Source organism: Flavobacterium sp. (assembly GCF_040402835.1).
Taxonomy (GTDB): Bacteria; Bacteroidota; Bacteroidia; order Flavobacteriales; family Flavobacteriaceae; genus Flavobacterium.
Genome location: NZ_JBBALW010000020.1, coordinates 1 through 55,928, shown reverse-complemented (window position 1 = coordinate 55,928; position 55,928 = coordinate 1). Strand labels below are relative to the sequence as shown.

The 55,928-nt window shown below is 33.3% G+C and carries 48 protein-coding genes and 4 tRNA genes; 17 read left to right on the top strand and 35 right to left on the bottom strand.

Features of this window, described 5'->3' with window-relative positions; all coding sequences use genetic code 11:
• Positions 1-114: 114 nt before the first annotated feature.
• The 4 genes from AC9UEH_RS08435 to abc-f all read right to left on the bottom strand — a co-directional run bounded on the left by AC9UEH_RS08435 (position 115) and on the right by abc-f (position 4,462).
• On the bottom strand, positions 115-345 hold the full coding sequence (locus AC9UEH_RS08435; protein WP_509530726.1) for a DUF8828 family protein: 231 nt from the start codon (positions 343-345) through the stop codon (positions 115-117).
• Between the two features lie 79 nt (positions 346-424).
• On the bottom strand, positions 425-1,333 hold the full coding sequence (locus tag AC9UEH_RS08430) for a prohibitin family protein (RefSeq protein ID WP_509530724.1): 909 nt from the start codon (positions 1,331-1,333) through the stop codon (positions 425-427).
• Positions 1,334-1,337: 4 nt separating this feature from the next.
• Entirely contained in the window at positions 1,338-2,726 is a 1,389-nt protein-coding gene (locus AC9UEH_RS08425; RefSeq protein ID WP_509530722.1) for an MATE family efflux transporter, read from the bottom strand.
• Positions 2,727-2,827: 101 nt separating this feature from the next.
• Positions 2,828-4,462, bottom strand: coding sequence for a ribosomal protection-like ABC-F family protein (abc-f, locus tag AC9UEH_RS08420; protein ID WP_509530720.1), 1,635 nt, complete (start codon positions 4,460-4,462; stop codon positions 2,828-2,830).
• Between the two features lie 371 nt (positions 4,463-4,833).
• Here abc-f and AC9UEH_RS08415 point away from each other — a divergent pair, with 371 nt between their 5' ends.
• The gene (locus tag AC9UEH_RS08415; protein WP_509530718.1) at positions 4,834-5,037 is read left to right on the top strand and encodes a hypothetical protein; all 204 of its coding nucleotides are present in this window, start codon (positions 4,834-4,836) and stop codon (positions 5,035-5,037) included.
• A gap of 135 nt (positions 5,038-5,172) precedes the next feature.
• Here the strand turns inward: AC9UEH_RS08415 and AC9UEH_RS08410 are convergent, their stop codons facing one another.
• Both AC9UEH_RS08410 and AC9UEH_RS08405 read right to left on the bottom strand, forming a co-directional pair.
• Positions 5,173-6,012, bottom strand: coding sequence for an aminotransferase class IV (locus tag AC9UEH_RS08410; RefSeq protein WP_509530716.1), 840 nt, complete (start codon positions 6,010-6,012; stop codon positions 5,173-5,175).
• 53 nt (positions 6,013-6,065) lie between these two features.
• On the bottom strand, positions 6,066-6,458 hold the full coding sequence (locus AC9UEH_RS08405) for an START-like domain-containing protein (protein WP_509530714.1): 393 nt from the start codon (positions 6,456-6,458) through the stop codon (positions 6,066-6,068).
• A 153-nt stretch (positions 6,459-6,611) separates the two neighbouring features.
• Here AC9UEH_RS08405 and AC9UEH_RS08400 point away from each other — a divergent pair.
• From AC9UEH_RS08400 to AC9UEH_RS08385, 4 genes are all read left to right on the top strand, one after another.
• Positions 6,612-6,685, top strand: a tRNA-Met gene (locus AC9UEH_RS08400).
• A gap of 305 nt (positions 6,686-6,990) precedes the next feature.
• A complete protein-coding gene (locus AC9UEH_RS08395) occupies positions 6,991-7,383 on the top strand; it encodes a hypothetical protein (protein WP_509530712.1) in 393 nt (130 codons plus the stop codon).
• A gap of 122 nt (positions 7,384-7,505) precedes the next feature.
• Entirely contained in the window at positions 7,506-11,837 is a 4,332-nt protein-coding gene (locus tag AC9UEH_RS08390) for a CusA/CzcA family heavy metal efflux RND transporter (protein WP_509530710.1), read from the top strand.
• A gap of 1 nt (position 11,838) precedes the next feature.
• Positions 11,839-12,963 (top strand): efflux RND transporter periplasmic adaptor subunit, encoded by a 1,125-nt coding sequence (locus AC9UEH_RS08385; RefSeq protein WP_509530708.1) that lies wholly within the window; start codon positions 11,839-11,841, stop codon positions 12,961-12,963.
• Between the two features lie 594 nt (positions 12,964-13,557).
• On the opposite strand, the gene AC9UEH_RS08380 is transcribed toward AC9UEH_RS08385, so the two are convergent.
• The 5 genes from AC9UEH_RS08380 to AC9UEH_RS08360 form a co-directional block, all read right to left on the bottom strand.
• The gene (locus AC9UEH_RS08380) at positions 13,558-14,601 is read right to left on the bottom strand and encodes a nucleotidyl transferase AbiEii/AbiGii toxin family protein (RefSeq protein ID WP_509530706.1); all 1,044 of its coding nucleotides are present in this window, start codon (positions 14,599-14,601) and stop codon (positions 13,558-13,560) included.
• Positions 14,602-15,195 (bottom strand): DUF6088 family protein, encoded by a 594-nt coding sequence (locus AC9UEH_RS08375; RefSeq protein ID WP_509530704.1) that lies wholly within the window; start codon positions 15,193-15,195, stop codon positions 14,602-14,604.
• A gap of 558 nt (positions 15,196-15,753) precedes the next feature.
• Positions 15,754-17,235, bottom strand: a complete 1,482-nt coding sequence (locus tag AC9UEH_RS08370) for a Fic family protein (protein WP_509530702.1) — start codon at positions 17,233-17,235, stop codon at positions 15,754-15,756.
• Positions 17,236-17,697: 462 nt separating this feature from the next.
• A complete protein-coding gene (locus AC9UEH_RS08365; protein ID WP_509530700.1) occupies positions 17,698-18,327 on the bottom strand; it encodes a hypothetical protein in 630 nt (209 codons plus the stop codon).
• Between the two features lie 153 nt (positions 18,328-18,480).
• Positions 18,481-19,158, bottom strand: coding sequence for a DUF4294 domain-containing protein (locus tag AC9UEH_RS08360; protein ID WP_509530698.1), 678 nt, complete (start codon positions 19,156-19,158; stop codon positions 18,481-18,483).
• An 85-nt stretch (positions 19,159-19,243) separates the two neighbouring features.
• Between AC9UEH_RS08360 and AC9UEH_RS08355 the strand changes: the two genes are divergently transcribed.
• Positions 19,244-20,332 (top strand): M42 family metallopeptidase, encoded by a 1,089-nt coding sequence (locus AC9UEH_RS08355; RefSeq protein ID WP_509530696.1) that lies wholly within the window; start codon positions 19,244-19,246, stop codon positions 20,330-20,332.
• Positions 20,333-20,453: 121 nt separating this feature from the next.
• Here the strand turns inward: AC9UEH_RS08355 and typA are convergent, their stop codons facing one another.
• The 5 genes from typA to proS all read right to left on the bottom strand — a co-directional run bounded on the left by typA (position 20,454) and on the right by proS (position 24,598).
• A complete protein-coding gene (typA, locus tag AC9UEH_RS08350; protein WP_509530694.1) occupies positions 20,454-22,250 on the bottom strand; it encodes a translational GTPase TypA in 1,797 nt (598 codons plus the stop codon).
• 217 nt (positions 22,251-22,467) lie between these two features.
• A complete protein-coding gene (rpsT, locus tag AC9UEH_RS08345; protein WP_035673520.1) occupies positions 22,468-22,719 on the bottom strand; it encodes a 30S ribosomal protein S20 in 252 nt (83 codons plus the stop codon).
• A gap of 151 nt (positions 22,720-22,870) precedes the next feature.
• Positions 22,871-22,942: transfer RNA gene (locus AC9UEH_RS08340), tRNA-Glu, on the bottom strand.
• A gap of 27 nt (positions 22,943-22,969) precedes the next feature.
• Positions 22,970-23,041 (bottom strand) — tRNA-Glu (locus AC9UEH_RS08335).
• 78 nt (positions 23,042-23,119) lie between these two features.
• Positions 23,120-24,598: a proline--tRNA ligase gene (proS, locus tag AC9UEH_RS08330; protein WP_509530691.1), complete on the bottom strand. Its 1,479-nt coding sequence runs from the start codon at positions 24,596-24,598 to the stop codon at positions 23,120-23,122.
• Between the two features lie 100 nt (positions 24,599-24,698).
• Between proS and AC9UEH_RS08325 the strand changes: the two genes are divergently transcribed.
• Together AC9UEH_RS08325 and AC9UEH_RS08320 are read left to right on the top strand one after the other, a co-directional pair.
• The gene (locus AC9UEH_RS08325) at positions 24,699-25,724 is read left to right on the top strand and encodes a hypothetical protein (RefSeq protein WP_509530689.1); all 1,026 of its coding nucleotides are present in this window, start codon (positions 24,699-24,701) and stop codon (positions 25,722-25,724) included.
• A 47-nt stretch (positions 25,725-25,771) separates the two neighbouring features.
• Positions 25,772-27,310 carry an OmpP1/FadL family transporter gene (locus tag AC9UEH_RS08320; RefSeq protein WP_509530687.1) on the top strand — a complete coding sequence of 513 codons (1,539 nt, stop codon included), beginning with the start codon at positions 25,772-25,774 and terminating at the stop codon, positions 27,308-27,310.
• 50 nt (positions 27,311-27,360) lie between these two features.
• Here AC9UEH_RS08320 and AC9UEH_RS08315 read toward each other — a convergent pair whose 3' ends face one another.
• The 3 genes from AC9UEH_RS08315 to AC9UEH_RS08305 all read right to left on the bottom strand — a co-directional run bounded on the left by AC9UEH_RS08315 (position 27,361) and on the right by AC9UEH_RS08305 (position 29,064).
• Positions 27,361-27,990 (bottom strand): LytR/AlgR family response regulator transcription factor, encoded by a 630-nt coding sequence (locus AC9UEH_RS08315; protein ID WP_509530685.1) that lies wholly within the window; start codon positions 27,988-27,990, stop codon positions 27,361-27,363.
• Positions 27,991-28,175: 185 nt separating this feature from the next.
• Complete coding sequence (locus AC9UEH_RS08310) at positions 28,176-28,352, bottom strand: hypothetical protein (protein ID WP_509530683.1); 177 nt, start codon at positions 28,350-28,352, stop codon at positions 28,176-28,178.
• 256 nt (positions 28,353-28,608) lie between these two features.
• Positions 28,609-29,064 carry a DUF1801 domain-containing protein gene (locus AC9UEH_RS08305; RefSeq protein ID WP_509530681.1) on the bottom strand — a complete coding sequence of 152 codons (456 nt, stop codon included), beginning with the start codon at positions 29,062-29,064 and terminating at the stop codon, positions 28,609-28,611.
• Positions 29,065-29,166: 102 nt separating this feature from the next.
• Between AC9UEH_RS08305 and AC9UEH_RS08300 the strand changes: the two genes are divergently transcribed.
• Complete coding sequence (locus AC9UEH_RS08300; protein WP_509530679.1) at positions 29,167-30,168, top strand: M28 family metallopeptidase; 1,002 nt, start codon at positions 29,167-29,169, stop codon at positions 30,166-30,168.
• 116 nt (positions 30,169-30,284) lie between these two features.
• Here AC9UEH_RS08300 and AC9UEH_RS08295 read toward each other — a convergent pair.
• From AC9UEH_RS08295 to AC9UEH_RS08260, 8 genes are all read right to left on the bottom strand, one after another.
• Positions 30,285-30,358 (bottom strand) — tRNA-Thr (locus AC9UEH_RS08295).
• A 75-nt stretch (positions 30,359-30,433) separates the two neighbouring features.
• On the bottom strand, positions 30,434-30,703 hold the full coding sequence (locus AC9UEH_RS08290) for a hypothetical protein (protein ID WP_509530677.1): 270 nt from the start codon (positions 30,701-30,703) through the stop codon (positions 30,434-30,436).
• Positions 30,704-30,770: 67 nt separating this feature from the next.
• Positions 30,771-31,739, bottom strand: a complete 969-nt coding sequence (locus AC9UEH_RS08285) for a type I phosphomannose isomerase catalytic subunit (protein WP_509530675.1) — start codon at positions 31,737-31,739, stop codon at positions 30,771-30,773.
• A complete protein-coding gene (locus tag AC9UEH_RS08280; RefSeq protein ID WP_509530673.1) occupies positions 31,736-32,197 on the bottom strand; it encodes a peroxiredoxin in 462 nt (153 codons plus the stop codon). Before AC9UEH_RS08280 ends, AC9UEH_RS08285 begins: the two co-directional genes overlap by 4 nt.
• On the bottom strand, positions 32,197-32,607 hold the full coding sequence (locus AC9UEH_RS08275; protein ID WP_509530671.1) for a 6-pyruvoyl trahydropterin synthase family protein: 411 nt from the start codon (positions 32,605-32,607) through the stop codon (positions 32,197-32,199). Before AC9UEH_RS08275 ends, AC9UEH_RS08280 begins: the two co-directional genes overlap by 1 nt.
• Before the next feature lie 49 nt (positions 32,608-32,656).
• The gene (idi, locus tag AC9UEH_RS08270) at positions 32,657-33,184 is read right to left on the bottom strand and encodes an isopentenyl-diphosphate Delta-isomerase (protein ID WP_509530669.1); all 528 of its coding nucleotides are present in this window, start codon (positions 33,182-33,184) and stop codon (positions 32,657-32,659) included.
• A 174-nt stretch (positions 33,185-33,358) separates the two neighbouring features.
• A complete protein-coding gene (locus AC9UEH_RS08265; protein ID WP_509530667.1) occupies positions 33,359-34,942 on the bottom strand; it encodes an NADP-dependent glyceraldehyde-3-phosphate dehydrogenase in 1,584 nt (527 codons plus the stop codon).
• A 424-nt stretch (positions 34,943-35,366) separates the two neighbouring features.
• Positions 35,367-36,929, bottom strand: a complete 1,563-nt coding sequence (locus AC9UEH_RS08260; RefSeq protein ID WP_509530665.1) for an NAD(P)/FAD-dependent oxidoreductase — start codon at positions 36,927-36,929, stop codon at positions 35,367-35,369.
• A 334-nt stretch (positions 36,930-37,263) separates the two neighbouring features.
• Between AC9UEH_RS08260 and AC9UEH_RS08255 the strand changes: the two genes are divergently transcribed.
• Positions 37,264-37,497: a hypothetical protein gene (locus AC9UEH_RS08255; protein ID WP_509530663.1), complete on the top strand. Its 234-nt coding sequence runs from the start codon at positions 37,264-37,266 to the stop codon at positions 37,495-37,497.
• Positions 37,498-37,590: 93 nt separating this feature from the next.
• On the opposite strand, the gene recQ is transcribed toward AC9UEH_RS08255, so the two are convergent.
• Positions 37,591-39,786, bottom strand: coding sequence for a DNA helicase RecQ (gene recQ / locus AC9UEH_RS08250; protein WP_509530661.1), 2,196 nt, complete (start codon positions 39,784-39,786; stop codon positions 37,591-37,593).
• 85 nt (positions 39,787-39,871) lie between these two features.
• Between recQ and AC9UEH_RS08245 the strand changes: the two genes are divergently transcribed.
• From AC9UEH_RS08245 to lptB, 4 genes are all read left to right on the top strand, one after another.
• Complete coding sequence (locus tag AC9UEH_RS08245; RefSeq protein ID WP_509530659.1) at positions 39,872-40,837, top strand: KpsF/GutQ family sugar-phosphate isomerase; 966 nt, start codon at positions 39,872-39,874, stop codon at positions 40,835-40,837.
• Positions 40,837-41,652: a twin-arginine translocase subunit TatC gene (gene tatC / locus AC9UEH_RS08240; protein ID WP_509530657.1), complete on the top strand. Its 816-nt coding sequence runs from the start codon at positions 40,837-40,839 to the stop codon at positions 41,650-41,652. Before AC9UEH_RS08245 ends, tatC begins: the two co-directional genes overlap by 1 nt.
• Positions 41,645-41,992 carry a carboxymuconolactone decarboxylase family protein gene (locus tag AC9UEH_RS08235; protein WP_509530656.1) on the top strand — a complete coding sequence of 116 codons (348 nt, stop codon included), beginning with the start codon at positions 41,645-41,647 and terminating at the stop codon, positions 41,990-41,992. Before tatC ends, AC9UEH_RS08235 begins: the two co-directional genes overlap by 8 nt.
• Before the next feature lie 83 nt (positions 41,993-42,075).
• A complete protein-coding gene (lptB, locus tag AC9UEH_RS08230) occupies positions 42,076-42,816 on the top strand; it encodes an LPS export ABC transporter ATP-binding protein (RefSeq protein WP_509530655.1) in 741 nt (246 codons plus the stop codon).
• A gap of 84 nt (positions 42,817-42,900) precedes the next feature.
• Here the strand turns inward: lptB and AC9UEH_RS08225 are convergent, their stop codons facing one another.
• Positions 42,901-43,617 (bottom strand): CDP-alcohol phosphatidyltransferase family protein, encoded by a 717-nt coding sequence (locus AC9UEH_RS08225; protein ID WP_509530653.1) that lies wholly within the window; start codon positions 43,615-43,617, stop codon positions 42,901-42,903.
• A gap of 194 nt (positions 43,618-43,811) precedes the next feature.
• On the opposite strand from AC9UEH_RS08225, the gene AC9UEH_RS08220 reads away from it, so the two are divergent.
• Positions 43,812-44,882, top strand: a complete 1,071-nt coding sequence (locus tag AC9UEH_RS08220) for a putative type IX sorting system protein PorV2 (protein WP_509530651.1) — start codon at positions 43,812-43,814, stop codon at positions 44,880-44,882.
• 12 nt (positions 44,883-44,894) lie between these two features.
• Positions 44,895-46,016: a lipoprotein N-acyltransferase Lnb domain-containing protein gene (locus AC9UEH_RS08215; RefSeq protein WP_509530649.1), complete on the top strand. Its 1,122-nt coding sequence runs from the start codon at positions 44,895-44,897 to the stop codon at positions 46,014-46,016.
• Between the two features lie 232 nt (positions 46,017-46,248).
• Here the strand turns inward: AC9UEH_RS08215 and rfbB are convergent, their stop codons facing one another.
• The 3 genes from rfbB to recR all read right to left on the bottom strand — a co-directional run bounded on the left by rfbB (position 46,249) and on the right by recR (position 49,518).
• Positions 46,249-47,295, bottom strand: coding sequence for a dTDP-glucose 4,6-dehydratase (gene rfbB / locus AC9UEH_RS08210; protein WP_509530647.1), 1,047 nt, complete (start codon positions 47,293-47,295; stop codon positions 46,249-46,251).
• Positions 47,296-47,446: 151 nt separating this feature from the next.
• A complete protein-coding gene (locus AC9UEH_RS08205) occupies positions 47,447-48,838 on the bottom strand; it encodes a UDP-glucose 6-dehydrogenase (RefSeq protein ID WP_509530645.1) in 1,392 nt (463 codons plus the stop codon).
• Positions 48,839-48,897: 59 nt separating this feature from the next.
• A complete protein-coding gene (recR, locus tag AC9UEH_RS08200) occupies positions 48,898-49,518 on the bottom strand; it encodes a recombination mediator RecR (RefSeq protein WP_509530643.1) in 621 nt (206 codons plus the stop codon).
• 122 nt (positions 49,519-49,640) lie between these two features.
• Between recR and AC9UEH_RS08195 the strand changes: the two genes are divergently transcribed.
• Entirely contained in the window at positions 49,641-50,375 is a 735-nt protein-coding gene (locus tag AC9UEH_RS08195; RefSeq protein WP_509530641.1) for a tyrosine-protein phosphatase, read from the top strand.
• Between the two features lie 292 nt (positions 50,376-50,667).
• Here AC9UEH_RS08195 and AC9UEH_RS08190 read toward each other — a convergent pair whose 3' ends face one another.
• From AC9UEH_RS08190 to AC9UEH_RS08180, 3 genes are read right to left on the bottom strand one after another with little or no spacing between them, the layout of a single operon-like run.
• A complete protein-coding gene (locus AC9UEH_RS08190; RefSeq protein ID WP_509530639.1) occupies positions 50,668-53,070 on the bottom strand; it encodes a GumC family protein in 2,403 nt (800 codons plus the stop codon).
• Between the two features lie 5 nt (positions 53,071-53,075).
• The gene (locus AC9UEH_RS08185; RefSeq protein WP_509530637.1) at positions 53,076-53,849 is read right to left on the bottom strand and encodes a polysaccharide biosynthesis/export family protein; all 774 of its coding nucleotides are present in this window, start codon (positions 53,847-53,849) and stop codon (positions 53,076-53,078) included.
• 55 nt (positions 53,850-53,904) lie between these two features.
• Positions 53,905-55,839, bottom strand: coding sequence for a polysaccharide biosynthesis protein (locus tag AC9UEH_RS08180; RefSeq protein ID WP_509530635.1), 1,935 nt, complete (start codon positions 55,837-55,839; stop codon positions 53,905-53,907).
• Positions 55,840-55,928: the final 89 nt, after the last annotated feature.

Below are 55,928 nucleotides of genomic sequence, written 5' to 3'. Positions count from 1 at the left end.
AAACAACTTTTTGAACGAGGACTTGGAACGGAAAGCTGGAAAGAGCTGCTGAAAATAAAAAAAGTTGCAACAAAAAAAATTTCTATTGCAACTTTTGTGTTGATAAAAAAGGTGTTATTCCTTTTCGTACCGTTCCATTTCACGATCATAAAACGCATTGGCGAGTTCAATTAAACCCTCCATTTCAGCATTAAGTTCAGCTTCATCAAGGTCTTCTGCTTCTTCAATAAACTCTACTTCATCATCTTTTAGATTGATAATAAATCTTGGATAATCGAGGTGTATGATGAAAATATCTTCTGGAAAATCGGTATTGTCGCCGAGTAAAAATTTAGGTAATTCCATATTTGTTGTTAATTTGGTTATTCGATAATTTGGTTATTTGAAAATCGGAGGTGCGAATAACCAAATTAGCTTTTAAAAACTATTTATCTGATAAAATCACTGGCGTATTTTTTCCATTCATAAAAATGATTTTTGTGTTTGGAGAGGCAGCCAATTCTTTTTGTGCTTTTATTTGTTCGTATTGCAATTGTTTGTCTGTTAATCCCATAGATATAATACGTTGATAATCAGCGATTCCTTGCGCTTCTACACGTTTACGTTCTGCTTCTTGTTTTTCTTTCTGAAGTACGAAAGTCATTTTTTGAGCATCTTGTTCGGCATTAATTTTACTTTCAATTGATAGTTTAACAGAGGCTGGAAGATTAATATTTCGGATTAACAATTGTTCTAAAACAAGACCTCTTTTTTTGAAATCATCTTCAATACTTTTAAAAATTCGTTGTTGGAATTCATTTCTCTTCGTTGAATACAAAGCAACCGCGTCATAATAAACAGCGTTATCACGAATTCGAGTTCTTGTTACCGGGCGAACGATTTTATCTGAAAAATTCACCCCAATTTGCTTGAAAATTTTAGGAGCATCTGATGGAGAAATACGGTACAAAACCGTTAAATCAATAACCACTTCTAATCCATCGTTAGATAAAACTCGAATGGCATCATCGCCTTCTTGAGCCCCTTCAGAATGAATTGCCGACATGGTATAATTTTGGGTTTGGATATCAAAATCGGTTACGTCTAATAATGGATTTATTAAGTGCAATCCACTTTCTAGAATATCGGGTTGCACATTTCCGTAAAGCGATTGTACTCCAACTTTTCCTGCATCAATTTGCTTGAACATAGAAGAAAATAATCCAATTGCGATTACAAAAACGGCTCCAATTTTAAATAAACCTGCGAATTTTGTTAAAGGCGAGGCGTTGTTTTTCAGGGTTGACCCTATTAAAAACAAAATAATTCCAATAATTACTGAGAATATTACCATTTTTTTACAATTTTAATGACAAGTTTTTAAGCACTTGTTTGTTTGTTAGTATGTGAAAGCGAATATACAAAAATAATGCTGCGGTTGTTAGCCCTGCTAAAAGTCCTATCCAAATTCCAACAGCTCCTAATTCAGTGTATTTTCCGAGGTAATATGAGATAGGGAAGCCTACAACCCAATAGGCTACAAAGGTAATGTACATTGGTACTTTTACGTCTTGCAAACCCCGTAAAGCTCCTAAAACAACTACTTGAACTCCATCGGAAATTTGAAAAATAGCAGCTACCAAAAGTAGTTTAGAAGCGATAAAAATAACTTCTTTATTCTCAACTACTTGAGAAACATTGTTCATGTTTAGAAATAAATGAGGCAAGAAATTATGAAAAACCACGAATAATATCCCAAAAATAGTTTCTACAATAATTGCTAATAAAAATACTGATCTTGCTACTATGATTAATTTTTTATAATCCATTAAGCCTTTTTGATTTCCCACACGAATAGTGGCAGCAACGCTAAGACCCATTGCAAACATAAAAGTTGTAGTAGCTAATGTAAGTGCAATTTGATTTGCGGCTTGACTGGTTTTACCAATTGATCCTGAAAGCCAAATTGCTGCTGTAAATAGAGCGACTTCAAAAAGCATTTGCATGGCAGAAGGAATTCCTAGATTAGCAATTTTTCTAAGCATTGATTTTTTAATTTCTTTAAAACTAAAATTTTTGAAATAGGGTTTTAATTGGTTATTGTTTCGCATGATGAAATGCATGAAAACAACCATCATTATTCTGGAAATTACGGTTCCTAAAGCCGCACCTAAAATTCCTAATTTCGGGAAAATCCAAATGCCATAAATCAACATGTAATTAAAGAAAATGTGAACGACATTAGCCAATAAAATAGCGTACATAGAATATTTAGTTCTTGACAAACCGTCGGCAAATTGCTTGTATCCTTGAAAAATGATTACTGGAATTAATGAAAATGCAACCCAATCAATATAAGGAGCTGCTAAATCGACCACTTCTTTTGGTTGGTGCATTAAGAGCATTATTGGCTTAGCCAAAACTATTAGACTAAACAAAACTACTCCTAAAACCGTACAGGATAATAATCCGTGATGAAAAACAGAACGGATTTTCTTATCATTTTTTTCGGCATCCGCTTCAGAAACAAGTGGCGTAATTGCTGTTGAAAATCCAATTCCTATTGACATCCCAATAAAAACGAAACTGCTTCCCAATGAAACGGCTGCCAACTCAGTAGAACCGAGGTTTCCAACCATAATATTGTCAACAATTGCGATTAATGTATGCCCTAACATCCCAAGAATTACGGGGTATGCTAATTTGAGATTATAAGAAAACTCTTTCGTGTATTGTGTTAAGTTCAATGTTACGTTTTATTAAGTGTGCAAAGATAGCTGATTTTAAATGCGAAAATTATAAAATTATAAACAGAATTTCTTACTAAAATTCGCAAAAATGAATATGATTATTTCTCGATTTCTCTCAAATGCTCTATTTTTTTGTGCGCAAGGAAACCTGCAATATCTTCAAAATGTTCTTTCACACGTTTGTTTCCAAATTCAAAAACCTTTGTAACTAGTCCGTCAAGGAAATCTCTGTCATGAGAAACAAGAATTAAAGTCCCGTCAAAATCACGTAAGGCATCTTTAATGATGTCTTTAGTTTTCATGTCTAAATGATTAGAAGGCTCATCAAGAATTAATAAATTTACTGGTTCTAACAATAATTTTATCATCGCCAAACGGGTTTTCTCTCCGCCAGAAAGCACTTTTACTTTCTTGGTAACATCATCACCATGAAACATAAAAGCTCCGAGTATGTCTTTGATTTTTGTTCGTACATCACCAACAGCAATATTGTCAATAGTTTCAAAAATAGTAGCGGTTTCATCTAATAAAGCAGCTTGATTTTGAGCAAAATAGCCGATTTGGGAATTATGACCAATTTCTAAACTACCGCTATTGATTTCGATTTGCTTCATAATGGCTTTGATCATTGTCGATTTTCCCTCACCATTTTTTCCAACGAAAGCTACTTTTTGTCCTCGTTCAATAACCAAATTTGCATTTTCAAATACAACATGATTACCATAGGATTTTGATAAATCTTTAACTATTACTGGATATTGTCCCGAACGAGCTGCTGGAGGAAATTTTAATTTTAATGCCGAAGTATCTACTTCATCAACCTGAACAATTACTAGTTTTTCTAACATCTTAACACGAGACTGAACTGCATCGGTTTTAGAAAAAGTGCCTTTAAATCGGTCAATAAAAGTTCTGTTGTCAGCAATCATGCGCTGTTGCTCATCATATGCTTTTTGTTGGTGCACTCTTCTATCTTTTCTGAGCTCTAAATAATGAGAATATTTGGCTTTATAATCATAAATTCTTCCCATCGTAACTTCTATGGTACGATTGGTAATGTTGTCAACAAAAGCCTTATCATGAGAAATCACAACAACAGCTTTCGCAGCATTTATCAAGAAATCCTCTAGCCATTGAATACTCTCGATATCCATGTGATTTGTAGGTTCGTCTAATAAGATCAAGTCTGGTTTTTGCAAAAGGATTTTAGCCAATTCGATTCTCATTCTCCATCCACCAGAAAATTCCGATGTTTGACGTGTAAAATCTTCACGAACAAAACCTAATCCAATAAGAATTTTCTCGACTTCGGCCTCATAATTAACCTCTTCTATTGCATAAAATTTCTCGCTTAAATCAGAAACTCTTTCAATCAACTTCATATAGGCATCACTCTCATAATCGGTACGAATCGTTAATTGCTCATTGATTTCGTCTATTTCGGCTTTCATAGAAAAAATTTCGCCAAAAGCTTTGGAAGTTTCTTCCAAAACGGTTGCGCCATCTGTGGTCAATAAATGTTGCGGCAAATAGGCAATAATAGCTTCTTTTGGAGCAGAAATAGTACCCGTTGAAGGCTTACTTTGACCCGCAATTATTTTTAATAATGTGGATTTTCCAGCTCCGTTTTTACCCATTAAGGCAATTTTATCATTTTCATTTATAGCGAAAGAAACATCACTAAAAAGGGTACTTCCTCCAAATTGAACGGAGATATCGTTAACTGTAATCATATTTGACGAGTGAAATTTAAAAGCCGCAAAGATAGATTAAAAAGAGAAATAGACTGTTGTAAATTAAAGGTGAAAGTAAAAATTTTCGAAATATTATTTACAATTACATATAGAATCCAAATGAATTATTATTTCTCTAAATAAAGAGAGGTTGTTTGACACTTTTGGATTTTTCGTGAATGTGCTTTATAAAAATAAAAAATTAACTTTATTTTATAGATTACTATTTTTTGGCATAGTAATTGTTAAATATTTTAACAGTTGCAAAAGAATGCTTTTTTTTTGAAAAAAAATTAAAAAATAATTTTTACATATTAAAAAAATTATATCTTTGCATCGAATTAATAATTAACCTTTTATAATTAAGTAAGATGAAAAAAGTACTTTTAAGTTTAGCATTTGTTGCTGTTTTAGCAACTGTTTCTTGTAAAAAAGCTGAAGAAGCTCCAGTAGAAGCTCCTGCTGTTGAAGCTCCTGCTGTTGACACTACTGCTGTAGTTGCTGACACTACTGCTGCTGCTCCAGTTGAAGCTGCTCCAGTTGCTCCAGCTGCTGCTCCAGCTGCAAAAAAATAATTAGAAATTAGTTTCTAAGGATTTTAAAAAGCCACGCAATGCGTGGCTTTTTTTATTGCTTTTATTTTAATCCAATAAAATATTTTCAAAGATCATAATTATTTATTATTCAATATTTAGAAATAAAGTATAGGATTATGCAAACCCAATTTGCGCATTCAATCGCTTTACTAATTCATTGGCAACGGCAATTCTAAATTCCTTTTTACGGTATTTAGTTATCGATTGAACTCCAAAAATAACATTGGTAATAAATAATTCGTCTGCTTTTTGAAGGTCAAAAGGAGAAATAGGTTCCTCAACTACTTTCAAACCTTCAATTTTTGAAGCCAAACCTAAAATTTGCTTTCGCATTACTCCGTTCAAACAACCTTCTGAAATCGGCGGCGTAATCAATTTACTTTCAAAAACCATAAATAAATTGCCGTTCAATGCTTCAATTACGTTTTTGTCATTATTTAGTATCAGGCAATTATCCAATCCGTTTTCGTTCGCAAAAATACTTCCAGTGATATTGATGATTTTATTGGTCGTTTTAATGGAGGAAAGCAATTGCTTGGCAACATAAAAATCCTTATATAAATCTACTTCATATATCCTTGTCACGTTGGAATAGATTGTGTTTTCAATAGCGACGCAATTTATCAAAAAAGAAACCGACTGCTGCTTTGGCAAATAATAACCACCTTCATTTCTATAAAAAGTAATTCTAGCCCTTGCGGAAGCTTGTAAACCATTGGCAGTAGCTAAATTTATTACTTGCTCTTCAAAATATTCCATAGTAAAATTCATTGGAATCTCCATCCTTACAATGCGCATTGAAGCCATTAATCTAAAATAATGATCTTCGAGAAAAAGAATCTTATTGTCAATTATTTTTAGGGTTTCAAAAACACCATCGCCATATAGAAAGGCACGATTATTAACCAATAAATTAGTTTCTGATGAAGTAATAATTCCGTTGAAGTTTATCATATAAAAAAAGTCACGCTTAATGCGTGACAAATATAAGACTAAATTACGAACATCTAAACAGAGCCAATCACGTGTTTTAGGTCAGAAATTTGACTTTCCCAAAGCAACCTTACCTCGCTTAAATCTTCTTCCAAAGCATAATCTGTAACCATCAAAGAAACATCTTTTGTGATTTCATCTTCAAGAATACGAAGTTCAAAATAAAAATCAGTATCTTTATTGTCATCGTCAATCCATCTAAATTTTACTTTTTCATCTGTTTTTTTTGAATAAAGACGTGCCTTTTCTTCCGAGCCATCCCAAATGAATGTGAAAAATTCACCTCTAGAATTTACATTATCGGCAAACCATTCAGAAAGTCCGGAAGGTGTAGAAATATATTGATATAATAATTGAGGAGATGCGTTTAAAGGGAATTCAAATTCGTATTTTACTTTAGTATCCATGTTATCTTGTAATATTTTTTGGAAATATATAGATTAAATTACGAATAAAAAAGCATTTTAAAATATATTTTTTTTTCTTCGATATATATTTGCAACATCTGATTTATGTTTTATATTTGCACCCGCATTCAAAATGCAAATAACCGCAAAAATGGCGAGGTAGCTCAGTCGGTTAGAGCGCAGGATTCATAACCCTGAGGTCACGGGTTCAACTCCCGTCCTCGCTACTCTACAACCCCCTTAATATTTAGGTATTAAGGGGGTTTTTACGGGTTTTAATGAAAAAATAAAAAAATTCTTCAGTGAGGAAGTTGAAGTATCTAAAGACTTTAATCCTTACTATCACTACAAAAAATGAGATTTTTTCAAGTGAGGAAGTATTATGACAAAAACAGAAGAAAATTAATAATTCAGCAATTAAATCGGGGTGGAAATATGGATTTAATCTGTTAAAATATTTAAATCTATTTCATAATTTGTAATCCTATTTTATTTTTACTACGAAGTAATAAAAAAATCCTATTTTTACACCGTGAGAAAAACAATCGCAATATCGTTCCTATTTATGTTCCTTTGTGCCAACACAGAAATTGGACAATTATTGAAATTACCAAACTTAATAGCACATTTTACAGAACATCACGACCACGAAGATGAACACAATATTTCATTTCTTGATTTTGTAAAAAGTCATTACAATAACAATCCCAAACATTCTGATACCGACAAACACGACGAGCATCAAAACTTACCTTTCAAAACAATCAATACACCCGTAAATACGGTTATTGCTTTTGAAAACCAGTCTACTATTTTATTCAAAAAACCAATAAGTATTGCACTAAACAATACTGTGCCTTATCACAGAGAATTTTACACTTCTAATGTTTTTGCCTGCATTTGGCTTCCACCCAAATTGATTTAATGATTTTTTTTATAATAATTAATTAGTAATAGTCAAACTATTTCTGATTAGGTATTGAAATGCTATTTGCTATTTATTTTTAGCGAACGGTACTTTTATCAATTTTCATTAAAATCAAAGTTATGCTGAATAAAATCATAGAATTTTCAATAAAAAACAAACTCATTGTTGGGCTATTTATTGTTGCGCTTATCGGTTATGGAAGCTATCAATTTACCAAATTACCCATCGATGCCGTTCCCGATATTACCAATAATCAAGTTCAAGTAATCACTTCCGCACCATCATTGGGCGCAACCGATATTGAACGCTTAATTACCTTTCCAATCGAACTAGCCAATAGTAACATTCCCGGACTAAAAGAAATTCGTAGTTTTTCTCGTTTCGGATTGTCGGTGGTAACTATTGTTTTTGATGATGCAACCGACGTCTATTGGGCGAGGCAACAAGTAACCGAAAGGCTAAGTGCGGTCAAAGACCAAATTCCAAAAGGTATTGGTTTGCCTACATTGGGACCTGTAACTACGGGTTTGGGCGAAATCTATCAATATGTAGTTAGGGCAAAAACAGGATACGAAAAAAAATATGATGCTGTCGAACTACGAACCATACAGGATTGGATTGTACGCCGTCAATTATTAAGCGTTGAAGGTGTTGCTGAAGTGAGTAGTTTTGGCGGTAAACTAAAACAATTTGAAATTGCTATCGACCCAAATAAATTGCAATCCTATAACATTACCGTTGCAGATGTTTTCACAGCTTTAGAAAAAAACAATCAAAATACAGGTGGTGCATATATTGAAAAAGGTCCAACAGTTTTATATATCAGAAGTGAAGGATTAATCAACACAATCGAAAACATAAAAGACATTTCTATTAAAAACACCAATAGCGGAAGTCCATTATTTATTCGTGATGTTGCCGATGTTCGCATCGGAAGTGCTATTCGTTATGGAGCAATGACTTACAACGGAAAAGGCGAAGTTTCGGGTGCAGTGGTAATGATGCTAAAAGGCGCAAACAGTAATATTGTTATCAAAAACATTAAAGAAAGAATTGCACAAATCCAAAAAACATTGCCCGAAGGAGTGGTTGTAGAACCATTTTTAGACCGTACCAAAATGGTAAACAATTCTATTTCTACCGTTGGTAAAAACCTTTTGGAAGGCGCAATTATTGTGCTTTTAGTATTAATCTTCTTTTTAGGAAATGTACGAGCAGGTTTAATTGTGGCTTCGGTTATTCCGTTGGCTATGATGTTTGCAGTAATTTTAATGAATTTGTTTGGCGTAAGCGGAAATTTAATGAGTTTAGGCGCATTAGATTTTGGATTGATTGTAGATGGTGCAGTGATTATTGTTGAAGCCTGTTTATTCAGTTTACACAGTCGAAAGCAAGGAGAAATTTCGCAAAACGAAATGGACAAAACTGTTTTAGAAACTTCGGTAAGAATGCGAAATGTTGCCGTTTTTGGGGAATTAATTATCCTGATTGTTTACATTCCAATTTTCACTCTGCGAGGTATTGAAGGTAAAATGTTTTTGCCAATGGCACAAACCATCGCCTTTGCTTTGTTTGGTGCTTTTGTTTTGTCATTGACTTATGTTCCAATGATGACCTCTTTATTTTTGAATAAAAAAGCATCTCACAAACAAACATTTTCGGATAGAATGATGGCTAGATTAGAAAATTTCTACCAGCCACTTTTAGAAAAAGCATTAGCAATTCCTAGAATAATTATCGGAACTACATTAACATTATTTGTTTTGGCAATCATTACACTTTCATTTATGGGTGGCGAATTTATGCCATCGTTAGAAGAAGGCGATTTTGCAGTAGAAACGCGAGTTTTACCGGGAAGTAATCTACAAACTTCAATGACTGCAATTTCTCAAGGTGCAAAAATATTGTTAGCCAAATTTCCAGAAGTTGAAAAAGTAGTCGGTAAAACAGGAAGTTCCGAAGTGCCAACCGACCCAATGCCCATCGATGCAAGTGATATGATGGTTATTCTAAAAGATAAATCTGAATGGACATCAGCATCAACTTTCGATGAATTATCAGAGAAAATGGCAAAAGAACTCGAAGCCGTTCCGGGCGTTTCTTATGGTTTTCAATACCCAGTTCAAATGCGTTTCAACGAATTAATGACAGGTGCAAGACAAGACGTTGTTTGCAAAATATTTGGAGAAAATTTAGATACTTTAGCTTTATATGCCAACAAATTAGGAAAAATTGTAAGCACTGTAAAAGGCACATCTGACCTTTATGTAGAATCTGTTACAGGAATGCCACAAATTGTAATTGACTATAATCGACCCGCAATTGCGCAATACGATTTGAATATTGAAGACATCAATCGAATTGTTAACACCGCTTTTGCAGGACAAAGCACAGGATTGATTTATGAAGACGAAAAACGATTTGATTTAGTCGTTCGTTTGGCTGTAGAAAAAAGAAAAGATTTGGCAGATGTTCAAAATCTATTAATTCCAACACCGAGCGGTTCACAAATTCCACTATCGCAATTAGCAAAAGTTGAAATTACCGAAGGTCCAAATCAAATTCAACGTGAAGATGCCAAACGCAGAATTGTAGTTGGGTTTAATGTTCGTGGTCGTGATGTTCAAAGCATTGTAAAAGAGTTGCAAGATAAAGTCGGTACACAATTAAAGCTTCCTGCGGGTTATTATGGTACTTATGGAGGCGCGTTTGAAAATTTAGAACAAGCAAAAAATAGGTTGCTAATTGCTGTTCCTATTTCGTTATTATTAATTTTGGTTTTATTGTATTTTGCTTTCAAATCTATAAAGCAAGGATTATTGATTTATTCGGCTATTCCATTGTCTATGATTGGTGGTATTTTCTTTTTGGCAATGCGAGGTATGCCTTTTAGTATCAGCGCAGGAGTTGGATTTATTGCTTTATTTGGTGTGGCGGTTTTAAATGGTTTGGTATTAATAGCCGAGTTCAACCGCATAAAAAAATCAGGCGAAACCGATTTAAAAGCAATTGTACTACAAGGAACAAGAATACGTTTACGTCCTGTTTTAATGACAGCACTTGTAGCATCATTAGGATTTTTACCAATGGCATTAAGTAATGGTTCGGGTGCAGAAGTACAAAAACCGTTGGCAACCGTTGTTATTGGCGGATTAATTGTTGCCACATTCTTAACTTTATTTGTTTTACCAATTTTATATATAATGTTCGAAAAAGGAATTAAATTGAAATCAAGAAAGAAAAACTCAATAGTAACAATCATTTTATTAGGACTGTTTTTTTCTTTTCAAAGTGTTAATGCACAGGAAAAAATCTCTTTAGATAAAGCAATTGAAACTGCTTTACAAAAAAATCTAAAGGTTAAAAACCAAAAACTCAATTCAGAATATTTACAAAAAATGACTAAAATAGCTTATGATATTCCGAACACAGGAATTATTAGCGAATACGGTCAATTCAATAGTAATGTGAATGATCTAAAACTTGGTGTTTCGCAAAGTATCAAATTCCCAACGGTTTACAAAAGACAAAAACAACTTTTAGTAGCACAAGCAAAAACAGGCGAATGGAACGAAGCTTTGCAAAAAAAGGAACTAACCAAGCAGGTAACACGTGTATTTTATGAACTTGTTTATCTAAAAGAAAAAGAAAAATTGTTGCTAAAAAGCGATAGCATCTATTCTGAATTTTTACGAAAATCAACACTTCGTTTTGATAAAGGTGAAAGCAATATTTTAGAAAAAGCAACTGCCGAAAACCAATCGGGGCAAATAAAAATTCAATTGCAGGAAGTCCAAAGCGATTATAAAATTGTGTTATCTCAATTCAAAATGTTACTAAATGCAGATAAAGATTTTGTTCCTTTTTCAGCTAAAATCAAAATGGATTTTGATGAAAAAGTTACCGATAATGAAACGACAAATTACCCAAGTATTAAATTATTTGAGCAAGAAGTGACCATAAATAAAGCGGAAATAGCACTTGAAAAATCTAAAAAATTACCCGAATTAATTGGTGGTGTCTATTGGCAAACGTTCAAAACCGATATAGCTAATCAAAACGGCTATAATGGCGTTTACGGACAGTTTGGAGTTGCATTACCGTTATTCAATTCCTCATTCAGTAACAGAAAAAAAACATTGGAAACCAAAACCCAAATTGCTGAAAACAGTTTGAATTTTGAAAAACTGAAACTGCAAAACCAGTATCAAAATTTGTTGCAAGAATATCAAAAGAACAAAACAACCATCGAATACTACGAAACCAAAGCTTTGAAAAATGTAGATTTAGTAACCAATACCGCTAATAAAAAATTCATTGGTGGAGACATCAATTATTTAGAATGGGTAATGCTAATTAATCAAAATACCGAAATTCAAAGTAATTATATTGAAGCAGTTAAAAAAGGAAATGAAACCATAATTAATTTAATTAACTTAACATCAAAATAATATGAAAAATATATTCATTACAATCACAGCCGTTCTTTTCCTTACTTCTTGCGGAAACAAAAAATCTCAAGAAGAAACTAGCGAAACACCAACAATAGAAAACGTTACAACACTTACCGATGCACAAATAAAAAATGCAGGTATTCAAACAGGAAAAATAGAGCAAAAAGAAATTTCTGCCACATTAAAACTGAATGGAAAAATTGATGTGCCTCCACAAAATTTAGTGTCTATAAGTGTACCAATGGGCGGCTATTTAAAAAGCACTAAATTGTTAGAAGGAATGTTTGTAACCAAAGGGCAAGTTTTGTGCGTTGTCGAAGACCAACAATACATTCAATTGCAAGAAGATTACTTATTAGCAAAAGCAAAAATAGGTTATGCCAAAGCCGAATTTGAACGCCAAAAAGAATTGAACCAAAGCAAAGCTAGTAGCGACAAAGTATATCAACAAGCACAAGCAGAATACAATTTGCTTTCGGTAATGGTGCAATCATATAGCGAAAAACTAAAATTCGCAGGGATAAATCCAAATAATGTGTCAGCAAAAAGCATTTCAAAAAGTATCAATGTCTATTCGCCAATAAGCGGTTATATTTCTAAAGTCAATGTAAATACAGGTAAATATGTAAACCCAAGCGACATTTTATTTGAAATTGTAAATCCTTCCGACATTCATTTGGCATTAACTGTTTTTGAGAAAGACATTAATAAATTAGCAATTGGTCAATCATTAATAGCTTACACCAATACTAATCCAGAGAAAAAATATTCCTGTAAAATCATATTAATTGGCAAAGATTTTTCAGAAAATAGAAGCACCGAAATGCAGTGTCATTTTTCCAATTATGACAAAGCTTTATTACCGGGAATGTATATGAATGCAGAAATTGAAATAAAAAGCCAACAATCAAACGTTTTACCATCTGATGCTATCGTAAGTTATGAAAACAAAAATTATGTTTTTGTAGCCAAACAAAACAAGCGATTTGAGATGAAAGAAGTTATCGTTGGAAACTCTGAAAATAACTTTACAGAAATTCTTTCAGACTATTTTAATAAAGAAAGTATTGTAATAAAAGGAGCTTATTCACTTTTGATGAAAATAAAGAATGTGGAAGATTAAAAAAGATATCTTTAACAATAAATATAATGAAATTTGAATTCTAATCAATTAGATTAAAATCAATTGATAAACTCAATCAAATCAACAGATGCTCCAAGTGAGGAAACAGAGTGAGGAAATGATTGATTTTTCAATATTGATTATTTAAAAACCTATATTTTAAAGGGGGTTTCGCATCTTGAAAATATTCAAGGTATTTTCATAACCCTGAGGTCACGGGTTCAACTCCCGTCCTCGCTACTCTACAACCCCTTAATATTTATATGTTAAGGGGTTTTTTATTGGCAGTTAATCTTATTAGTGTTTTATGGAGTAAGGAATTAGAGTAAGGAATTTTTAAATATAACATCTATTTTTACCGCAAAACGAGAACATATAAATTCTGAGAACAGGAAAATAATTTTAAAATGTCGCTTAACTAAAATTACGGATTTATTTTACATATCCAGAGTCCGTGTCTTATTGTACCATTATTTTTAATTTAGCTTCATCGTGTTCTTTGAAAGCATTAGATGATTCTAATAATAGTTTTAATTCTTCCAAAATACCAGCAAATGCCTTTTGATGAACAATTATGTTAATTATTTCTACAGATTACTGATTGTTTTTTGGTGCAGGAAATTGACTTTCCATTTTCCATTTGAAAGTATTGATTCTATTTTTTAATTTTGTTAGCTCATCGATTATTTCTTCAAAAGATGGTGAATCAATGTAAATCATTTGTTCTTGCAATGTTTTATAATCGGATTTCCAGTCTTCCATAATTTCTGGAATAGGTAATGGATTTATAGTTTGTGGCTGATGTAAATTATAGTTTACGCCTCCAACTCGAGTAAATCGATACCTGTGTTTTACAATGGTTTCGTAAAGTTCGTTGTCATTCAAAGCAATTTCTCCAAATTTTGTTTTAGATAATTGGTAAATGTCATATAAATGCCTGCTTAATCTATCTACCCTTATTTTAGTTTTTGGTTTCTGAAATTCTTCTTGTAGCAGGAATATCTTTTCTAAAAAAGTACGTTCTGGATTTACCGAAGGAACGTTTAAAGGTAGTTGCGAAAAATCTGATTCAGGATATTCTGTATCTATTAATGATGTGAAGAACTTTACAGTGTAGGGTTCCCGTAAGGAACGACAACCAATTTCGATTTGTATTCTCGGTTGAATGTATCCTGGAACTTCTACTTCATTATTGTAATTTAAAATAATAATTACAGGGTCTTGATCACTGTTTACTGTAGCAACAATTTCCCACCTTATATCGTTAAATCCTTTTTCTCTAAATTTATTTATCAATTGAGGATAGAAAATTTCAGTCAGGTATTTATTCGCTTTTTTGCGGAGTGAACTAATTTCTTGTTTTGATACTTCTCCTTCGAAACCAAAAAACTCTCTGTCGATAGCCAAATCAATGTCTTCAGAGAATCTGTCAATTAAATTCCAAGCTTTGCTTAATGATGTTCCCCCTTTGAAAACTAGATATTTTCCAATTTCCATTTCAAATATGATGCTTAATGTTTGCATTACCCACCAATCTTTTTCAACTGCGAAAGCTAACAATCCAATTGTATCTCCTGTTTTTTGTAGGATGTTAATTTTTTCGTTTTTTGGTAACGTATAAAAATTTATTTTTTCCATTTATAGTGCTTTTTGCATTATTTTTTTTATCCAAACTGGAGCCAATTGAATGTCGTGTTCTAAATTAATTGGATTTTCTTTTTTAAGGAGTTCGATTATTATTTTTTCTTCGGCTTCGGTTGTTTTGTCTATCCCTATTTCTCTTAATGCTTGTAATACCAAACTACTGATTTCTCCTTTTGCTAACAAATTTTTAGGGGTTGTTTTTTTGAATTTTATAGACCGTTTTCCTATTTTTATTTCTCGAGGTGCCCCATCCGTTAGAAATACTAATTTCATTGGTATTTGCGTACTTAATCCTAAAGCGTTTAAGGCATAGACTCCTGTTGGAACTATTCTAATTCTATCTCTTTTGGCAATTCCTTTTGCTACTACTTCTGCTGAAGGCAACACTTCTCCCACGTATTTACTGATTATTGGTCTTGCATAAATACCTTGTGCCACTCTTTTTACAACCTCTTGTTTTTCTAACCGATGCAACGCCAAACGTACGGCTTCCGAAGAACCATATTTATTGAAGTCTTCAGGAAACAATAATGTCCCTCGCTTTGTTTTTAAAATAATGTCTTTTATTTGTTTTTCGGTGCTTTGCATCTTTATTGGATTGCTTAATTTGTAACAAAAATAGTAAAAATTTGTTACAAAATAAGTTGAGTAAGATTATTTTTAGTTACAGCATTTATTCTTAACTTCATTTTTTTACCTCAATTTCTTGTCTTTGTGGGTAAGTATTGCAAATCCATAATTGAACGAAGTTGGTTTTCGTAATAGTTTTCTATTTCAAAAGCTAACAGATTTAGATGACGTTAGTAATTGAATTAATCGTATACATTTTAACCAATAACAAAATAGGCAAACTTAATAGTAAAAAAAAATATTAGAAATACTTGAAAAAGTTACGTTTAAATCATTCCAAATTTTATTAGCAAGTAACGTTTAATACATATGAACATAATTTAAAATCCCAATCGATATTTTATAAAAAAAAAGTATTTGAAATAAAAAAATAAGTATATTGAACTCGAAATTTAATTCAAAAACAGTACTCCTGTTAGCCTACGCTTGAGCATTTTAAAATTACCCAATTATTTATATGGGTTTGCTGCAGTAGTTTTTTGTCTTGTAGTGGTAAGACTAGTTATTATCACATTCTTATTGTACCATTATTTTTAATTTAGCTTCATCGTGTTCTTTGAAAGCATTAGATGATTCCAATAGTAGTTCTAATTCTTCCAAAGTACCAGCATTTAAGGTTGCACTAAATTCTTGTGCACGTTGTAGCATTTTTATATAAGCCAAGGGGTCTTGTTGCCTTGTTAATCTTCTTAATGCACCTAAATAATCGTCTCGATAGACTGTAGGAATTATGATTCTAGTTTGTTCTGCTTTGACTAATTCAGCGTTCATCATTACTCTCGCGATTCTTCCATTACCATCTAAAAATGGGTGAATTTCACTAACCATAAACATAACATAAGCCGCTTTTGCAAATGGGTCTGTAAGTGCTTTGTAATAATCAAAACCTTTTATTAAAGTCCCTTTTACTAATTCAAAATCTACAAAAAACGTTTCACCCGCACGGTTGTTTTTATCTTTAAATACACCCGGCATTTTTGATGTTCTAGCCTCCAATAGCAATCGGTGTCTGTATTGAAGAATATCGACGAACTCCTCAGGTTTAGATGGAGTAATATTCATTTCAACTTTACTACTGACCAATTTATACGTTCCCAATATGTCGTGAGAATCTTCATCGCGATTGAACATTGGTGTATCGGTTTCGATGATGTTTTTGGCCTCTATTACTTCAAATCGAGTTCCCTCAATATAATTTGAAAAATAGGATTCAAAAAAAGCAAAGTTTTTAAAAGCAGTGTTGGAAGTGTTTTTATCGATTACGTTTTTAAATTCTCTCTGTTTTAATTCTATAAATAGTATTTCAAACAAATCGATTCTGGATTGGTCATACGGATTTCCAAATGCTCGAGCGATTGCCCTTGGCGATGATAATATCTTGGAAGGCTGAGTGGATAACAAGGCACTGATAAGCTTGTTTAATTTTTCAAACTCTTTTTGCATACCTAATTTCTCGGCGATTACTTTTGCATTATCTCTAATCTGATTCAGTCCCTCTTCCCCTTTTACTTGTGCGATTTTTTCTAGTTTATTTTCTAATTCAGAAATTGATATCGTTTTAGATTCTGGACCTGTTTTTCTTGATGATTGAAGATTTTCTAAAAAAGCTCTTTCTTGCTGCGAAACAAATAGTTCTCCTGAGAATGAATTGTCGCCTTCAATTGCTCCAATACCTTCCATAAAACGAATTATTATTCCAGGTAATTCAATTTTTTTGGTATAGGTATAGGTAACAAATATTTGACCTGTGGTGGTTGGTTTAAATTCAATTGCAGAACGATGGCTTAATAGTGAGCCAGGATATAAATTTCCTAGTATAGAAAAAATATTCCTTTTGATAATAACCTCATCGCTATCGACAAAGTTAGAGGTGAAAATACGAGGAGCAATTTTTTTAATTTTACCGGTGTTTTCAAGCAAAGCAATTTGCTTTCTTACTTTTTTATCACTCGAAGAATAAATAATTTCTTGTAGGTGCGTTGGGATATAATTTTCCATTAGTTCTACTTTATGTAAGCAAAACTATGCTTTATTTTCCACTAAAATGTTATTTTTGGGCTTTTTTTTCCATTATAAACGAAATAAGTTTTAAAAAGTAGGGTGTAATGTACATAAACACATCAATATAATCAAAATTGATTTTTTAAGAAAAAACAATAATTTAAATAAAAAAAAGTATAAATTGCACTCGAAATTTAATTCAAAAACAGTACACAAAAACAGTACACCAAACCGTACACCATTTTTAAAGAAATCATCTTTTTTGGCATATAAAAGGGGGCAAAAATCGAGTAAAAACTCAATTCATAACCCTGAGGTCACGGGTTCAACTCCCGTCCTCGCTACTAAATGTAATAATTTTAAATCTACGGATTAGTTTTCTCTAATCCGTTTTTTTATGTATAAAATATTTTAGCTTTTGCAGTATAGTTAAGTGTATAAATAAAACCAGAAAACTAACTAATACCAATCATTATGCAAATTTTTCTCTCCAATATATAGCATAACACCAAAAGAAACATTATAATGAAAACCAACAGTTGGCACGTAATCTGGCGAAATTAAAGAACCGTCAAATCTATAATGTTGTTTGAAGTTTAACACAGAAGAAAAATCAGTAAATAAAGCGATTTTATTATTCAATTTAAATTGAGGCGTAACACCCATAACTAAAGACCCTATTTGCTCCGTAAAATTATTACCCACAGGTCTTGATAAAGTATAACCTACTCCAGCATGGGTAAGCAATCCCAGCTTTTCATGAGATATATATAACAAATCCAAATCTTTTCCAATATTATACACCAATTGAGCCCCAAATCTATTAAAATAGGTTCCAATGTTACTGTTGCTATCCGAAATAAACCGATCGTTAACATATTCTAATCGAACACCAAACTTTTCAGAAAACATATATCGGCCTGCAATATTAATATTATTAAATCCCGAAAAACTCGTGTTATACTTTGTTAAATAGGGCTGTACTGTACCCGTATAACCATAAGAAAGTTCAATAGATAGACTATTGTAATTGGATTGTGAATACCCCAAAAAACTAAACATTAATATAGTTACAAAGTATTTAATCATTTTTCAAATATTTAATTAATATTGTAAAAATAAATAAATAAAAAGATTTTTTGGTGTCTTTTTATTTATTTAAAATTAAAGATTTTATTTTTACTTTTTTATGAGGGTGAAATTAGTATATCCAGAAGGGAATAAAAGAAATGGAACCATAAATTATTTATTACTATCACTTGCTTTTGCAAACCAATAATCGGATAATTTATCATAATCTATTGGTGTTGCGGGAGCTTGTTTTACCAATCTTCCGCTGTTAAAAGCGCGTTCTAAAATGGTTTCTATGAGGTAATCTTCGTTGACTTCATAAGGCGCATAACCCGTTTTTAGGCTAATGTCAAATAATCGGGCGGTAGTGTTTGACCAAAATGCTTTCCAGCCACTTTTGTGTTCTTTTATTAAATCGTAGGTGGTTTGACCAGTTTGACGGTAAATTAATTTCACGAGAATTTGCCCTTGTTTACGGGACAATTTTTTGAGTTTATCGGTAAATTCATTCTCGACATAGTCCTCTACGATTTTGAAATATTTTCGTTTGTCTCTATTTGTTTTTAGGATTGCCATATTTTTATTCAAGCCCGTCAATCTTTCGGAAGCGATTTTTGCAAATGGATATACTTTGTAAACTCGGTTTTGAAGAATCAAAAATTGCTTTTTACTTTCGGGATCAAGTTTGTATTTGTGAATGATAACTTCTTCCAAAAGGATTGGAGCTTTCAGAATAGTGTCGTTTTCTTCGTTAAATTCTTGAACTTTCAGCGTATCTGATTTTACTACTTGAGCAAAAGAACTTAAAGAAAGTAGGAGGCAAAAAAGGATATAGCGGACTATTTTCATTTGAAACGTTATTTATTTGTCAAAAATATACTTTTTATATATCAAGTGTGATGCCAAATTTATAAATTAGCGAAAAAAATATTTTATGAGTACAAAATCGATATTAAAAGACACCTCACTTGCTTTTTTAGAGCAGTATTTGAATAATGCTTCGCCAACTGGTTTTGAAGCAGAAGGACAGAAAATTTGGATGGATTATTTGAAACCCTATGTGGATACTTTTATAACGGATACTTATGGGACGGCTGTGGGAGTTATCAATCCTGACGCGTCTTACAAGGTGGTTATTGAAGGGCATTCGGATGAAATTTCTTGGTATGTGAATTATATTACGGAGGACGGATTGATATATGTTATCAGAAATGGTGGTTCAGACCATCAAATTGCACCTTCAAAAATTGTTAATATTCACACTAAAAACGGAATTGTGAAAGGCGTTTTTGGCTGGCCTGCCATTCACACTCGAAATCGAGATAAAGAGGAAAATCCAAAAATTAGCAACCTTTTTATTGATACGGGTTGCGACAATAAAGCGGCTGTTGAAAAAATGGGAGTTCACGTGGGTTGCGTAATTACGTATCCTGATGAGTTTATGATTATGAACGAAAACAAATTTGTTTGCCGTGCAATTGACAATAGAATGGGCGGTTTTATGATTGCCGAAGTGGCTCGTTTGCTTCACGAAAACAAAGTAAAATTGCCTTTTGGATTGTACATAACCAATTCTGTTCAAGAGGAAGTTGGTTTGCGAGGTGCCGAAATGATTACGAAAACTATAAAACCAAACGTTGCAATTGTAACGGATGTTTGCCACGATACTTCAACTCCTATGATTGATATGAAAATTGAAGGCGAGATAAAAATTGGTAAAGGTCCGGTAATTACCTACGCGCCGGCAGTTCAAAATAATTTAAGAGAATTGATTTTAGATGCTGCTTTGGCAAATGAAATTCCGTTTCAAAGATTGGCATCGTCACGAGTTACAGGAACGGACACCGATGCTTTTGCCTATAGTAATGGCGGTGTGGCGTCGGCATTAATTTCACTTCCTTTGCGATACATGCACACTACTGTGGAAATGGTGCATCGTGAAGATGTTGAAAATGTGATAAAATTGATATACGAGAGTTTATTGAAAATAGAAAATAACGAAACATTTTCTTATTTTAAATAGAAATTAAATCGCATTTAAAGTATATAAAGGGCAAACTGAATCGGTTTGCCCTTCATATTTTGTGAATAATGCATAAAAAAAGCCATTCGAAAGAATGGCTTTTTTTATAAAATAAATAAAATTAGATTTTGAATCTTTTTCTATCCGTTTCTGTCAAATATATTTTTCTCAAACGAATAGATTTTGGTGTAACCTCAACATATTCATCTTTTTGAATGTATTCTAATGCTTCTTCAAGTGAGAAAATAATCGGTGGAATAATTCTTGCTTTTTCATCATTTCCGGAAGAACGAACATTCGATTGTTTTTTCTCTTTGGTCACGTTTACACACATATCATCACCACGAGAATTTTCTCCAATTACTTGACCTTCGTAAATTTCAGCATTTGGTTCAACAAAAAACTTACCACGATCTTGCAATTTATCGATCGAATAAGGAATGGCTTTTCCTTTTTCCATAGAAATCAATGACCCTTTGTTACGTCCAGAAATTTCTCCTTTGTAAGGCTCATATCCTATAAAACGGTGTGCCATAATTGCTTCACCAGCAGTAGCAGTAAGCAATTGGTTACGCAATCCAATAATTCCACGAGATGGGATATTGAATTTTATAATCATACGTTCCCCTTTCGTTTCCATACTCAACATTTCTCCTTTACGTAAAGTTACAAACTCTACCGCTCTTCCTGAAAGTGATTCTGGTAAATCGATGGTTAACTCCTCAATTGGCTCACATTTTTTACCATCAATTTCTTTGATAATAACTTGTGGTTGACCAATTTGCATTTCATATCCTTCTCTTCTCATGGTTTCAATAAGAACAGACAAGTGCAATACGCCACGACCAAAAACCATGAATTTATCAGCAGAATCAGTTTCACCTAACTTCATCGCTAAGTTTTTCTCTAATTCTTTTGTCAAACGATCTCTAATGTGACGAGAAGTTACAAATTTACCTTCTTTACCAAAGAAAGGAGAGTCATTAATTGTAAACAACATACTCATAGTTGGCTCATCAATAGCAATAGTTTGTAACGCTTCTGGATTTTCAAAATCAGCGATTGTATCTCCAATTTCAAATCCTTCAACTCCTACAATTGCACATATATCTCCAGCAACTACTTCTTGAACTTTTTTACGACCTAAACCTTCAAAAGTGTGTAATTCTTTAATCCGGGATTTCATTATTACACCGTCTCTTTTACACAATGAGATTGGCATTCCTTCTCTCAAAACACCTCTTTCCAAACGACCAATAGCGATACGGCCTGTAAATGCTGAGAAATCTAATGAAGTGATTAACATTTGTGGTGTTCCTTCAGAAACTTTTGGGGCAGGTACATTTTCAATAACCATATCCAATAATGCTTCCACATTGTCAGTTATGTTGTCCCAATGATCCGACATCCAGTTATTTTTAGCAGACCCGTAAACAGTTGGAAAATCTAACTGCCACTCTTCTGCGCCTAATTCATACATTAAGTCGAAAACTTTTTCGTGAACTTCTTCAGGAGTACAGTTTTCTTTATCTACTTTATTGATTACAACGCAAGGTTTCAAACCTAAATCAAGTGCTTTTTGTAATACAAAACGGGTTTGTGGCATTGGCCCTTCAAAAGCATCAACTAGCAAACAAACGCCATCAGCCATATTCAATACACGCTCTACTTCACCACCAAAATCGGCGTGACCAGGAGTATCGATAATGTTGATTTTTGTTCCTTTGTAAACTACAGAAACATTTTTTGAAGTAATTGTGATCCCTCTTTCACGCTCTAAGTCGTTGTTATCAAGGATTAAGTCACCTGTGTTTTCGTTGTCACGAAATAACTGACAGTGATACATAATTTTATCAACCAAAGTTGTTTTACCGTGATCGACGTGGGCAATAATTGCAATGTTTCTAATAGATTCCATCTGTGATTTTTAATGGGTGCAAAGGTACACTTTATTTTCACATAATCCTCATTAATTATTGAGTACCGCCTTCTTTCCTTATGGATAGTGACTTTATAGCTATATTCTTAACGTTAAATTAATGGGTAAAATTCTTTTTTAGGTATTTAAAAAGTGCTATGAACGACAAAAGCTCCCGAATAGTCGGAAGCTTTTGTGTATAAAAGTGATTTACTAATTACAGTTTTGCAACGTGTTTAGTTAATTTAGATTTCAAATTTGAAGCTTTGTTATCATGAATGATATTTTTCTTAGCTAATTTATCGATCATAGAAATAACACTTGATAATTTAGATGTTGCATCTGTTTTATCAGTAGCAATTCTTAATGCTTTGATAGCATTACGAGTTGTTTTGTGTTGGTATCTGTTTAATACTCTTCTCTTTTCGTTACTTCTAATTCTCTTTAAAGCTGACTTATGATTTGCCATTTTACTTGTGTTTTTTAAATTATTTATAAAATATCAGTTAAAAAAGAAAAACCTCCCACAATTATTGACACAATCACTTTGGTTTTAACTAATAAAACAAAAACTCGAGACACAAGTTTGAATTTTACAAAACTTATTTACAACTAATTTGTAGTCCGTGGGAGAATCGAACTCCCATTTCTTGGATGAAAACCAAGTGTCCTAACCGGTAGACGAACGGACCATTATAGCACATTAATTTTAAAACTTGTAGTCCGTGGGGGAATCGAACCCCCCTTTCCTGGATGAAAACCAGAGATCCTAACCGATAGATGAACGGACCGAGCTTTTGTAATGCGGATGCAAAAATACAACTATTTTTTATTCGAGCAATAGCTGATGTATATTTTTTTCGCTTTTTTTAATACGCCTTAGCAAACAATACCCTTCCAACTGATGGACTGCTAGTAAAAACACAGCTTCCCGCCTCTTCTATTCTGTCCAAAGGGATACATCTTATGGTAGCTTTGGTTAAATCCTTAATTTTTTCTTCTGTCTCAGGTGTTCCATCCCAATGTGCTGATACAAAGCCACCTTTGTTGTCTAAAATCGATTTAAACTCTTCAAAACTATTGACTTCTGTAACGTGGGTATCCCGATAATTTAATGCTTTATCAAATAAATCTTTCTGAATTTGCGCTAATAAATCGCTGATATAGATTTCAATTCCTTCATTAGAAACAACTTCTTTATACAAAGTATCTCTTCGAGCCACCTCAAAAGTTCCGTTTTCTAAATCTTTTGGACCAACAGCAATTCGAATCGGAACGCCTTTCAATTCCCACTCGGCAAATTTAAAACCTGGCTTTTGAGTAGTTCTATTGTCATATTTTACAGAAACATTCAATTTTTTTAAAGCCAACATTACGATATTTACGGCAGTAGAAATTTCCTCTAATTGCTCGTCCGATTTATAAATTGGAACAATAACCACTTGAATCGGAGCTAAATTTGGTGGCAAAACCAATCCTTGATCATCGGAATGCGTCATTACAAGCGCACCCATCAATCGGGTTGAAACTCCCCATGAAGTTCCCCAAACATATTCTTGCTTTCCTTCGGCAGTTGCAAATTTAACATCAAATGCTTTAGCAAAATTCTGCCCTAAAAAGTGAGAAGTTCCCGCTTGCAAGGCTTTTCCGTCTTGCATCAACGCTTCAATACAATAGGTTTCGTCGGCACCTGCAAAACGTTCTGTTTCGGTTTTTAGCCCTTTTATAACTGGCATCGCCATAAAATTTTCAGCAAATTCAGCATATACGTGCATCATTTTTTCTGATTCTTCAACTGCCTCGTCTTTTGTTGCGTGAGCAGTATGTCCTTCTTGCCATAAAAATTCGGCAGTTCGTAAAAATAAACGGGTACGCATTTCCCACCGAACTACATTTGCCCATTGGTTAATTAACAATGGTAAATCTCTATACGATTGTACCCATCCTTTATAGGTTGACCAAATAATTGCTTCACTTGTAGGCCGAACAATCAGTTCTTCTTCCAATTTTGCATTGGGATCAACCATTAGTTTCCCTGGTTTGTCAGGGTCATTTTTTAATCGGTAATGGGTAACAATAGCGCATTCTTTTGCGAAACCTTCTGCATTTTTTTCTTCGGCTTCAAACATACTTTTGGGAACAAATAAAGGAAAATAAGCATTTTCATGTCCTGTTTCCTTGAACATTCTATCTAACTCTGCTTGCATTTTTTCCCAAATTGCATATCCGTAGGGTTTTATTACCATACAGCCTCTAACGCCTGAGTTTTCGGCAAGATCAGCTTTGACAACTAACTCATTATACCATTTTGAATAATCTTCAGATCGTGTTGTTAAGTTCTTGCTCATGATAAAATAATTTGGCACTAAAATTGTTTAACTAAATTTAACTAAATAGTTCGGCAAAACTAACTAATTTTGTAATGAACAACAATTAAAATGTATAGATATGAAAACTAATTATTTTTTTTCGGCAAAATCAATCTCAATTTATTTAATAATTGGATTAATTAGTAGTGTAATTACATCTTGTACCTCCTTCAAGAATAGCTCTTACACTGATCGTGACGGTATTTACGGTTCAGATGATAATGGGACTGAGAATAGAGCAGCAAATAATAGTTATAAATACAAAGAGTATTTCAGTTCTTTAAGGGATAATAATACGCAAGAGGAAATTTTCACTAACATAGATAATTACGCTACTACTACAGATACCTTAATTAATAAAAACAACAATACCGAAAGCTATTCTTCTGGATATGCTGGTTGGGGAAATAACTCACAACCAACAAATGTTACCATATATAATAACAATTGGGGCTGGAACAATTACGGCTATGGAACGCATTGGAATTATGGATGGAATTGGAATTTAGGTTGGAATTCTTGGTACGGACCAAGTATTGGTTATGGTTGGGGTTGGAACAATTGGTATGGAGCCAATTATGGCTATTACGGCTGGGGATATAATAGTAATTATTACTACGATAACTATTATCCTTATTACGGTGGCTATAACAACCATAACTCTTATAGTATTGGAATTAGAGGACGTTCTTCTGGAAGATACTATAATGGTAGAGTATCTGAAAATTATGTTTCTAATAATTTTTCTGTAGGCCGAAGAAATTCAATATCAAACACAGAAGTTATTCCTAGAAGGGTAAACACTAATCCTAGAAATTATGTTCCAATAAGAGAAGAAGTCTCTTCACCACGAAATACTAATGTTGCCCCTAGAAATTATAATCCTATAAGAGAAGATACTCCGTCTCCGAGAGGTGAGAATTACACCCCGAGAAGTTATACCCCAACACGAAGTGATTCTTCACCTAGAAGCGAAAGCTACTCTCCCCCAAGAAGTTACATTCCAAGCTCAAATTCTGGCGGTGGTTTTGGTGGTGGATCTGGCGGTGGGAGTTATGGCGGCGGAAGATCTGGCGGTTCTGGCGGTTCTGGCGGCAGAAGATAAAATAATTTAAAAAATCAAATTGATAGAATCTTAATTATTAAAAAACAATGAAAAAATATTTATTAATAATTCTTTTAGGATTTACAACTTCAGGAGTACTTTCTCAAGATATTACTGATGCGCTCCGTTTTGCCCAAGTCAATCTAAACGGAACCGCTCGCTTTAACGCAATGGGTGGAGCATTTGGGGCTTTAGGAGGTGATTTTTCAGCATTAAACGTAAATCCAGCTGGTTCGGCAATATTTAAAAATAACCAAATCGCTTTAACATATACTACTTTTGGGATTAAAAATAATTCCAGTTATTTTGGAACAAAAACTAATGAAAAAAATACTTCATCAGATTTGAATGAGTTTGGAGCAGTTTATGTTGTCAAGAATGAAGACCGAAAAAGCTATTGGAGAAAATTTAGTTTTGCTTTGAACTATGAAAACGCCAATAATTTTGACAATGCCATTTTTTCAGCAGGAACAAATACGTCTCATTCTGTTGGTGACTATTTTAAATATTATGCTAATCAAAATGGAGGACAATTATTATCCAATTTACAATTGCAACCAGGAGAAACAATAACTAGTTTATACGATTACTTGGGGACTAATTATGGATATGGTGCCCAACAAGCATTTCTAGGTTACCAAGGTTTTATTATTGATCCCGCTAATAATTATAATGACGTTTCAAATAGAAATTATGTTTCTTTAGTGCCAACAGGAGGAAATTATTATCAAGAAAACTATTCTAGATCCAACGGTTACAATGGAAAACTTTCCTTTAATACATCCGCTCAATATAAAGATAAATTATATTTCGGTGCAAATATAAACTCTCATTTTGTAGATTTTTTACAAAACGACAGCTTTTATGAAGAAAATTCTAATAATTTACTTTCAGGTGTTCAACGTTTACGATTTGACAATGAACTTGTAACTTATGGAAATGGAATTTCTTTTCAATTGGGAGCAATAGCGAAAATAACCAAACAAGCTCGAATTGGTTTATCCTATGAATCGCCTACTTGGTATAAAATGAATGATAAGTTAACACAAAAACTTGCAGTTATTAGCGCTAATTCACTGGGGGAATTACCAACAGATTATGTTAATCCAAGAATAACGAATATTTATGCCCCATATCAGTTACAAACACCAGCAAAATGGACTGGTAGTTTTGCATATATCTTTGGAAAAAAAGGAATTCTAAGTATCGACTATTCAACAAAAGATTACAGTAACACTAAATTTAATCCGAGTAATGATTTCAAAAATGCAAATAGTGAAATACGTAATTTACTTGGTCAATCGAGCGAATTAAGAATAGGCGGTGAATATAGAATTAAAGAATTAAGTTTAAGAGCAGGATATAGAACGGAACAAAGCCCCTACAAAAACGGAAGTACTATTGGAAATTTAACAGGTTTTTCAACAGGTTTTGGGTATAATTTTGGGGAAACTAAACTGGATTTTACCTACTCCCATTTAGAAAGAGACTCGCAAAAACAGTTTTTTAGTGCCGGAATGACAGATTCTGCAACTATAAATTCTAAAACCAATATCCTAACAATGACTTTGTCATTTGAATTATAAAAAAAGGCAACAAAAAAAGGCAATTAGTAATTAGCCTTTTTTTGTTGCATTTAATTTTTTAATTTAATAAACTTATAAAAATTTTCTATTCTTCTTTTAGAAATTGGAATTAAAAATCCATTTTTCATTTCGCTACTACCTCCGTCAGTTTTAATGATTCTATTCACAAAATTCATATTTATTACATACGAATTGTGAACTCTGAAAAAATTACGTTTATCTAAGATATCTTCATATTCTCCAATATTTTTACTAGACATAAATACATCTCCATTTTCGAGGTAAAACTTTGTGTATCTGCCTTCCGACTTACAATACATAATCTCATTCATCTTAATGAAAAATATATCTTCTAAAGAAGAAATAGCAACATATTCTCGATATTCAACTTTAAGACTTTGAACTATCACACTAGGCTTTTCGTGCTTATCTAAGAATTTATTCAATTCCATAGTTTGCATTACCTTTGAAACAGCATTTATTACTTGTTCCATAATTAAAGGCTTGACATCTACAAATAGTATGTCAGGATTAACAACATTAATTTCTAAAATTAAACTCTGTACTGGAACAGCTTCTAGGGCTGAATCAATATTTAAACAATAATTAGATATTAATTTTGTTAATTCTGAAACATTAATTAAATCCTCTTTTAGCGCTATAGCTTTCTTTACTATCAAAATAATTTATTTTAAAATAATTACTCTTAAAAAGCACGAAATTAATTGAAAATAAAAAATATTTTTAAACCCAAGTAACAATTGCACCTATTTAGGAATAGATGGTGTTATTTGATAATAAATGGTTTGTAACGGTGAAAAATTGTCTAAAAATTTATACTGAAAAACAAAGAAAATCTATACTTTTATTTTTTTACGGTCATTTTAGCACAACATCCTGCTTTTTTATCTTTATCGCAAGATTTCATTTCTTTTGGAGAACATTCTTTTTTAGCTTTTTCTTTTGGTTTTTTTTCTTGTGCATTAACATTCATTGAAACTGACAAAAGCGTAATGGCTAAAACTGCTACTAAATTTTTCATGTTGATTTGTTTTAATTGTTAATTGCTAAAGTACTATATAAAAATAGACTTTAGTAAATATACTCATTTTTTAACAACTATTTGTAAAAATCAAAGAATCTGGATTTAATTTTAGTGAAAAGGCAAAAATAACTTGTGAATACGATTTTAAAAAGTGTTCGAAATGCATTTGTTGAAAACAATAAATATTATTTCAGCAGGTTTTCGTGTGATTACCATCTTGTAAATTCCAAAGTTTATTAAAGGTAAATTGAAATTATTTTTTAATATTATTTTCAAAAATAGAAATCCAATCAGAAACGGACATTTTAGTGGCCAATTCACCTATTAATTCATAGGGTATTTCATCCATTTTCTTAAATCGAATACAACTTTTTCCCATATCAATTTTGGTTTTAACTTGCTTAGAATATTCAATAACAAACCAATTCATTATTTTGGAATCTAAATAAATTCCCATATGGTAAATCGCTATGAAATTCTTTTGAGAAGCAACATTCATAAATGGTAATGGCAATTTTGGATTACAGTAATACCCTTTTGGATAAATTGAATGCGGAACAACATACCCCAACATTCCATAAGACATTTCCTCTTGAAAACCCTCAGGTAAATTGTGCTTAATTATTTCTCGTAATTTTTCAACTGCTATTTTTCGATCTTCAGGTAATGAATTCAAATATTCCTGCGGTGTTTTACAATTTGATTGCATTTGTATAATTTATTTAGCTAATTTAGAAAATAAAACAGCGTCAAGTGAGAAAAATTAATTTAATCTGCTTTATTTTTAGATATTTGCATAAAAAAACATCCAATGAAAAAAAACACCACTTCTATTTTATTAATAATTGTTACTGTAATTAGTTTTGCTCAAGAACAACCTGTAAAATATTTAAATGCTATTTCAAAAGAAGCATTGAAAACCAACCTGAACATCATTGCATCCAATGACATGGAAGGCAGAGAAACAGGCTCTGCAGGCCAAAAGAAAGCGGGAAATTATTTGATTTCACAGTATAAAAAAGCAGGAATTTCATTTCCGAAGGGAGCAACAGATTACTATCAAAAAATACCTGCCGCATTCCTAAATGCAAAACACAATGAAAATTTACCCGATTCAGAAAACATTTGGGCATTCATAGAAGGTTCCGAAAAACCCAATGAAATCATAGTTATTTCAGCACATTATGATCACGTTGGAATAAAAAATGGCGTAATTTTCAATGGCGCAGATGATGACGGTTCTGGAACTGTGGCTGTTTTAGAAATTGCAAAAGCATTTCAAATAGCCAAAAATGAAGGTCACGGACCAAAACGTTCTATCCTATTTCTTCACGTAACTGGCGAAGAACACGGACTTCACGGCTCACGTTTTTATTCAGAAAATCCATTATTTCCATTAGCAAATACTATTACCGACATCAATATTGACATGATTGGACGCCGTGACGAAGCCCATAAAGACTCTAACAATTACGTATATTTAATTGGCTCCGATTACCTTTCAACGGATTTATACACCATTTGCGAAGCCGCCAACAAGAACTTTATCAATCTCAACATCGATTATACTTTCAACGACCGAAACGATCCCAACCGATTTTATTACCGCTCCGATCATTATAATTTTGCAAAAAATGGCATTCCATCCGTATTCCTTTTCAACGGAGTTCATGCAGATTATCACAAAGCTACGGACACTCCTGACAAAATAGAATTCGATGCATTAGCCAAAAGAGCGCAATTCGCCTTTACCATCGCTTGGGAATTAGCCAACAGAGAAAACCGCCCCGTTGTTGACAAATCTGGGAAATAATATATCAAAAGTTTTTTTTAAGATTCTCATACAGAATATTAAGTTTTATAAAAAAATCGAATTGATATAAAACCAAAAAACCATTTTACTTTCGTAAAATGGTTTTTTTTAAAAAGAGCCGGCGGAGGGACTCGAACCCACGACCTGCTGATTACAAATCAGCTGCTCTAGCCAACTGAGCTACGCTGGCGAATAATTCCAAGTACAAATATAGATTTGAATTTCTAAAATCCAAAATAAATTTGACCTTTTTTAAAACTTATTTTTATTGTAAACCGTTGATTTTAGTAATCAATTGATTTGCAACTTGTTCCAATTCAACATTGATTTGTTTGAAGTGTGATTTTTTGTTTTCAACTTTTTTTGCGTTTACTTTAGTAATTAAAGTATCGAAACTTGCAATAGCTTCATCAATCAACGCATTCGTTTCATCTGTTGGTTTTCCTGTTGTAGCGATTTCATATAAGTAAACTGCTTCAATAATATCTCCTAAAACGTAGTTGATGTCTTTTTTTAAATTTTTAACGTTTGCCATTTTGTATTTTTTAATTTGAAATTTAAATTTTCGTCTGCAAAAGTACACATAATCTTTCTATAACCGACTATGAAATAAAAATTTCTAACAATACTGCGTTTCCAGCTAAAGTATAGCGATTCATCACAGCAGGTATTAAGATTGTATCGCCTTTTTTATAGTTATGGGTAATTTGGTTGTATTCCAATTGAAACGTTCCTTCTGTACACATATAAACCGTGAAAGATTCTGAAGTCTTGGAAACTTTTATTACTCCGTCAAGCGGCAAATAATTCGTCGTAAAATAAGGACAATTCACCATTTCATTGGATTTGTTTGTCTCTTTTGAATAGGTTTTATGCGTTTCAACTTTATTGTAATTGATGGCGTCTAAAGCCAAATCAATGTGTAACTCTCTCAAATTTCCATCGGCATCGACTCTGTCAAAATCATATAATCGATACGTAATATCAGACGTTTGTTGGATTTCTGCAACTACCAATCCTTCGCCAATTGCGTGAACTGTTCCTGTTTCAAGAAGGAAAACATCGCCCGTTTTAACTTTTACTTCTTCTAGTAAATCAAGTAGGGTTTTGTTTTCCAAATGTGCAACATATTCTTTAGCATTCGATTTTTCATTGAAACCTACAATAATTCTTGCATTTTCATCGGCTTGCATAATGTACCACATTTCCGTTTTTCCAAAGGAATTGTGACGAATTTTTGCTAACTCATCATTTGGATGCACCTGAATTGACAAATCAGTTTTGGCATCCAAATATTTGAACAACAAGGGAAATTGCTTTCCAAATTTTTTATAAACTGCAGTTCCTAAAACTTCTTCTGGATGATTTTCAATTAATTCTGTCAGTGATTTTCCTTTTAGAACGCCATTGGAAACAATGCTAACATCGCCTTCCACAGTTGACAATTCCCAACTTTCTCCAGTTATAGAAGAAGTTATTGGTTTGTTTAGTACTGTTTTTAATTTTTCGCCTCCCCAAATTCTTTCTTTGAAAATCGGGTCAAATTGCAAAGGATAACTTTCAAATTTCATGATTTTACTAGTTTTTTTATTGCTTCTAGCGCTTTTGGAATGTGTTTCGTCGCCAACATACTATCAAAAACCATTACAATAATTCCCTCTTTATCAATTACATACGTTACTCTTCCTGGCAATAATCCAAACATTCCAGAAGGAACACCAAAAAGGTTTCTGATTTTTTTATTGGAATCTGACAAAAGTATAAAAGGAAGTTTAAACTGCTTTGTGAATTTTTGATGCGCTGCAACGCTATCGCTACTAACGCCAATTACCTCAGCGCCTAAATCGATAAAATCTTCATATTGATCCCGGAAACTACACGCTTGAGCAGTGCAACCTGGTGTGTTGTCTTTTGGATAAAAATAAAGTACAACTGGCTTTTTGCCAATAGTATTCTGACTATCAAAAGTAGCGCCGTTGGTATCAATTGCTGTAAATTTGGGAACTTTATCTCCTACTTTTAATTCCATTATTCTCCTTTATAAGTTACAAAATTACGAGGTGTTTCATACAAAACCACTTCCAAATCAAATTCGGGTTTTATTCGGTTTCTAATTTTATTCCAAATCACAACTACAATATTTTCGGCTGTAGGATTCAAATCTTGAAATTCAGGAACATCCAAATTCAAATTCTTATGGTCAAATTTATTTTCGATTTCCTCTTTAATGATATCTGAAAGGAATTTAACATCCATAACATAACCTGTTTCAGGATCAATTTGCCCCGTTACGCTTACAGTCATATCATAATTATGTCCGTGAAAATTAGGATTGTTGCATTTGCCAAAAATCGCATCATTTTGTTCAAATGTCCAATCTTTTCTGTGCAAACGGTGCGCTGCGTTAAAATGTGCTTTTCTGCTAATGGTAACTCTCATATTTTTGATTTTAAATTCGGAATTCAACTTTTAAAATAATTCTATTGTTTTAAATTTTATGGTTTTCTAAATAATGGTAAAATTCATCAAAAATTATCTTAAACCAAATCGTATATAATTCTGGATTTACAGTCATATCGTCCTTAATAGCTGCCATTTTCATCCATTTCCAACTTTCAACCTCTTCAATATTTATTTGAGGTTCATCATTAAAATAGCCAATCATCACATGATCCAATTCATGTTCGGTCAAACCGTTATCAAATGGAGCTTTATAAATAAAATGGAACAACTCTTTGAGTTCTGTTTCAAAGCCCATTTCTTCTCTCAATCTTCGAGTTCCCGCTTCAATATTGGATTCGCCAACTCGTTGATGACTGCAACACGTATTTGTCCATAATAAAGGTGAATGGTATTTTTGATGCGCTCGCTGCTGGAGCATAATTTCATTGTTCTTATTCAAAATAAAAACAGAAAAGGCGCGATGCAAAACGGCTTTTTCATGCGCTTCCATTTTTTCCATCGTTCCTATTGGTTCGTCCAATTCATTTACCAATATTACTCGTTCTTCTATCATAAAATATGTATTGCTTGTCAAAAATACAAAAAAAGAAATGGTATTTCATCAGATTTTGAATTTGTGAAAAGTTTAACGAGTGTCGAATGATCCCATAATTAGATGCAAAAACCGCAAACAAATAGTGCTATTGTGTTTGCGGTTTTGCATTCTGTAATGATTTTCAATACCTTATTACTGCAAAATATAATCTGTATTGATAAAATTCGATTCTTTACTGTTCAACAATGCCTGTAAGATTTCATTGTTATACTCATTGTCTTTAGACGCTACGAAAGTCCGAATGGAGAACGAACGCAAGGCATCGTGAATGCTCAAAGTTCCCACAGCAGAATCTTTTCGACCTGTAAACGGATACACGTCTGGTCCGCGTTGGCAAGAACTATTCAAGTTTACTCGGGTAACTAAATTCACCAGCGTATCAATAAGTGGTGCGATAGTTTTAATATCTTTCCCGAACAAACTCACTTGCTGACCATAATTTGATTCGGCCATATCTTTTAATGGTTCTTGAATATCTTTGAAAGTCAAAATTGGAACTACGGGTCCAAATTGTTCTTCGTGATACACTCGCATTTCCTTATTTACAGGATATAAAATAGCTGGAAAAATATAATTATCGGAATGTTGACCGCCTTTAGCATTGATTACTTTGGCACCTTTGCTTGTGGCATCGTCAATCAATTCTTGAATGTACGCAGGTTTGTCTTTTTCTGGTAATGGCGTTAAAAACACCGACTTATCCCAAGGATTTCCAAAATCAAGCGCATCAACTTTGGCAGCAAATCTTTTATTAAATTCATCCGCAATAGATTCGTGAACGTATAAAATTTTCAATGCGGTGCATCGTTGACCGTTAAAAGATAAACTTCCCGCAACACATTCTTGAATCGCCAAATCCAAATCGGCATCGGCCAAAACAATCGCAGGATTCTTAGCTTCTAAACCTAAAATTAAACGCAATCTGTTTTTATTGGGATGTTGATCTTGCAATGCTATTGCCGATTTACTATTTCCAATTAAAGCCAAAATCGCAATTTTTCCTGATTCCATAATTGGCGAAGCTACATCACGACCTCTTCCGTAAACAATATTGATAACTCCTTTTGGGAAACTACTTCTGAAGGCTTCCAACAAAGGTGAAATTAATAAAACTCCGTGTTTTGCAGGTTTGAAAATCACGGTATTTCCCATTATAATTGCAGGAATTAGCAAGGAAAAAGTTTCGTTTAAAGGATAATTGTAAGGCCCAAGACACAATACAACTCCAAGTGGCCCGCGTCGAACCATGGCGTTAATGCCTTGACTTTTTGTAAATCGAGCGCTATTTCTATCTAATTTTTTATAATCTTCAATGGTATCGTTGATGTATTCTACGGTTCTGTCAAATTCTTTTTCAGAATCACCTAATGATTTTCCAATCTCCCACATCAAATATTTAACAACTTCACTTCGAGTCGCTTTCATTTGATTTACGAAATTCTCCATGCATTTAATTCGGTCGGTCACTTTCATCGTTGGCCAAATTCCTTGACCATTGTCATAGGCATTTACTGCGGCTTCAACAACTTCATTGGCTTCCGAAACGCCCATTGTTGGGATTGACCCTAAAAGTGTGGGTGCATAATTTTCTGTAGATGATATGGTAGAAAAAACTTCTGTTGTAGGTCCTTTCCATTCTTTTAATGCTCCGTTTACCAAGTAGGTATTTTGAAATAATGGAGCGGTAATTTGAAATTCTTCGGGTATAAAACTCATTGTCGCTTTTTTTTTACAAATTTACAATTTATAAAATTTTGAAGTTATTAATTACAAACATTTTGACTTAAAAAATAACCGAATTATCATTATCTTAAATTATTTTAAAATACTCAAAAAATTATTACATTATTACGATAAAAAAGCGTGTTTTTAAAGAAATAATTTTAAATATAACGTTTTCGTTTTAAAGGACATATATATTATAAATCAATGTTGTCAGACAAAAATCATTTAAAATAAAGTTACCCAAAAAAGTATAGTCCCTACGGGATATTTTTATTATGAACACTTCTTATCATTCTACCAACATTTAACTCCTATCGGAGTATATCTCGTAGAGATTATATGTTGGTAAATAGATAGTTATGAAGTTAATTTTTGTCCCGTAGGGACTATACATTTTTTAATTAGATGACAATTTTTATAAACGTAACGCTTCATGAATTTTAATGGCACATTTTTCACCATCAATTGCAGCTGAAATAATTCCACCAGCATAACCCGCTCCTTCACCACAAGGATAAAGTCCTTTTATTTGCAAATGTTCTAATGAAATCGAATCTCGAGGAATACGAACTGGCGAAGAAGTTCTGGATTCTGGAGCGTGTAAAATGGCTTCATTTGTTAGATAACCCCGCATGGATTTTCCAAATTCAGAAAAACCTTCACGTAATATTTGCGATAGAAAACCTGGGAAAACTTGCCCCATTTCTACCGAAGCAGTTCCGGGAACATAAGACGTTTTCGGAATATCAGATGAAACTTTTTTCTGAGTAAAATCAACCATTCTTTGGGCTGGAACTTTTTGAGATTCTCCAGCCAAATGCCACGCTTTTTGTTCGATGCTTTTTTGAAATTCTAATCCTGCCAAGGCTCCGAATTTAGCAAAAGGCTTAAAATCTTCTAATTTTAATTCGATAACAATTCCGGAATTTGCAGTTGCTTGATCTCGTTTTGATGGCGACCAACCATTGGTTACCACCTCGCCGGGGCTTGTCGCACAGGGCGCAATTACCCCGCCGGGACACATACAAAAAGAATACATTCCCCTTCCTCCTACTTGTTTTACAATTGAATAGGGTGCTGGTGGCAAATGCTCGCCACGATAATCGCAACTGTATTGAATACTGTCAATTAGGGTTTGTGGATGTTCGGCTCTAACGCCCAAGGCAAACGGTTTCGCCTCTATAAATACTTTTTTTCTGTCTAACAATTCAAAAATATCTCGAGCGGAATGTCCTGTTGCCAATATGATTTTATTGGCAAGAATGGTGGCTCCAGATTGCGTTACAATTCCTTGAACTTCATTGTTTTTTATCAAAATATCGATTAGGCGTGTTTCAAAAAGCACCTTTCCTCCCATTTCAATAATTTTCTCCCGAATATCCTGAATAATTTGTGGTAATTTATTGGTTCCAATATGTGGATGTGCTTCTATCAAAATATCTGCGGAAGCACCAAAAGCGACTAATAATTCTAAAATTCGAGTTACATCACCACGCTTTTTGGAACGGGTATATAATTTTCCATCAGAATAGGTTCCTGCACCGCCTTCGCCAAAACAATAATTAGAATCTTCATCGACAATATGATCCACATTAATGGCTTTTAAATCACGACGACGGCCCCGAACGTCTTTTCCACGCTCTATAACTATTGGCTTTAAGCCTAATTCTATTAATTGTAAAGCTGCAAAAAGTCCTGCAGGCCCAGCACCAACAACAATAACTTCTTGTGCATTGGAAACGGCTGTATATTCTAGAAGTTGGATTTTTTCTTCAATGAATTCGTCCTCTTGAAAGAAAAGCATCACTTTCAAATTCATTTTTATTGCCTTTTGACGGGCATCAATCGAACGCTTCAAGATGGAAATGTGCTTGATTTCATTATTTGAAACACGAATCAATTTTGCGGCATACTCTTTAAGAAGTTGTTCGTTTGTAGCAATTTCAGGCGATACTTGAAGTAGAAGTTCTTGGGGCATTATTTTTTAATTAATCGAAATACAAAAGTAGGTATTTGAAGTGGAAAAAGAGGAAAGAGAAAAAGAAAGATAATAGACGAAGAGATAATAGACGAAGAGACAATAGACAAATAGATAATAGACTTAAAAAAATTCGAGAAAATTCGAGAAATTCAAAACTTATTATTCATAATTAATTTCCCATTTGCATTCCTTGCTTTTAAAAAATTTGCGCCCTTTGCGGTTAAACTTTTCTCATCTTTGCACTCCTTGCGGTTAAACTTTTGTGCCTTTTGTGGTAAAACTTTTGTGTCTTTTGTGGTAAAAACTTAACTTTGCAACAACAAACAAAAATATGTCACGACAAATAAAATTAATTTGGGATTTTAGAGGTTCCGCTGCTGCAAAAACTGCCGAACACCACGAAATTCACCTTAAAGAATACATTAAAGCTGAAAAATTACCGTTGAATATAACAGGATTTACAATTCTAAATGAAATGCACGCCATCGCATTTATGGTTGTAACAGATGAAAATATGATTGCTGTTCGTGATAAATTAAAACCACATCGGGGTGAGGTGTTTTAGTCGAATGTCGAATGTCTTAATGTCGAAAGGCGCTAAGGATAAAAAAATTCTACACTTTTGGACTTTCGACTTTATGACTTTAAAACTTTCGACTTAATTAGCAACCTCGCTGATGAATTTAATTCTCATAAATCGCAATTCATTAATATCATATTCGCCATCAAATTCTTTTAAGGCTTCTTCAATATTATCGGATTCCGACTCCATAAAATAGTCGTGAATTTCTTCTTGTTGTTCATCATCAAGAATTTCATCAATCCAATATTTAATGTTTAATTTGGTTCCAGAATAAACAATTTGTTCCATTTCTTTAATCAAAGCATCCATATTCAAGCCTTTGCCTCGAGCAATATCATCAAGATTTAATTTTCTATCGATATTTTGAATGATGTATAATTTATTAATTGAATTGGCACCCGTTGACTTTACGACCAAATCATCGGGACGAAGAATGTCATTTTCCTCTACATAAGTACGAATAATATCAACAAATTCTTTTCCGTATTTTTTAGCTTTTCCTTCGCCAACACCGTGAATATTGCCCATTTCATCCATTGTAATTGGATATTTGAGCGACATATCTTCAAGGGACGGATCTTGGAAAACCACAAAAGGCGGAACACCTAATTTTTTGGCAACTTTCTTACGTAAATCTCGCAAAACCAACATCAATTCTTCATCTGCAATTCCAGAGGATTTTGCTGCTGTAACAATTGCTTCGTCTTCAGATTCGTTGTATTCGTGATCTTCAGACATCATAAAAGAAATTGGGTTTTTTATAAAATTCAACCCTTTATCGGTGATTTTAATAATTCCATAGGTTTCAATGTCTTTTGACAATAAACCGTCAACCAAGACTTGACGCAATAACGCCATCCAATAGCGTTCTTCAAATGCAGCACCAGCACCAAAAAAGCTTTGAGAATCTGTTCTGTGTGCTTTTATCATTGCGTTTACTTTCCCCGTAAGGGTATAAACGACCTCTTTTGATTTGTATAAATGTTTAGTATCACGAACAATTTCAAGAAGTTTTACCACTTGTTTCATGGCTTCAACTTTGGTCTTTGGATTACGGACATTGTCATCCATATCGCCACCTTCTCCAGTTTCGCTATCGAATTCCTCACCAAAATAATGCAACAAAAATTTACGTCTTGACATCGAAGTTTCGGCGTAAGCTACTACTTCTTGTAACAATGCAAAACCTATTTCTTGTTCTGCAACTGGCTTTCCTGATAAGAATTTTTCTAATTTTTCTACATCTTTATAGGAATAATAAGCCAAACAATGTCCTTCGCCACCATCTCGACCGCCACGACCTGTTTCTTGGTAATAACTTTCTAATGATTTTGGAATATCGTGATGAATTACAAAACGCACATCGGGTTTGTCAATTCCCATTCCAAAAGCGATGGTTGCAACCACCACTTCTACATCTTCCATCAGGAACATATCTTGGTGTTTTGCACGCGTTTTCGCATCCAAACCAGCGTGATACGGAACGGCACTAATTCCGTTTACTTGTAAAACTTGAGCAATTGCTTCAACTTTTTTACGGCTTAAGCAATAAATAATTCCAGATTTTCCTTTGTGTTGTTTGATAAAACGAATAATATCCGACTCAATATTCTTGGTTTTGGTACGAACTTCATAATATAAATTAGGTCTGTTAAAAGAAGCTTTGAAAGTATTGGCATCCGCCATTTCAAGGTTTTTCAAAATATCTTCTTGTACTTTTGGCGTTGCGGTTGCGGTCAAGCCAATAACGGGAACGTTACCCAAAAGTTTAATGCTATTTTTTAAATTTCTGTATTCGGGACGGAAATCGTGACCCCATTCTGAAATACAATGTGCCTCGTCAATAGCTACAAAGGAAATATTGATGTTCTTTAAAAATTTAATGTATTCGTCTTTCGCCAAAGATTCTGGTGCGACATATAGTAACTTTGTCAATCCAGAAGTAATATCTTTTTTAACTTGATTGATTTCTGTTTTATTTAACGAGGAATTTAATACGTGGGCAATTCCAATATCCGAAGACAAACTACGAATGGCATCCACTTGGTTTTTCATCAATGCAATTAATGGTGATACAATAATTGCCGTTCCTTCATTCATTAATGCAGGCAATTGATAACAAAGTGATTTTCCACCACCCGTTGGCATAATTACAAAAGAATTTTTTCCTGAGATAAGACTTCTAATGACTTGTTCTTGCAATCCTTTAAATTGGTTGAAACCAAAATATTTTTTTAATTCCTTATGGATGTCAATTTCGATAGATTTCATTCTTAGTTAATAGTATTTTATATAAATTTGTGGCTCATAAAGATACAACTTTCTTTAATAAATACAAACTTTATAAAAAACTGTTTTGAAAACAAACAAAAATATTTTGGAAATTGCCAAAAAAACAATCCTATCTGAAAGCAAATCTATAGCGAAACTGGCTGATTTACTAACAGATGACTTTGTAAAAGCTACAGAAATAATTTTCAATTCCAAAGGCAGATTGATTGTCACGGGTATTGGAAAAAGTGCCATTATCGCACAAAAAATTGTAGCAACAATGAATTCTACAGGAACACCATCGCTATTTTTGCATGCATCTGAAGCAATTCATGGCGATTTAGGCATGGTTCAACCCGAAGATGTGGTGATTTGTATTTCAAAAAGTGGCAACAGTCCCGAAATTAAAGTTTTGGTTCCAATAGTAAAACATTTCGGAAATACTTTAATTGCAATTACCGGAAATACGACTTCATTTCTTGCAAAAGGTGCCGATTTTATTTTAGATACAACTATAGATTCTGAATCGTGTCCTAATAATTTAGCACCTACAAATAGTACCACCGCACAATTGGTTATGGGCGATGCACTTGCGGTTTGTTTGATGGAACTTCGTGAATTCAATCCGCAAGATTTTGCAAAATACCATCCTGGTGGCGCATTGGGGAAAAAATTATTACTTCGCGTGGGCGATATGCTCGATCAAAGTCACAAACCTGAAGTTTCACCTGAAACAAATATCAAAAAAGTAATTTTTGAAATTTCAGAAAAACGTCTTGGTGTTACGGCCGTTATCGAAAATAATAAAGTAATCGGAATAATTACGGACGGAGATATTCGTAGAATGCTGAATAATAACGATACCTTTGCACACTTAACCGCAAAAGATATTATGACAAAAAGCCCTAAAATGATTCAATTATCAGCTATGGTAACGGATGCTTTAAATATTTTGGAGGATTTTTCAATTACACAATTGGTAGTTCTTGAAAAGGAAGAATACAAAGGTGTATTGCATTTACATGATATTTTAAAAGAAGGAATTGTGTAATGGCAAAAAAAGCGTTGAATGAAATGTCGTTTTTAGATCATCTTGAGGAGTTAAGATGGCTGTTGGTTCGAAGTACTTCGGCAGTATTAATTATGGCAGTGGTTACTTATTTTTTCAGTGATTTTATTTTTGACACTATAATATTCGCACCCACTAGCCCTAGTTTTTTTACGTACACTTTTTTCTGTGAATTATCCCATAGTGTTGGTTTTGCAGACAGCATTTGCATTACTGAATTGCCTTTCATAATTCAGAATACAGATATGGAAGGACAAGTAAACATGTTTATTTGGACGTGTATTACTGCGGGATTCATACTTGCATTCCCTTATATTTTATGGGAACTTTGGAAGTTTATAAGCCCTGCATTATATGAAAAAGAAAGAAAAAATGTACGCGTATTTATATTTGTTGCCTCCATATTATTTTTCTTGGGAGTATTATTTGGGTATTATGTAATTGTTCCAATGTCGATCAATTTCTGTGCAACTTTCTCAATTAGTAAAATGGTACAAAATCAGTTTACAATTGATTCTTATATTGGAATGATGAAAACATCGGTGATTGCAAGTGGATTATTTTTTGAATTACCAGTAATTATATATTTCTTGACAAAATTAGGATTGGTAACACCAACATTTTTACGAAAATATAGAAAATATTCAGTGGTTGTAGTATTGCTAATCGCAGCAATTGTTACGCCTCCAGATGTGGTTAGTCAAATTATTGTTGCTATTCCAATGTTACTAATATACGAAGCAAGTATCTTCATCTCGGTATTTGTATATAAAAATAAAAATAAAAAAAATGTCTGATATCCTTACTGAATTCAATGATTACCGCACAAAAATGAACGAAAAGTTATTGGCTGACAATAACAAAATCGTAAAGAGAATTTTCAATTTAGACACTAATGCGTATGCCGCAGGAGCGCTTGATGTGAAAACAAAAGAGCTTTTGGGACTCGTTGCATCGGCGGTTTTGCGCTGCGATGATTGTGTGAAATACCACCTTGAAACGAGTTTTAAAGAAGGTGTTTCTAAAGAAGAAATGATGGAAGCAATGGGAATTGCAACTTTAGTAGGCGGAACAATTGTGATTCCTCATTTGCGAAGAGCGTATGAGTTTTGGGAAGCTCTTGAAGAGAATAAATAAATGTTAATGTGTTGATTTGGTTCTTTGGTTATTCGTTAATTTGCGAATATCAATTAACCAGATTAACAAATAACCAACAATAAATGATACTAAGAGCAGAAAATTTAGTCAAAACCTACAAAGGTCGAAGTGTTGTAAAAGGGATTTCTGTGGAAGTAAATCAAGGAGAAATCATTGGTTTATTAGGTCCAAATGGCGCTGGAAAAACGACTTCTTTTTATATGATTGTGGGATTGGTAAAACCAAATGCGGGAAATATTTATCTTGATGATATGAATATTACTGATTATCCAATGTACAAAAGGGCGCAACAAGGAATTGGATATTTGGCACAAGAAGCTTCTATTTTTAGGAAATTGAGTGTGGAAGATAATATTTTGAGTGTTTTACAACTTACAAAACACACCAAAGCAGAACAAGAAGCCAAAATGGAAAGCTTAATTGCTGAATTTGGTTTGAATCATATTCGCACGAATCGTGGCGATTTACTTTCGGGTGGCGAACGCCGTAGAACTGAAATTGCCCGTTGTTTGGCTACAGATCCAAAATTTATTTTATTAGACGAACCTTTCGCAGGTGTTGACCCTGTTGCCGTGGAAGACATTCAAAGAATTGTAGCGCAATTAAAAAATAAGAATATTGGAATTCTAATTACCGACCATAATGTTCAAGAAACATTGGCAATTACGGATAAAACCTATTTGATGTTTGAAGGTGGAATCCTAAAAGCAGGAACTCCAGAAGAATTAGTGGAAGATGAAATGGTGCGTCGCGTTTATCTTGGTCAGAATTTTGAATTGCGTAAAAAGAAATTGGAATTTTAGTGTGAGTTTATTAAAAATACAACACAAATTATCACAGATTTTTTAAAACTCAAATGAACTTATATGCCTTAAATGGTGAAAAAACTATGCTTTTTTACCTGTAATCAAATTCATAATTACAGACAAGAACACATAAAATACAATTACCAAAGCGACTCCCGAAAACTGAAATAACACTAATAAAACCAGTGAAATCAGTACGAATACAATTTGCAATACATTATCCTTAAAGTTAAATTTCTTAATTTTTAATGCAAATAATGGAATTTCAGCATTTAAAATATAAGCACTTAAAAGAGTTATCACTAATAAAAACCCATTGTTAGTCAATAATTCTAAGGCAATCAAAGAATCTGAATGTTTTACAATTAAAGGCAAACTCAAAATAAACAGCGCATTGGCAGGTGTTGGTAATCCAATAAAAAAATCGGTTTGACGAGTATCAATATTGAAATTCGCCAAACGATAGCAAGATCCCAACGTAATTATAAATCCTAAATAAGGGAAATACGCTAACGACGGATTGGAATTTACACTATTGGAAAGCATCGTAAACATAATATATCCGGGTACAACACCGCTGGTAACCATATCTGCCAAAGAATCCAATTGCAAACCTAGCGGACTTGAAACTTTGAACAATCGTGCGAAAAAACCATCGAAAAAATCGAATAAAATTCCCAAGCACACGAAATAGAACGCCATTTCAAAATTCTCTTTCACAGCAAAAACTAAGGCAATACAACCACAAAATAGATTGAGAAGCGTTATTATATTTGGAATGTGTCTTTTTATAGTCATTGATATATTTGTTTTATAGTAACAAAGAACGCAAATTTAATACAATAACTTACAGACAAGTGCGTTTTTAGAATAGATTTTTAAAGTAATCCGAAACATTTGCTTTTATTTAGAAAAACAAAGTAGGAACATCAGTAAAAATGTATATTTTTGGTAAAAAATCACAGCCTTTATATTTGTAAATTGATTTTAATTTGAAAAATAACTTCCTCATACTATTTGCACTTACCACCACCTTAAGTCTTGCACAAACGGCGAGGAAATATTCCAATGAATTCATGAATATTGGTGTCGATGCCGCAGCTTTAGGAATGTCAAATGCTGTAACAGCAAGCTCAAACGACGTAAATTCGGGTTATTGGAATCCTGCGGGACTCATCGGATTGGAAGACAAACAAGTTTCTTTGATGCACGCCAGTTATTTTGCCAATATCGCGCAATACGATTATGCTGCTTATGCAACGCCCATCGACGACCAAAGTGCGTGGGGAATTTCCATGATTCGTTTTGGCGTGGACAACATTATGAATACCACACAACTAATTGACAGCCAAGGAAATATTGATTACAATAGAATCAGTCTTTTTTCAACTGCCGATTATGGAATGACCTTTTCGTATGCTAGAAAACTGCAACTTCCAGGTTTTCAATATGGTGTAAGCTCAAAAATTATCCGAAGAATTATTGGTCAATTTGCTAGTTCTTGGGGTTTTGGTTTTGATGTTGGATTGCAATTCACGAGAAACGATTGGAAATTCGGTTTGATGCTTCGAGACATTACCACAACCTATAATGTTTGGTCTATAGATGAAGCCGCATACAATTCGATTAAAGATGCTATTGGAGGACAAAATCAAGCACTTCCCGAAAATACTGAAATAACATTACCAAAAGCACAATTTGGAATGTCAAAAAAATTTGAATTCCACAACGATACCAGTCTTTTGGCTGCAGCCAATTTGAATATGAGTTTTGCAAGAACCAATGCTATTTTTTCAACAGAAGGATTGAGCGTTGACCCGGCTTTAGGATTTGAATACGGATATACCGATTTGGTTTTTATTCGCGCTGGCGTTGGAAATTTTCAAAATGTGGTGCAAATTGACAACACCAAAAAAGTCGGATTTCAACCCAATGTTGGTTTGGGATTCAAGTACAAAGGAATTCAAATTGATTATGCTTTAACCGATTTAGGAGATCAAAGTGCGGCTTTGTATTCTAATATTTTCTCGGTAAAAGTAGATTTAAATATTTTTAGACAATAATTATTTTTAAAAATGTGCAATAGAAAACTTACTTTATTATTTATTTTACTAGTAATACTATATACTAACAAGGTAAATAGTCAAAAAATCACCCTTTCAAATAATGCCGAAGTAAGTATTATTACTTGCGGAACAGGTGCTGAAATTTACTCTTTATTTGGTCATACCGCCATTAGAATTAACGATGCCGAAAACCACATTGATGAAGTATATAACTACGGTACTTTCGATTTTAGTACCCCAAATTTCTATTTGAAATTTGTAAAAGGGGATTTACAATACTTGGAAACGAGCTGCACTTTTGAAGAATTTTTACAAGAATATTTATATGAAAAAAGAAGTGTTTACGAGCAAATTTTGAACATTTCAAGAAATCAAAAACAAGCGCTTTTTGACTATTTAAATGCTTCTTTACAATCCGAAGAACGATTTTATACGTATAAATTTATCGATAAGAATTGCACAACTATGGTAATAAATGCCATCAATAAAATTCTAGGAAAAGAAGTTATCGTTAAGAATACCAAAGAAGACAAAACCTACAGAGCCATACTATTTCCTTACTTCGAAGGGCATTTCTTCGAGCAATTGGGAACGAGTATTATTTTTGGAACAAAGGTGGATTTGAAAGGGGAAGAGTTGTTTTTACCAGCCGAACTTCAAGAAAGCATCAAGACTATTTCATATAATAATAGACCGCTTTGTAAGGAAAATAGAAAAATATTGGAGTTTGAAAAGGAGGAAGTGCCTTTTTCGTGGTGGAATAATTATTATGCTTTTTGTTTGCTGTTTGCTTTGGTAGTAATTGCAAATAAAAATGCTGTTTACAAAACCTACTTCATAGCATTAGGGCTGCTTGGTTTATTTTTCATATTTGCTGGATTTTACTCTTTACACAAAGAGTTAGCAAACAATTACAATATCTTATTATTCAATCCGATATTGTTTTTGGTGGTGTATTTTCAAATAAAAAACAATAGAAAACGGGTTTTAAATACTAGCATATTAAGTATTTTATGCTTGTTGACGTATGTCTTTATCCTTTTGGACAAACCATATTTAATAATTGTATTACCAATGATTATTACGAGTTCTGTCGGCTTGATAAAATTGGCACTAAAAAATAAGAACTAAAAAAAACATTTTCGTCCGATAAAAAAATGTGTAGTCCCTACGGGACAAAAATCAACTTTATAACTATTTATTTACCAACATATAATCTCTACGAGATATACTCCGATAGGAGTTAAATGTCGGTAGAATAATAAGAAGTGTTACCCATAAAAATGTCCCGTAGGGACTATACTTTTTGGGGTTGCCTTACATTATATGGTTTCTGTCGGACAACAATGAAAAAAACAGTATCCTAAGAATACTGTTTTTTATAATAGTTGGCATATTCGCCAGAAGTAACATTTTTGAGCCACGTTTCATTGTTCAAATACCAAGCTACGGTTCGCTCCAGGCCTTGTTCGAAGGTCACCGAAGGCTTCCAACCCAGTTCTTGATTTATTTTTGTAGCATCAATAGCATACCGCAAATCATGCCCCGGACGGTCTTTTACATAAGAAATCAAACCCTCCGATGTACCTGAAACACGTCCTAATTTTACATCCATAATTTGGCAAAGTAATTTGACCAAATCTATATTTTGCCACTCATTGAAACCCCCAATATTATAGGTGTCATGGTTTTTACCTTCATGAAATACCAAATCAATAGCCACCGCATGGTCTTCTACAAACAGCCAATCACGAGTATATTTTCCATCACCGTAAACGGGCAAAGGTTTGTTATTGATAATATTATTAATAAAAAGTGGTATTAATTTTTCAGGGAAATGGTTAGGTCCATAATTGTTAGAGCAATTCGTAATCACATAAGGCAAACCATACGTTTCTCCATAGGCTCTCACAAAATGATCGGAACTTGCTTTGGAGGCAGAATACGGAGAGTTCGGGTCGTAAGCAGTCGTTTCAGTAAACAAACCTTCAGCTCCTAAGCTTCCATAAACCTCATCGGTACTGATATGATAAAATCGCTTTCCTGCTTCGTTACCTTTCCATTGTTTTCTAGCTGCATTTAGCAAATTCATGGTTCCAATAACATTCGTTTTCACAAACGACAACGGGTCTTCAATAGAACGATCCACGTGTGATTCAGCCGCGAGATGCAAAATACCATCAAAATGATGAGTTTCGAATAAAGTGGTTATGAATTGTTCGTCAACAATATCGCCTTTTATAAAAGTATAATTGAAATTATTTTCAATATCCGCAATGTTTTCTAAATTTCCTGCATAAGTCAAGGCATCCAAATTAAAAATTTGATAGTTCGAATACTTGGTAACAAACCGACGTACAACATGGGAACCTATAAATCCAGCCCCACCAGTAATGAGTATTTTCTTCATTTATTTATTTATAAAATTATAAATTAAGTAGTAAGTGTGATAAAGTGTCGTATTTTAAAATATGAAAATCACCGTAACTGACTGATTTTTAATAGTTTTTTACTATTTCTAGACTTTTGACTTTACGACATTAAAACTTTCGACTTACTTATTAACTGCCAATGCATTGATAAACAAAGCCGATTTCAGTCAGTTTTTTTCTGTCTAAAACATTCCTACCATCAAAAACAAAAGCTGGTTTTTGCATGGCGTCGTATATTTTTTGCCAATCGTAAGTTTGAAATTCATCCCATTCCGTCAAAACTGCAATAGCGTGGGCATTTTTACACGTTTCATAAGGCTCTTCATAAACGGTGATTCCTTTTCGATTGGTTTCCGAAGTTCGTGTTTCCAAATAATCCAAATCGGCTAGGATTTTTTTCTCGGAAACCTTAGGGTCAAAAACAGCGATGTTTGCCTCTTCGTTCAACAGTTGATCGGCTACATAAATAGCGGCTGATTCTCTAGTATCATTCGTATCTTTTTTGAATGCCCATCCCAGAAAAGCAATTTTTTTACCAGAAATAGTATTGTAAAGCGTTGTAATTATATTTTTAGAAAACCTGTCTTTTTGATGGTCATTCATAATAATCACTTGCTCCCAATAATCGGCAACTTTATTCAACCCAAAAGATTTAGATATATAAACCAAGTTTAAAATATCTTTTTGAAAACAAGAACCCCCAAAACCTACTGAAGCTTTCAAGAATTTGGAGCCAATTCTACTGTCCATTCCAATAGCTTTTGCCACTTCATTTATATCGGCACCCGTTTTTTCACACAATTCTGACATGGCATTTATGGACGAGATCCGTTGAGCTAAAAAAGCATTGGCAGTAAGTTTTGACAATTCCGACGACCATAAATTGGTAGTTAAAATTTGTGCTGCAGGAACCCAATTCGAATAAATAGAAACTAATTTTTGTATTGCTATTTGCCCCTCTTCGGAACTATCTCCACCAATTAACACCCTGTCTGGATTTAATAAATCTTGAACAGCCGTTCCTTCTGCAAGAAATTCAGGATTGGAAAGTATTTGAAATTTAACTCCATTACCCGTTTTGTCTAAGATACTTTTTATGGCTTCTGCCGTTCGAACGGGTAACGTTGATTTTTCAACAACAATTTTATCATTTTTAGCAATTTTGGCAATTTGTCTGGCGCAAAGTTCGATGTATTTTAAATCTGAGGCCATGCCTTTTCCAGCACCGTAGGTTTTTGTTGGAGTATTTACCGATATAAATATCAGCTGCGCTTCATCAATAGCAGTTTCAACATCGGTAGAGAAAAATAAATTTCTATTTCTTGCCTCTGCTACAATAGCTCCTAATCCAGGTTCGTAAATTGGAATATTGTCTGGATTTGGATCATTCCATGCCGCAATTCTTTCTGCGTTTAAATCGACAACGGTAACTTGAATGTGGGGACATTTTTGAGCGATAATAGCCATTGTAGGCCCGCCAACATAACCCGCTCCGATGCAACAAATTTTAGTAATTTCCATCTATAGTTGTTCTATTTTATTTTTAATACTGTATAAATTATGAATTTAAATACAACTTCTTACTTATTATTAAAGGAATTCTCAAAAGGAATTCTTTGCACAATACTCCTCCCTAAAGTAACCTCGTCTGCATATTCTAATTCATCGCCAACAGAAATTCCTCTGGCAATAGTAGAAGTGATAATAGCACACTCTTTAATTTGTTTATAAATATAGAAATTAGTGGTATCGCCCTCCATGGTAGAGCTTAACGCAAATATCAATTCCTCAACAGCTCCCGATTTAACTTTTTCTACAAGTGAATTAATCTTCAACTGACTTGGTCCTACTCCGTCCATTGGAGATATTTTCCCTCCTAGAACGTGATAAATTCCTCTATATTGCCCTGTGTTTTCAATTGCCATAACATCTCGAACATCTTCGACAACACATATTATTTGATGATTTCTTTTTGCATTCGAACAAATTTCACAACGGGCTACATCCGAAATGTTATTACAACTGTCACAAAATTGAATTTCTTCCCGCATTTTTGTTAATGCCTGAGACAAAAACAGTGTTTGCTCTTTCGGCTGCTTTAATAAATGCAAAAGCAATCTCAAAGCGGTACGTTTACCAATTCCTGGCAATTGCGCCATCTCATTCACAGCGGCTTCTAATAATTTTGACGAAAATTCCATGGTGCAAATGTAGTAAAATTGTTTATTTATAAAATTAAGTTTCCCTATTTTACTAATTGAATTTACAATAAAATGCAATTTATATTATAGTATAAACTGTATATTTGTAAAAAAATAACAACGTGTTTTCATTATTTAAATCCAATCCAAAACTATCTGAATTAATCCCTGAAGGAACGGTAGATATTCATTCGCATCTATTACCAGGTATTGATGATGGCGCTGAAAGTATTTCGCAGACCACCCAATTATTAGAAGGTCTTCAAAATATTGGTTTTTCTAAATGTATAACCACTCCACATACCCTTCCAGAAATATGGGATAATACTGCTAGTGGAATAAACGAGACTTTTAAAAATACAAAACAGAATTTAGAAGAACCATTTCGAACGATGCTACATCACGTTGCCTCAGAATACATGATAAATGAAGCGTTCTTGCACCGTTTGCAATCGGAACCTCTATTAACTATTAAAGATAATATTGTTCTAATAGAAATGTCCTATATGAATCCACCATTGGCTTTAAAAGATATTATTTTTGAAATTCATCTTAAAGGATATCAACCTTTATTAGCGCATCCGGAGCGTTATTTTTTTTATCATCAAAATACAAAGATGTATAAAACCTTAAAAGACCTTGACGTAAAGTTTCAATTGAATTTATTGTCGAGTGTGGGTTATTATGGGTCTTCAGTGGCAAATGTTGCAGATTTTTTATTGAAAGAAAATTATATTGATTTTGTAGGTTCGGATGTGCATCATCAAAAACACGTGGCTGCATTTGGGAATAAAATTATCTTTAAATCGGAAGCCCAACTTTGCCGTGCGATTGAAAAAAACTCTTTTTTTATTTAATCAACCATTCTTAGATAATTTATCAAATACTAAGGATTATCCGTTATGCCCCTTTTCGCAGAAGTATAATCATACTATGTCCAAACGTTTACCCATTATGGCACCTTTTACTTTGGTGAAGGCTGGGGAGAGGATTCCTACCATTACTAAACGTTTACCCACTATGGAATCTTCCCTTCGGAGAGGCATCATCATACTACGTCTAAACGTTTAACCCATTATGGCACCCTTTCCTTCGGAGAGGGCTGGGGAGAGGATTTACCTTCCGTTCTGGCTAGGCTGGGGAGAGGATTTACCTCTTCAACCAACTAAGCCATTTATTCCTTTTTGATTTTTTTGTTGTACCATCATCCTCGCCATAGCCGTAGCCATAGCCATAATTATAGCCATAGCCGTACCCATAACTATAACCATATCCATACCCTTTCGCGCCTCCTACATTATTTATTACATAGGCCATGTTTTTTAATTTACCTTGCAATTTTAAATTTCTGGAATACGGTAACAATGTCTTATCGGTATGATCTGCCCTAGTAACATATACCGTTAAATCTGACAATTGAGAAATCAACAACGTATCGGTAACCAATATCGTAGGAGCAGTATCCACAACAATATAGTCGTACTCTTTTTTCAAAATAGTTAATAAATCTTCAAAACGACCATTTGATAATAATTCAGCTGGATTTGGAGGAACAGAACCTGCAAAAATTATATTTAAAAAAGAATTATTGAATACGTCTTTATTAATTAACCCTTTCCAATCGGTACTATTGTCATATAAATAATTAGACAATCCTATCCGACTTTTAGTAATCTGCAAATATTTATGCAACTGCGGATTTCTTAAATCCGCCCCCACTAACAGTACTTTTTTATCCATCGAAGCCAAAATCAAAGCCAAATTTAAAGAAACAAAAGTTTTTCCTTCCCCTTTTATTGACGACGCTGTAAAAATAACAGGGCATTCTCCTTCTTTTTTTAAAGGAATTAAATAGTTGATATTGGTACGCAAAATTCTAAAAGATTCAGCTAGAACGGAGCGATCATTCATAGAAATAATTCTTTTGTCTTCATCTATAAATGGAATCTCCCCTACGATAGGAATATCCGGTGCCAAACGCTCAAAATCAAGTTTACTGTGTATCTTAGTATCCAATAAAAACAAGATATACACAATTGCAAATGGAATCAATAAACCTATCAATAAAGCGGCAAAAAAGATTGCACTTCGTTTAGGAGCAATTGGATTTAAATTGGTTAAGGCATAATCTACTATTTTTATAGAAGGCGTGGTAATGGCCTTGGTTACCGCGGCTTCTTCCCGCTTTTGCAATAAAAACAAATACAATGTTTCCTTAATATTTTGCTGGCGCTCAATCGACCGCAATATTTTTTCTTTGCCAGGAATACTACTAAACACATTGGTATTGTCCTGATTTAACGATTTTATATTCGTAATAGAAACCGAAAGTTGCTTCTGAAGTACGCGAATAGAATACAAGATATTTTGCTTTAGCTCTACTAATTTATCCGAAAATTCTACTACCATGGGGTTTTTTAAACCCGCACTAAGCAATAATTTACTGCGTTCTAAAACAGCTTTGTTGTAATCGGTGATTAAAGAATTGATGTTTTCATTATCAATACCTATGTTAGAGGGCAACATCTCGTAGGCACTATCTTTTTTCAAGGTGTCTTCTAACAATTTTGCTAAGGCTATTTGCGTTTCTAAACTATAATATTGCCCTTCTGTTAGTGATTTTTTTGTAACCGTTATTCTAGCATCTTCCTGTAAATAGCTTAGTTTGTTATCTTTCTTATAAATTTGTTTTTGATTTTCAATAGAGTCCAATTCACTGCTCAGGTAAACAAAGCGCTCATTCACAAAGTCAATGGTGCGTTGAGAAATCAATTGCCTATCGGCAACCCCGTCCCGATTGAATTCATCAATAACGGCATCTATAACGGCCTCTGATTTGTCTTGGTTTTCACCTGTTAATGTCATCGAAAGCACTTCGCTCATTTTTCCTGTACTTGCCAATAGTAGCCCATTGGACAAACTCTCGACTACATTTTGTAATGGTGTTCGGATGACTTTATATTTATTAGATCCGGCATTTATTAGAGAAAAATCATCATCTAAAACCAACATAAACTGCTGCCCATTAATTGAATTTTTTTGTCCGTAAGGGTAAAGTTTTTCAGAAACATTATCTTCTGAAACCAATTTAAAACCCTTACTTTCTAATTCAAAAACTCCCACAAAGTTTCGCGAATTGGCACTGTCTTTTGCATCCAACCAAATTACTTTGAAGGGTTTGTTTTTCCAAAGTTCCGAACTTTTAACTTTTCCTTCAGAATAATAAGTGGTGGTGAGGTCCAATGCCAATGCTACTCGACTTAAAAGACGGTGGGATTTTATGACCTCAATTTCATTGTCAATATTAACTTTGGAATTAGAAAATAAAGCGGTAACATCGCTTGGCAATTTCATTCCTCCTTTTGAATTGTCTAAGATTTTTATTTTGGCCGTAGTTTGATAAATTACTGGCGCATATCGTAAATACGAATAGGCGGCAAACAGGCTGATTACTACTCCAACAACAAACCATTTCCAATAAAATATGTATTTGAAAAGGATTTCTTTAATGTTGATTTCCTCGACGCCTGTAGTGCTATTTGTGTTTTCCATTAAAATTATCGGGTTAATAAAACAAAGGTGGTTAATAAAATTGAGAATACCGAAAGCACAGTACTAGTATTTCCAATGAATCCTGCACTTTTCACTTTAACATTGTTCGGCGTCACATAGATAACATCATTTTGCTTGATATTGTAATACGGAGACGTAAACCAGTCGGATTTGGTTAAATCAATTTTGTGGTAGTTCCGAACTCCTTGCTCTTCTCGAATAAGCAAAACTTCTTTTCTATTGGCTTCAATAGTAACATCTCCAGCATAGCCTAAAGCTTGCGGCAAAGAAATGGATTGTTCGGTATAAGTGTAGGTTCCAGGCAATTTCACCTCTCCCAATACAGTGATTTTAGCATTTAAAATACGAACCGTAACTGTAGGGTTTTTAAGGTGCCCGTTGTTCTCAAGAACAGCAACAAGCTCTTTCTCTAATTCGGCCGTTGTTTTGCCACTTGCCACTATAGCACCAAGTACTGGCAAATTAATTTTACCTTCTTCGGACACTAAATGACCTTGAAATTTCATCAGTTCAATACTAGGAAGTGTAGTCATACTAGAAACGGAGTTGTACGGAATAGCCGATTCAGGATTTAATGTACTTATTTTCACATCTAAAATATCATTGATTTGAATTTTAGGAAGCGAATATAGAACCTTATTCTGTGCGCTTTCTTGAATGTCTCCGAATAATATAATGTCTTTTTTAGAGGCACAAGAGAAAAAGAATACTAAGGTGATAAGTAAAAGAGGGATTGTCGTGCTAAATTTATATTTCATTTTTAATGCTGGTTGATTTATTTTAATTTAATTTTTGCAATTTCCATTGCTTTTGCTAAACATCTAACTTATTGTATTCAGAATTCATACTCATAAATTCAGGAATTATGCATTTCATTTTTAAAACCACAGCATTACTGTCCGATGTAGTAGCCAAAACAATTAATTCATCAATGTATTTTGAAAGTATGGAGTAGTCTTTACAAATATCTTCTGCAATCGTTATTTTATCATGATATGTGGCTATTGTTTTAGAAGTGTCATTTAGTAATTCTTCGAAAAGCTTTTCTCCTGGGCGTAAACCTACAATTTTAATTTTAATATCTTCATCAGGAACCAAACCTGCCAATAGTATCATTTTTTTTGCTAGGTCAATAATTTTTACAGGCTCACCCATATCAAAAATAAATATTTCGCCTCCTTTACCCATTGCAGCTGCTTCAAGAACCAATTGGCAGGCTTCGGGTATAGTCATAAAATAGCGGATAATTTCAGGATGCGTGATGGTGATAGGCCCACCATTTTTTATTTGTTCTGTAAATAAAGGAACAACGGAACCATTAGACCCTAGCACATTTCCAAAACGCGTGGTAATGAACTTTGTTTTAAAATCTTTTTCTCCTTTTAAATTAAAAAATAAAGATTGTATGTATTTTTCTGCTATTCTTTTGCTGGCGCCCATCACGTTGCTTGGATTCACGGCTTTATCTGTGGAAACATACACAAAATTTGTCACGCCAAATTCTACTGATAAATCGGCGGTATTTTTCGTTCCCAATACATTCGCAAAAATGGCTTGTGCCGGATTGTCTTCCATCATTGGTACATGCTTGTATGCCGCAGCGTGAAAAACAATTTCAGGTTTATAAAGACTAAATATCTCTTTTAATGTTTCTTTGTTTCTAATATCACAGATAATTGTTCGTAAATTAGTTTCCGAAATTAACTGCTCTATTTCTGATTTCAAATGATGCAACGGAGTTTCTGCTTGATCTAATAAAATTATTTTTTTAGGATTAAAACTGATGGCTTGTCTGACGATTTCACTGCCAATAGATCCTGCGGCACCCGTAATTAGGATTGTTTTATTGTGTAATTCCTTTGCAATTGCTTTTTTATCTAAAACTATACTATTCCTATCTAATAGCTCATCAATCTCAAAATTAATTATTTTGTTGGAAACATCCGTTTCGCTTTTCAAATCCTTAATTTTTGGCACTGTAAAAACCTTTATATTATGTTCCAAGCAATCCTCTACTATACTTATTTTTTCTTGTTTTGTCAGCGTTTCGTCAGCGATAATTAAAGCATTAGCTTTTACTGAACTTAATACTTTGGAAATCTTATTTTTGACATTTAAAATTGGAATATCTAAAATTCGTTTATCCGAATTTTGATTTTTTTTATCTATAAAACCAACAATATTAAATCGAATGGGTTTTTCGGTGTTCAATGAATTTATTACGGCCAATACATTGAAATCAGCTCCGTAAATTACGGCTTTTAATACATTTGAACTATTGTTTTTTTTATTTAAATTTTCAAAAATAATTTTAATGAAAATTCGAAATGAAATTAAAATTAAAAATGTAAAAATAAAATTGATGAATAATGATGGCAATAAGTATATTTTTTTTCCAATTACAAAATAAGTACTATAGTTTATTACTATTAACGCAAAACAAGAACAGGCTGTTGCATAAAACAATTTTATGGCGTCTACTAAAGTGGAAAGTCGCAAAATTCCCGAATATGTTTTAAATACTAAAAAGAAGATGAAATTCACTAAAATTATTATACTATAACTAGTAGGGACGTCTAGGGTTGTATAGAAAGTTACTTTGAGGCTTAGTATTAATAAAAAAGTCATTGCGGAGGCGAAAATTGTCAAAAAAACATCTATAAATAAAATGATTAACCTAGGCATATAATTCAAATTATATACGTAGAGTTTTGTATTACTGTAAAAGGCTGATATAATTTTTTTCATATTTTAGATTAGCATATTTAAATAAATCTTAAATATAGGTATAGGCGCTTTAGTCGCACTCGTTAGTGACTGATTTTATTGAAATTACT

What these genes read in the sequence shown, in the direction of transcription:
- AC9UEH_RS08285 (WP_509530675.1), bottom strand. Translation starts at nt 31,739, where the DNA reads ATGAAATTTGAAAGTTATCCTTTGCAATTTGACCCGATTTTCAAAGAA.
- AC9UEH_RS08430 (WP_509530724.1), bottom strand. Translation starts at nt 1,333, where the DNA reads ATGGTAATATTCTCAGTAATTATTGGAATTATTTTGTTTTTAATAGGG.
- AC9UEH_RS08190 (WP_509530639.1), bottom strand. Translation starts at nt 53,070, where the DNA reads ATGGAAAACACAAATAGCACTACAGGCGTCGAGGAAATCAACATTAAA.
- AC9UEH_RS08325 (WP_509530689.1), top strand. Translation starts at nt 24,699, where the DNA reads ATGAAAACTAATTATTTTTTTTCGGCAAAATCAATCTCAATTTATTTA.
- recR (WP_509530643.1), bottom strand. Translation starts at nt 49,518, where the DNA reads ATGGAATTTTCGTCAAAATTATTAGAAGCCGCTGTGAATGAGATGGCG.
- AC9UEH_RS08380 (WP_509530706.1), bottom strand. Translation starts at nt 14,601, where the DNA reads ATGGAAAAAATAAATTTTTATACGTTACCAAAAAACGAAAAAATTAAC.
- AC9UEH_RS08290 (WP_509530677.1), bottom strand. Translation starts at nt 30,703, where the DNA reads ATGGCAAACGTTAAAAATTTAAAAAAAGACATCAACTACGTTTTAGGA.
- AC9UEH_RS08300 (WP_509530679.1), top strand. Translation starts at nt 29,167, where the DNA reads ATGAAAAAAAACACCACTTCTATTTTATTAATAATTGTTACTGTAATT.
- idi (WP_509530669.1), bottom strand. Translation starts at nt 33,184, where the DNA reads ATGATAGAAGAACGAGTAATATTGGTAAATGAATTGGACGAACCAATA.
- AC9UEH_RS08385 (WP_509530708.1), top strand. Translation starts at nt 11,839, where the DNA reads ATGAAAAATATATTCATTACAATCACAGCCGTTCTTTTCCTTACTTCT.
- rfbB (WP_509530647.1), bottom strand. Translation starts at nt 47,295, where the DNA reads ATGAAGAAAATACTCATTACTGGTGGGGCTGGATTTATAGGTTCCCAT.
- AC9UEH_RS08180 (WP_509530635.1), bottom strand. Translation starts at nt 55,839, where the DNA reads ATGAAAAAAATTATATCAGCCTTTTACAGTAATACAAAACTCTACGTA.
- AC9UEH_RS08370 (WP_509530702.1), bottom strand. Translation starts at nt 17,235, where the DNA reads ATGGAAAATTATATCCCAACGCACCTACAAGAAATTATTTATTCTTCG.
- tatC (WP_509530657.1), top strand. Translation starts at nt 40,837, where the DNA reads ATGGCAAAAAAAGCGTTGAATGAAATGTCGTTTTTAGATCATCTTGAG.
- abc-f (WP_509530720.1), bottom strand. Translation starts at nt 4,462, where the DNA reads ATGATTACAGTTAACGATATCTCCGTTCAATTTGGAGGAAGTACCCTT.
- AC9UEH_RS08320 (WP_509530687.1), top strand. Translation starts at nt 25,772, where the DNA reads ATGAAAAAATATTTATTAATAATTCTTTTAGGATTTACAACTTCAGGA.
- AC9UEH_RS08360 (WP_509530698.1), bottom strand. Translation starts at nt 19,158, where the DNA reads ATGAAAATAGTCCGCTATATCCTTTTTTGCCTCCTACTTTCTTTAAGT.
- AC9UEH_RS08390 (WP_509530710.1), top strand. Translation starts at nt 7,506, where the DNA reads ATGCTGAATAAAATCATAGAATTTTCAATAAAAAACAAACTCATTGTT.
- AC9UEH_RS08355 (WP_509530696.1), top strand. Translation starts at nt 19,244, where the DNA reads ATGAGTACAAAATCGATATTAAAAGACACCTCACTTGCTTTTTTAGAG.
- typA (WP_509530694.1), bottom strand. Translation starts at nt 22,250, where the DNA reads ATGGAATCTATTAGAAACATTGCAATTATTGCCCACGTCGATCACGGT.
- AC9UEH_RS08310 (WP_509530683.1), bottom strand. Translation starts at nt 28,352, where the DNA reads ATGAAAAATTTAGTAGCAGTTTTAGCCATTACGCTTTTGTCAGTTTCA.
- rpsT (WP_035673520.1), bottom strand. Translation starts at nt 22,719, where the DNA reads ATGGCAAATCATAAGTCAGCTTTAAAGAGAATTAGAAGTAACGAAAAG.
- AC9UEH_RS08280 (WP_509530673.1), bottom strand. Translation starts at nt 32,197, where the DNA reads ATGGAATTAAAAGTAGGAGATAAAGTTCCCAAATTTACAGCAATTGAT.
- AC9UEH_RS08255 (WP_509530663.1), top strand. Translation starts at nt 37,264, where the DNA reads ATGTCACGACAAATAAAATTAATTTGGGATTTTAGAGGTTCCGCTGCT.
- AC9UEH_RS08365 (WP_509530700.1), bottom strand. Translation starts at nt 18,327, where the DNA reads ATGATTAAATACTTTGTAACTATATTAATGTTTAGTTTTTTGGGGTAT.
- lptB (WP_509530655.1), top strand. Translation starts at nt 42,076, where the DNA reads ATGATACTAAGAGCAGAAAATTTAGTCAAAACCTACAAAGGTCGAAGT.
- AC9UEH_RS08435 (WP_509530726.1), bottom strand. Translation starts at nt 345, where the DNA reads ATGGAATTACCTAAATTTTTACTCGGCGACAATACCGATTTTCCAGAA.
- recQ (WP_509530661.1), bottom strand. Translation starts at nt 39,786, where the DNA reads ATGAAATCTATCGAAATTGACATCCATAAGGAATTAAAAAAATATTTT.
- AC9UEH_RS08305 (WP_509530681.1), bottom strand. Translation starts at nt 29,064, where the DNA reads ATGCAATCAAATTGTAAAACACCGCAGGAATATTTGAATTCATTACCT.
- AC9UEH_RS08185 (WP_509530637.1), bottom strand. Translation starts at nt 53,849, where the DNA reads ATGAAATATAAATTTAGCACGACAATCCCTCTTTTACTTATCACCTTA.
- AC9UEH_RS08235 (WP_509530656.1), top strand. Translation starts at nt 41,645, where the DNA reads ATGTCTGATATCCTTACTGAATTCAATGATTACCGCACAAAAATGAAC.
- proS (WP_509530691.1), bottom strand. Translation starts at nt 24,598, where the DNA reads ATGAGCAAGAACTTAACAACACGATCTGAAGATTATTCAAAATGGTAT.
- AC9UEH_RS08215 (WP_509530649.1), top strand. Translation starts at nt 44,895, where the DNA reads ATGTGCAATAGAAAACTTACTTTATTATTTATTTTACTAGTAATACTA.
- AC9UEH_RS08265 (WP_509530667.1), bottom strand. Translation starts at nt 34,942, where the DNA reads ATGAGTTTTATACCCGAAGAATTTCAAATTACCGCTCCATTATTTCAA.
- AC9UEH_RS08410 (WP_509530716.1), bottom strand. Translation starts at nt 6,012, where the DNA reads ATGATAAACTTCAACGGAATTATTACTTCATCAGAAACTAATTTATTG.
- AC9UEH_RS08375 (WP_509530704.1), bottom strand. Translation starts at nt 15,195, where the DNA reads ATGCAAAGCACCGAAAAACAAATAAAAGACATTATTTTAAAAACAAAG.
- AC9UEH_RS08260 (WP_509530665.1), bottom strand. Translation starts at nt 36,929, where the DNA reads ATGCCCCAAGAACTTCTACTTCAAGTATCGCCTGAAATTGCTACAAAC.
- AC9UEH_RS08275 (WP_509530671.1), bottom strand. Translation starts at nt 32,607, where the DNA reads ATGAGAGTTACCATTAGCAGAAAAGCACATTTTAACGCAGCGCACCGT.
- AC9UEH_RS08205 (WP_509530645.1), bottom strand. Translation starts at nt 48,838, where the DNA reads ATGGAAATTACTAAAATTTGTTGCATCGGAGCGGGTTATGTTGGCGGG.
- AC9UEH_RS08225 (WP_509530653.1), bottom strand. Translation starts at nt 43,617, where the DNA reads ATGACTATAAAAAGACACATTCCAAATATAATAACGCTTCTCAATCTA.
- AC9UEH_RS08415 (WP_509530718.1), top strand. Translation starts at nt 4,834, where the DNA reads ATGAAAAAAGTACTTTTAAGTTTAGCATTTGTTGCTGTTTTAGCAACT.
- AC9UEH_RS08405 (WP_509530714.1), bottom strand. Translation starts at nt 6,458, where the DNA reads ATGGATACTAAAGTAAAATACGAATTTGAATTCCCTTTAAACGCATCT.